Annotated in this window: 57 protein-coding genes, 1 tRNA gene and 2 pseudogenes (2 of these 60 only partly in view); 29 read left to right on the top strand and 31 right to left on the bottom strand. The window is 65.6% G+C overall.

The window, feature by feature from the left end; genetic code table 11:
• The 5 genes and pseudogenes from purH to htpX form a co-directional block, all read right to left on the bottom strand.
• Positions 1–551, bottom strand: the 5' end (the start) of a protein-coding gene (gene purH / locus H3Z74_RS20970; RefSeq protein ID WP_187761444.1) for a bifunctional phosphoribosylaminoimidazolecarboxamide formyltransferase/IMP cyclohydrolase. It extends 1033 nt beyond the left edge of the window; only the first 551 of its 1584 coding nucleotides appear in the window; it begins with the start codon at positions 549–551; the stop codon falls past the left edge of the window.
• Between the two features lie 13 nt (positions 552–564).
• Positions 565–2288: pseudogene (locus H3Z74_RS20965) on the bottom strand (heparinase II/III family protein).
• Positions 2289–2948 carry a ribulose-phosphate 3-epimerase gene (rpe, locus tag H3Z74_RS20960; RefSeq protein WP_187761443.1) on the bottom strand — a complete coding sequence of 220 codons (660 nt, stop codon included), beginning with the start codon at positions 2946–2948 and terminating at the stop codon, positions 2289–2291.
• Positions 2949–2992: 44 nt separating this feature from the next.
• Positions 2993–4276, bottom strand: coding sequence for an RsmB/NOP family class I SAM-dependent RNA methyltransferase (locus H3Z74_RS20955; protein WP_229726716.1), 1284 nt, complete (start codon positions 4274–4276; stop codon positions 2993–2995).
• Positions 4277–4278: 2 nt separating this feature from the next.
• The gene (htpX, locus tag H3Z74_RS20950; protein ID WP_187761442.1) at positions 4279–5217 is read right to left on the bottom strand and encodes a zinc metalloprotease HtpX; all 939 of its coding nucleotides are present in this window, start codon (positions 5215–5217) and stop codon (positions 4279–4281) included.
• A gap of 77 nt (positions 5218–5294) precedes the next feature.
• Between htpX and H3Z74_RS20945 the strand changes: the two genes are divergently transcribed.
• Together H3Z74_RS20945 and H3Z74_RS20940 are read left to right on the top strand one after the other, a co-directional pair.
• Entirely contained in the window at positions 5295–5477 is a 183-nt protein-coding gene (locus H3Z74_RS20945) for a DUF1674 domain-containing protein (RefSeq protein ID WP_187761441.1), read from the top strand.
• A gap of 41 nt (positions 5478–5518) precedes the next feature.
• Positions 5519–7387: an AsmA family protein gene (locus H3Z74_RS20940; RefSeq protein ID WP_229726715.1), complete on the top strand. Its 1869-nt coding sequence runs from the start codon at positions 5519–5521 to the stop codon at positions 7385–7387.
• Between the two features lie 299 nt (positions 7388–7686).
• Here H3Z74_RS20940 and H3Z74_RS20935 read toward each other — a convergent pair whose 3' ends face one another.
• Genes H3Z74_RS20935 through tsaD form a run of 3 tightly spaced genes read right to left on the bottom strand, consistent with a single transcriptional unit; the run spans position 7687 to position 10228 of the window.
• Positions 7687–8223 carry a DUF1697 domain-containing protein gene (locus tag H3Z74_RS20935; protein ID WP_187761440.1) on the bottom strand — a complete coding sequence of 179 codons (537 nt, stop codon included), beginning with the start codon at positions 8221–8223 and terminating at the stop codon, positions 7687–7689.
• The gene (locus tag H3Z74_RS20930; RefSeq protein WP_187761439.1) at positions 8223–9197 is read right to left on the bottom strand and encodes an NAD(P)H-dependent glycerol-3-phosphate dehydrogenase; all 975 of its coding nucleotides are present in this window, start codon (positions 9195–9197) and stop codon (positions 8223–8225) included. Before H3Z74_RS20930 ends, H3Z74_RS20935 begins: the two co-directional genes overlap by 1 nt.
• Positions 9194–10228, bottom strand: coding sequence for a tRNA (adenosine(37)-N6)-threonylcarbamoyltransferase complex transferase subunit TsaD (gene tsaD / locus H3Z74_RS20925; protein ID WP_187761438.1), 1035 nt, complete (start codon positions 10226–10228; stop codon positions 9194–9196). The genes H3Z74_RS20930 and tsaD overlap by 4 nt, the downstream gene beginning before the upstream one ends.
• A gap of 38 nt (positions 10229–10266) precedes the next feature.
• Between tsaD and hemC the strand changes: the two genes are divergently transcribed.
• The 5 genes from hemC (at position 10267) to H3Z74_RS20900 (ending at position 14253) form a co-directional block, all read left to right on the top strand.
• A complete protein-coding gene (hemC, locus tag H3Z74_RS20920; protein WP_187761437.1) occupies positions 10267–11199 on the top strand; it encodes a hydroxymethylbilane synthase in 933 nt (310 codons plus the stop codon).
• Positions 11196–11858, top strand: coding sequence for a uroporphyrinogen-III synthase (locus H3Z74_RS20915; RefSeq protein ID WP_187761436.1), 663 nt, complete (start codon positions 11196–11198; stop codon positions 11856–11858). The genes hemC and H3Z74_RS20915 overlap by 4 nt, the downstream gene beginning before the upstream one ends.
• 31 nt (positions 11859–11889) lie before the next feature.
• On the top strand, positions 11890–12792 hold the full coding sequence (locus H3Z74_RS20910; protein ID WP_187761435.1) for an MICOS complex subunit MIC60: 903 nt from the start codon (positions 11890–11892) through the stop codon (positions 12790–12792).
• A 208-nt stretch (positions 12793–13000) separates the two neighbouring features.
• Positions 13001–13651 carry a DUF4893 domain-containing protein gene (locus H3Z74_RS20905; protein WP_187761434.1) on the top strand — a complete coding sequence of 217 codons (651 nt, stop codon included), beginning with the start codon at positions 13001–13003 and terminating at the stop codon, positions 13649–13651.
• A 50-nt stretch (positions 13652–13701) separates the two neighbouring features.
• The gene (locus H3Z74_RS20900; RefSeq protein ID WP_187761433.1) at positions 13702–14253 is read left to right on the top strand and encodes a hypothetical protein; all 552 of its coding nucleotides are present in this window, start codon (positions 13702–13704) and stop codon (positions 14251–14253) included.
• Between the two features lie 21 nt (positions 14254–14274).
• On the opposite strand, the gene H3Z74_RS20895 is transcribed toward H3Z74_RS20900, so the two are convergent.
• On the bottom strand, positions 14275–15075 hold the full coding sequence (locus tag H3Z74_RS20895; RefSeq protein WP_187761432.1) for a DUF72 domain-containing protein: 801 nt from the start codon (positions 15073–15075) through the stop codon (positions 14275–14277).
• Positions 15076–15196: 121 nt separating this feature from the next.
• Between H3Z74_RS20895 and H3Z74_RS20890 the strand changes: the two genes are divergently transcribed.
• From H3Z74_RS20890 to H3Z74_RS20850, 9 genes are all read left to right on the top strand, one after another.
• On the top strand, positions 15197–15946 hold the full coding sequence (locus H3Z74_RS20890; protein ID WP_187761431.1) for an SDR family oxidoreductase: 750 nt from the start codon (positions 15197–15199) through the stop codon (positions 15944–15946).
• A 96-nt stretch (positions 15947–16042) separates the two neighbouring features.
• Entirely contained in the window at positions 16043–16621 is a 579-nt protein-coding gene (locus tag H3Z74_RS20885) for a DUF4337 domain-containing protein (RefSeq protein ID WP_187761430.1), read from the top strand.
• 159 nt (positions 16622–16780) lie between these two features.
• Positions 16781–18073 (top strand): glycosyltransferase family 4 protein, encoded by a 1293-nt coding sequence (locus tag H3Z74_RS20880; RefSeq protein ID WP_187761429.1) that lies wholly within the window; start codon positions 16781–16783, stop codon positions 18071–18073.
• A gap of 191 nt (positions 18074–18264) precedes the next feature.
• Positions 18265–19794 carry a sensor histidine kinase gene (locus tag H3Z74_RS20875; RefSeq protein WP_187761428.1) on the top strand — a complete coding sequence of 510 codons (1530 nt, stop codon included), beginning with the start codon at positions 18265–18267 and terminating at the stop codon, positions 19792–19794.
• Positions 19791–20471: a response regulator gene (locus H3Z74_RS20870; protein ID WP_187761427.1), complete on the top strand. Its 681-nt coding sequence runs from the start codon at positions 19791–19793 to the stop codon at positions 20469–20471. The genes H3Z74_RS20875 and H3Z74_RS20870 overlap by 4 nt, the downstream gene beginning before the upstream one ends.
• A gap of 19 nt (positions 20472–20490) precedes the next feature.
• Complete coding sequence (locus tag H3Z74_RS20865; RefSeq protein WP_187761426.1) at positions 20491–21195, top strand: pirin family protein; 705 nt, start codon at positions 20491–20493, stop codon at positions 21193–21195.
• Positions 21192–21602 (top strand): hypothetical protein, encoded by a 411-nt coding sequence (locus H3Z74_RS20860; protein ID WP_187761425.1) that lies wholly within the window; start codon positions 21192–21194, stop codon positions 21600–21602. The genes H3Z74_RS20865 and H3Z74_RS20860 overlap by 4 nt, the downstream gene beginning before the upstream one ends.
• A gap of 180 nt (positions 21603–21782) precedes the next feature.
• The gene (locus tag H3Z74_RS20855; protein ID WP_187761424.1) at positions 21783–22064 is read left to right on the top strand and encodes a GNAT family N-acetyltransferase; all 282 of its coding nucleotides are present in this window, start codon (positions 21783–21785) and stop codon (positions 22062–22064) included.
• The gene (locus tag H3Z74_RS20850) at positions 22061–23473 is read left to right on the top strand and encodes an MFS transporter (RefSeq protein WP_187761423.1); all 1413 of its coding nucleotides are present in this window, start codon (positions 22061–22063) and stop codon (positions 23471–23473) included. The genes H3Z74_RS20855 and H3Z74_RS20850 overlap by 4 nt, the downstream gene beginning before the upstream one ends.
• Positions 23474–23501: 28 nt before the next feature.
• On the opposite strand, the gene H3Z74_RS20845 is transcribed toward H3Z74_RS20850, so the two are convergent.
• From H3Z74_RS20845 to H3Z74_RS20820, 6 genes are all read right to left on the bottom strand, one after another.
• The gene (locus H3Z74_RS20845) at positions 23502–24647 is read right to left on the bottom strand and encodes a GDSL-type esterase/lipase family protein (protein ID WP_229726714.1); all 1146 of its coding nucleotides are present in this window, start codon (positions 24645–24647) and stop codon (positions 23502–23504) included.
• The gene (locus H3Z74_RS20840; protein WP_187761422.1) at positions 24644–25219 is read right to left on the bottom strand and encodes a TetR/AcrR family transcriptional regulator; all 576 of its coding nucleotides are present in this window, start codon (positions 25217–25219) and stop codon (positions 24644–24646) included. The genes H3Z74_RS20845 and H3Z74_RS20840 overlap by 4 nt, the downstream gene beginning before the upstream one ends.
• A gap of 63 nt (positions 25220–25282) precedes the next feature.
• Positions 25283–26536, bottom strand: a complete 1254-nt coding sequence (locus H3Z74_RS20835; RefSeq protein ID WP_187761421.1) for an adenosylmethionine--8-amino-7-oxononanoate transaminase — start codon at positions 26534–26536, stop codon at positions 25283–25285.
• Entirely contained in the window at positions 26533–27174 is a 642-nt protein-coding gene (bioD, locus tag H3Z74_RS20830; RefSeq protein WP_229726713.1) for a dethiobiotin synthase, read from the bottom strand. Before bioD ends, H3Z74_RS20835 begins: the two co-directional genes overlap by 4 nt.
• Positions 27171–28295 (bottom strand): 8-amino-7-oxononanoate synthase, encoded by a 1125-nt coding sequence (locus H3Z74_RS20825; RefSeq protein ID WP_187761420.1) that lies wholly within the window; start codon positions 28293–28295, stop codon positions 27171–27173. Before H3Z74_RS20825 ends, bioD begins: the two co-directional genes overlap by 4 nt.
• Before the next feature lie 117 nt (positions 28296–28412).
• Positions 28413–28487 (bottom strand) — tRNA-Gly (locus tag H3Z74_RS20820).
• A 193-nt stretch (positions 28488–28680) separates the two neighbouring features.
• On the opposite strand from H3Z74_RS20820, the gene H3Z74_RS20815 reads away from it, so the two are divergent.
• Positions 28681–29577, top strand: a complete 897-nt coding sequence (locus tag H3Z74_RS20815) for a tetratricopeptide repeat protein (RefSeq protein ID WP_187761419.1) — start codon at positions 28681–28683, stop codon at positions 29575–29577.
• Positions 29574–30224, top strand: a complete 651-nt coding sequence (locus tag H3Z74_RS20810) for an LON peptidase substrate-binding domain-containing protein (protein WP_187761418.1) — start codon at positions 29574–29576, stop codon at positions 30222–30224. The genes H3Z74_RS20815 and H3Z74_RS20810 overlap by 4 nt, the downstream gene beginning before the upstream one ends.
• A gap of 41 nt (positions 30225–30265) precedes the next feature.
• Here H3Z74_RS20810 and H3Z74_RS20805 read toward each other — a convergent pair whose 3' ends face one another.
• A complete protein-coding gene (locus tag H3Z74_RS20805) occupies positions 30266–30784 on the bottom strand; it encodes a hypothetical protein (protein WP_187761417.1) in 519 nt (172 codons plus the stop codon).
• Positions 30784–32001 (bottom strand): UbiH/UbiF/VisC/COQ6 family ubiquinone biosynthesis hydroxylase, encoded by a 1218-nt coding sequence (locus tag H3Z74_RS20800; protein WP_187764451.1) that lies wholly within the window; start codon positions 31999–32001, stop codon positions 30784–30786. The genes H3Z74_RS20805 and H3Z74_RS20800 overlap by 1 nt, the downstream gene beginning before the upstream one ends.
• 160 nt (positions 32002–32161) lie before the next feature.
• On the opposite strand from H3Z74_RS20800, the gene H3Z74_RS20795 reads away from it, so the two are divergent.
• The 4 genes from H3Z74_RS20795 to ribA all read left to right on the top strand — a co-directional run bounded on the left by H3Z74_RS20795 (position 32162) and on the right by ribA (position 37271).
• Positions 32162–34462 (top strand): FtsK/SpoIIIE family DNA translocase, encoded by a 2301-nt coding sequence (locus tag H3Z74_RS20795; RefSeq protein WP_187761416.1) that lies wholly within the window; start codon positions 32162–32164, stop codon positions 34460–34462.
• Positions 34463–34529: 67 nt separating this feature from the next.
• Positions 34530–35156, top strand: a complete 627-nt coding sequence (locus H3Z74_RS20790) for a LolA family protein (protein ID WP_229726712.1) — start codon at positions 34530–34532, stop codon at positions 35154–35156.
• A gap of 250 nt (positions 35157–35406) precedes the next feature.
• A complete protein-coding gene (locus tag H3Z74_RS20785; RefSeq protein ID WP_187761414.1) occupies positions 35407–36201 on the top strand; it encodes an exodeoxyribonuclease III in 795 nt (264 codons plus the stop codon).
• A gap of 8 nt (positions 36202–36209) precedes the next feature.
• Positions 36210–37271 carry a GTP cyclohydrolase II gene (ribA, locus tag H3Z74_RS20780; protein ID WP_187761413.1) on the top strand — a complete coding sequence of 354 codons (1062 nt, stop codon included), beginning with the start codon at positions 36210–36212 and terminating at the stop codon, positions 37269–37271.
• On the opposite strand, the gene H3Z74_RS20775 is transcribed toward ribA, so the two are convergent.
• Together H3Z74_RS20775 and H3Z74_RS20770 are read right to left on the bottom strand one after the other, a co-directional pair.
• Positions 37268–37930 (bottom strand): HAD family hydrolase, encoded by a 663-nt coding sequence (locus H3Z74_RS20775; protein WP_187761412.1) that lies wholly within the window; start codon positions 37928–37930, stop codon positions 37268–37270. The two genes, ribA and H3Z74_RS20775, sit on opposite strands and share 4 nt — an antisense overlap.
• Positions 37927–38625, bottom strand: coding sequence for a YggS family pyridoxal phosphate-dependent enzyme (locus H3Z74_RS20770; RefSeq protein ID WP_187761411.1), 699 nt, complete (start codon positions 38623–38625; stop codon positions 37927–37929). The genes H3Z74_RS20775 and H3Z74_RS20770 overlap by 4 nt, the downstream gene beginning before the upstream one ends.
• 73 nt (positions 38626–38698) lie before the next feature.
• Here H3Z74_RS20770 and H3Z74_RS20765 point away from each other — a divergent pair, with 73 nt between their 5' ends.
• Positions 38699–39226, top strand: a complete 528-nt coding sequence (locus H3Z74_RS20765; protein WP_187761410.1) for a thiamine phosphate synthase — start codon at positions 38699–38701, stop codon at positions 39224–39226.
• Here the strand turns inward: H3Z74_RS20765 and H3Z74_RS20760 are convergent.
• Positions 39199–39915, bottom strand: a complete 717-nt coding sequence (locus tag H3Z74_RS20760) for a hypothetical protein (protein WP_229726711.1) — start codon at positions 39913–39915, stop codon at positions 39199–39201. The genes H3Z74_RS20765 and H3Z74_RS20760 overlap by 28 nt on opposite strands.
• 220 nt (positions 39916–40135) lie before the next feature.
• Here H3Z74_RS20760 and H3Z74_RS20755 point away from each other — a divergent pair, with 220 nt between their 5' ends.
• The 4 genes and pseudogenes from H3Z74_RS20755 to holA all read left to right on the top strand — a co-directional run bounded on the left by H3Z74_RS20755 (position 40136) and on the right by holA (position 44702).
• Positions 40136–40582 (top strand): DUF3576 domain-containing protein, encoded by a 447-nt coding sequence (locus H3Z74_RS20755; RefSeq protein WP_187761409.1) that lies wholly within the window; start codon positions 40136–40138, stop codon positions 40580–40582.
• A gap of 12 nt (positions 40583–40594) precedes the next feature.
• Positions 40595–43154 (top strand): annotated as a pseudogene (gene leuS / locus H3Z74_RS20750) (leucine--tRNA ligase).
• Positions 43151–43666 (top strand): LPS assembly lipoprotein LptE, encoded by a 516-nt coding sequence (lptE, locus tag H3Z74_RS20745; protein ID WP_187761408.1) that lies wholly within the window; start codon positions 43151–43153, stop codon positions 43664–43666. The pseudogene leuS and the gene lptE overlap by 4 nt, the downstream one beginning before the upstream one ends.
• 22 nt (positions 43667–43688) lie before the next feature.
• The gene (gene holA / locus H3Z74_RS20740) at positions 43689–44702 is read left to right on the top strand and encodes a DNA polymerase III subunit delta (protein WP_187761407.1); all 1014 of its coding nucleotides are present in this window, start codon (positions 43689–43691) and stop codon (positions 44700–44702) included.
• A gap of 373 nt (positions 44703–45075) precedes the next feature.
• On the opposite strand, the gene H3Z74_RS20735 is transcribed toward holA, so the two are convergent.
• From H3Z74_RS20735 to H3Z74_RS20710, 6 genes are all read right to left on the bottom strand, one after another.
• Positions 45076–45981 (bottom strand): ParB/RepB/Spo0J family partition protein, encoded by a 906-nt coding sequence (locus tag H3Z74_RS20735; RefSeq protein WP_187761406.1) that lies wholly within the window; start codon positions 45979–45981, stop codon positions 45076–45078.
• A complete protein-coding gene (locus H3Z74_RS20730; RefSeq protein WP_187761405.1) occupies positions 45978–46778 on the bottom strand; it encodes a ParA family protein in 801 nt (266 codons plus the stop codon). The genes H3Z74_RS20735 and H3Z74_RS20730 overlap by 4 nt, the downstream gene beginning before the upstream one ends.
• Positions 46775–47389, bottom strand: coding sequence for a 16S rRNA (guanine(527)-N(7))-methyltransferase RsmG (locus H3Z74_RS20725; protein WP_187761404.1), 615 nt, complete (start codon positions 47387–47389; stop codon positions 46775–46777). The genes H3Z74_RS20730 and H3Z74_RS20725 overlap by 4 nt, the downstream gene beginning before the upstream one ends.
• Positions 47386–49227, bottom strand: a complete 1842-nt coding sequence (gene mnmG, locus H3Z74_RS20720; protein ID WP_187761403.1) for a tRNA uridine-5-carboxymethylaminomethyl(34) synthesis enzyme MnmG — start codon at positions 49225–49227, stop codon at positions 47386–47388. Before mnmG ends, H3Z74_RS20725 begins: the two co-directional genes overlap by 4 nt.
• 77 nt (positions 49228–49304) lie before the next feature.
• Entirely contained in the window at positions 49305–50585 is a 1281-nt protein-coding gene (gene mnmE, locus H3Z74_RS20715; protein WP_187761402.1) for a tRNA uridine-5-carboxymethylaminomethyl(34) synthesis GTPase MnmE, read from the bottom strand.
• A 4-nt stretch (positions 50586–50589) separates the two neighbouring features.
• The gene (locus H3Z74_RS20710) at positions 50590–50823 is read right to left on the bottom strand and encodes a DUF6489 family protein (RefSeq protein WP_187761401.1); all 234 of its coding nucleotides are present in this window, start codon (positions 50821–50823) and stop codon (positions 50590–50592) included.
• Positions 50824–50873: 50 nt separating this feature from the next.
• Here H3Z74_RS20710 and H3Z74_RS20705 point away from each other — a divergent pair, with 50 nt between their 5' ends.
• Entirely contained in the window at positions 50874–51356 is a 483-nt protein-coding gene (locus H3Z74_RS20705) for a methylated-DNA--[protein]-cysteine S-methyltransferase (protein ID WP_187764449.1), read from the top strand.
• Complete coding sequence (locus H3Z74_RS20700; RefSeq protein ID WP_187761400.1) at positions 51353–52051, top strand: dienelactone hydrolase family protein; 699 nt, start codon at positions 51353–51355, stop codon at positions 52049–52051. The genes H3Z74_RS20705 and H3Z74_RS20700 overlap by 4 nt, the downstream gene beginning before the upstream one ends.
• Positions 52052–52095: 44 nt before the next feature.
• On the opposite strand, the gene H3Z74_RS20695 is transcribed toward H3Z74_RS20700, so the two are convergent.
• The 5 genes from H3Z74_RS20695 to hemE form a co-directional block, all read right to left on the bottom strand.
• Positions 52096–52782 (bottom strand): YjbE family putative metal transport protein, encoded by a 687-nt coding sequence (locus tag H3Z74_RS20695; protein ID WP_187764448.1) that lies wholly within the window; start codon positions 52780–52782, stop codon positions 52096–52098.
• Positions 52783–52826: 44 nt separating this feature from the next.
• Complete coding sequence (locus H3Z74_RS20690) at positions 52827–53165, bottom strand: antibiotic biosynthesis monooxygenase family protein (protein WP_187761399.1); 339 nt, start codon at positions 53163–53165, stop codon at positions 52827–52829.
• Position 53166: 1 nt separating this feature from the next.
• The gene (gene rho / locus H3Z74_RS20685; protein ID WP_034157723.1) at positions 53167–54423 is read right to left on the bottom strand and encodes a transcription termination factor Rho; all 1257 of its coding nucleotides are present in this window, start codon (positions 54421–54423) and stop codon (positions 53167–53169) included.
• A gap of 143 nt (positions 54424–54566) precedes the next feature.
• The gene (locus H3Z74_RS20680; protein WP_187761398.1) at positions 54567–55034 is read right to left on the bottom strand and encodes a CopD family protein; all 468 of its coding nucleotides are present in this window, start codon (positions 55032–55034) and stop codon (positions 54567–54569) included.
• Positions 55034–55601 carry the 3' portion of a uroporphyrinogen decarboxylase gene (gene hemE, locus H3Z74_RS20675; RefSeq protein ID WP_229727105.1) on the bottom strand. The gene runs 389 nt beyond the window's last position, so 568 of the gene's 957 nt are visible here — the last part of the coding sequence; its start codon lies beyond the right edge, outside the window; it ends in the stop codon at positions 55034–55036. The genes H3Z74_RS20680 and hemE overlap by 1 nt, the downstream gene beginning before the upstream one ends.

Below are 55601 nucleotides of genomic sequence, written 5' to 3'. Positions count from 1 at the left end.
GCGGTCGCGGCAAAGGCGCGCGCGGCAAGGCGCTTGCGCAGGTCGAGCGTGGTCGCACCGTTCGCGGCGTCCATCTCCGCGATCAGCGCGGGATAGTCAGCCGGATCGGTGACGATCGCGACAAAGGCGTGGTTCTTGGCCGCCGAGCGCACCATCGACGGGCCGCCGATATCGATATTCTCGATCACTTCGGGCCGGTCGGCGCCCTTCGCGACAGTCTGTTCGAAGGGGTAGAGATTGACGATGACGAGATCGATCGCGCCGATGTCATGCTCTGCCATCGACGCGACATGCGCCGGATCATCGCGCACCGCGAGCAGCCCGCCATGGACCTTGGGGTGGAGCGTCTTGACCCGTCCGTCCATCATTTCGGGAAAGCCGGTCAGGTCGCTGATGTCGCGCACATCGAGCCCTGCATCGCGCAGCGCCTTGGCGGTGCCGCCGGTCGAGACCAGTTCGACGCCGTGCCGGATCAGCGCATGGCCCAGATCGATGATGCCGGTCTTGTCCGATACCGACAGAAGGGCACGGCGGATGGGAATGCTGGTCATGAAAACTCCGGTATCAGTTGGCGCGCTTCAGGGCCCAGCTCACGCTGCACCCGCCCGCCGGGGATTCGCCCGTAATGACGAGCTGGTAGGTCGATTGCGGACGGCCCTCGGCATCGATCCACAGACTGTCTTCGATCGCCAGCGCGCCCCGCGGCAGCGGAACTGCCATAGCGCACCACCGGGCAGGCGCAGCAGGGCAGCCATGCCGTCGGCCGTCGGCGACACCTGCACACCCTGGCCGAGATGGAAGCGGATGGCGAAAGCAGTGGTGGCGATCTTGCGGCGCCGGCCGACCGGCAGCAGCATATCCTCGCCCCGCAGATCGCGGCCGTCGCTGCCCAATACCAGCTGACGGCGATGGACGAAGCCGAAGCGCCGCGCATAGCCGTCATGGCTCGCCTCGATCCGGCTGCCCGCATCGCTTTCCTGCCGCGCCAGCTCGACCTCGGCGACGCCGCGCCCAAGCGTGCCGTCGGGATGGATCGCGGTCGAATTGCTGTCGCCGACGATCAGGGTCGAATGCGCCGCCGTCGTTCTCAGCCCATCGGCCAGGGCTGCGGGAAGCTGCACGACCGCGGTGCGCGCGCCGCCGCAATTGACCACCAGCCGGTGCGGGCCGTCGGAGAATTCGAACGCGAGGGTCGAGGCGCATCCACCCTCGACCAGCCGTGCGACCGGCGGTGGTGCTGCATCCATGATCAGCACGGCGGGCCCGGCAGCAAGGCGCTGATAGCCCCAGTCGCGCGCCTGGCGCAGCGGCCGTGCGCGTACTCCGGTCGCCTCGAGTATCTGGCCGAGCGCTTCACCCGTTACCGGCCCGCCGCCCTGCCAGCTCGATAGTCCCTTGTCGCCATGACACACGCCGAGCAGTGCCGGCACCATGCGGTTAAGCACTTCGAACAGCGCGGCGGGCGGTTCGAGCCGGCGCGAGTCATAGGTCTCACGCAGCATGGTCAGCAGCATGATGATGTCGAGCTGCGCCAGCGGCGAGCGCGCGACGCTGCCGCCATCGTCGAACACCGATGCCGACAATGCCTTGATCAGTGCGGCTTCGGTCGAGCCGCGCCGTGCGTCGCCACCGGCGATGAGCAGGCCAGCCGCGACCACGCCGCACAAAGCCGCGACACGCGGCGCGCCCGGCGCCATCTTCTCCGCACCGCGATCGATATGCCGGGCGCCCCGCGCCAGCGTGTTGAGCATGCGGCTGCGATAGACGAGGTCGGTCGAGGACAGGATCAGTGGCGCATGCGCAGTCCAGAACAGGATGCGCCGGCCCCACAAATCGGCGCGCCACGCCGGCTCGCTGACCTTGTCGGCATGCGCATCGAGCCAGCGCCGCATCAGATCCTCAGCGATCGGTGTCGCCTGAATGCGCGTCGCGACGGACGACAGATCGCGCAGCCAGGCGAAGCTGTGCAGATAGTCGCCGAACGCTTGGGAATAGTCCGGCTTGGCCAGGTTGATCTCGGCGATCGCCCGCGTCTCGCCGCGAAAGCTGAGATTGCCCTGAAGCAACGCATGCCCGCGCTTGACGTCGCCGAGAAACGGATCGTCGGGTACCGCGGTCAGCTTCAGCGGATGCCGCCCCTTGAGCTTCAACCCATGGATCGGCGTTCGCCAGGTCAGGCGGTGAAGTCGTTCGGAAATGCGTTCGGACAGAGAAAGACCCTTGTCGCCGCCCAGCCGGATCAGCCGCTTGCCTTCATCGATGCTGTCGGGCTCGGTCGGTTCGCTCACTCAACCCCTCAATGCAGCGATGTTATCAGCATAGGCCGACGGGCCGCCGCGGAACGTGGCGGTACCGGCGACCAGCACATCGGCCCCAGCCGCGATCGCGCGCGGCGCGGTACTGCGGTCGATGCCGCCATCGACCTCAAGATCGACCGAAAGGCCGGCCTTGTCGATCATCTTGCGGATCGCCTCGATCTTCCTGAGCTGGCTCTCGATAAAGCTTTGCCCGCCAAACCCCGGATTGACGCTCATCACCAGCACCAGGTCGACCTCTTCGAGCAGATAGTCGAGCGCCTTGGCCGGCGTCTGCGGCGTCAGCACCACGCCGGCGCGCTTGCCGAGGCCCTTGATGCGCTGGATCGTGCGGTGCGTGTGCGCCCCCGCCTCGACATGGACGCTGATCGTGTCGGCGCCGGCTTCGGCGAAATCCTCGAGAAAGGCATCGACCGGCGCAATCATCAGATGCACGTCGAGCGGCTTGGCGGTATGCGGGCGCAACGCCTTCACCACCGCCGGGCCAATCGTGATGTTGGGCACGAAATGGCCGTCCATGACGTCGACATGAATCCAGTCGGCGCCGGCGGCGTCGATCGCGCGCACTTCCTCACCAAGCCGGGCGAAATCGGCGGACAGGATCGAAGGGGCGATACGGACTGGATGTTGCATGAGGCGACCCTCTAGCATGGACGCTCCACCCCGCAAGGGATGGATCAGACAGCGCGCCTCAACCGCGCCATGAAAAACCCGTCACAGCCGCCCTGATCGGCCAGCGTGCCGGGCAGGGTACGCAGATAGCCCCCGGCATGCGCGGCCAGGCCATCGGGCAGTTCTTCCTGGCGGATCGGGTCGATTGCATAGTCGCTGCGCGTGCCGAGGAAGCGTTTGAGCTGCTGCTCGCCCTCGGCCGGCTCAAGCGAGCAGGTCGCATAAACCAGCACTCCGCCGGGGCGCACCCAGTCGGCAGTGCGCGCCAGCATCTTTTCCTGCAGCGCGGCCATTTCCGAGATTTGCGAGGGGCGGACGCGGTGCAGCACATCGGGATGGCGGCGAAAAATGCCGGTCGCGCTGCACGGCGCATCGAGCAGCACCGCATCGGCGGGCGCGGCCGGGGCCCATTTCAGCACATCGGCCGTCACCACATCGGCCGACAGCTTCGTCCGCGCGAGATTGTCGTGAAGTCGCGCCAGACGACTTTGCGCACTGTCGACCGAAGTGACCTGCCAGCCGGCACTGGCCAGTTGCATCGTCTTGCCGCCAGGCGCGGCACACAGGTCGAGCGCGACCCCGGCACCACGACCGATCAGCCGCGCAGGGAGCGATGCGGCAATGTCCTGCACCCACCAGGCGCCCTCCTCGAAGCCGGGCAGCTCCGGGACATGGCCGCCGGGCAGGCGCACATGGCCCGGCATCAGCGACACGCCGCCAAGTTCCTCGACCCAGCGATCGGTCGTGGCGGGATCGGCAATGACCAGGTCGAGCGGCGGCGGTGCGGCGATGGCATGCTCCGCGCCTTCGATCGCATCGTCGCCCCAGGCCGCATGCCAGCGGATCGCGACGGGATCGGGCAAGGTCGGAATCTCGGGCAAGGAAGCGTTCTGACGCGACAGCGTGCCGAACACGCCATGCACCAGCTTGCGCGGGCCGCCATCGACCAGCGGCAGCACCGTGCTGATTGCGGCATGCGCCGGCGTGCCGAGCGCAAGCGTCTGGACCAGAGCGATGCGCAGCGCGGCGCGCGCCTTGGCGTCATCGGGCAGGGGTCGCGCAGTCGCCGAATCGATCAGTGCGTCGAGATCGGGCAAGCGGCGCAGCGTCTCGGCGGCAATGGCATGGGCCAGCGCGCGGTCATCAGCGCGGTCGATGCCCGACGTCGCGCGATCGAGCGCCGCTTCGAGCGGCAGGCCCTGGCGCAGGACCGCATCGAGCAGGCGCAACGCGGCGCGGCGAGCCGGAACGCCGGCGGGCTCGGGCTGGGCGGTGTTGGAATAGGCCAAGATCAGCGACGATCGAGCGGACGGAGCGCGCTGGCACGGCGTCGCGTGCTGGGCACGCTGCCGGAAACGGCGCGCCGCGTCTCGGCCGGCGGCATCATGGCCATGGGCGCGCCCATCTCGATTGCGATCTCCTCCAGCGCGGCAATGCGGTTGCCGGTATCGGGATGAGTCGAGAACATATTGTCGCCGCCGGCAAGCCCCGGAACGATATAGAGCTGCGCCGCCGCCGGAATACGCTGGGCGACGTCGCTCGGTACCGCTGCCGCGCCGCGCGCGAGCTTGGCCAATGCCGAGGCAAGTGCACGCGGATTGCCGGAAATCTCCGCCCCCGCGCGATCGGCGCCATATTCACGCGTGCGGCTGATCGCCATCTGCACGATCATTGCCGCGAACGGCGCGACGAACACCGCGAGCAGGCCGGCGATCCCGGCGCTGCGGCCATCCCCCGAACGGAAGAACAAGCCGAAATTGGCCAGCATCGAGATCGCACCGGCAATCGTCGCGACCATCGTCATGATCAGCGTGTCGCGGTTGCGCACATGGCCAAGCTCATGCGCCATCACGCCGGCGATCTCGTCGCGCGACAGGATGTCGAGCAGGCCGGTGGTCGCGGCGACCGCGGCATGGCTCGGGTCGCGCCCGGTGGCGAATGCGTTGGGATGGGGTGAGTCGATGATATAGACTTTCGGGTTGGGCAGGCCGGCGCGCGCCGCAAGCTGATGCACCAGCCCGACGAAATCGGGCGCGCTCGCCAGATCGACTTCGCGCGCATCATGCATCGCCAGCACGATCCTGTCGGCATTCCAGAACGTGATCAGGTTCATCCCCGCCGCCAGAATCAGCGCGATCACGGCTCCGCCGCTGCCGCCGAGCGTATAGCCCAGCGCCATGAACAGAGCGGTCAGCGCCGCCAGCAACATCATCGTCTTCAGCTGATTCACTTGAACCAACTCCTTTCAGGCCCGATGTGGCGTCGGGAGGGGCACGGTTCAATCGCCCGTATGCAAGGGAGCAGCCCATGGCCCAACGGCCGCCACATGTGAAGCCACCCGCCTATCTGTCGAAGAATCCGCCAGTACCGGCACCCGATCCGAAGGAAAATGCGCAAAGCCGCGCGGATGATCCGCCGGCCGATCCTCTGGGCCTCAACCCGGTGCGCTATGGCGACTGGGAGTTGAAGGGCGTTGCGGTCGATTTCTGACCATAACGGAACGAAACGGCGCCTTTGCGCGTCACAAATAGGTGACTTTCAGGACATTGATCGCCGATCGCCGGCTTCACTGGACCGTCGCCGGCATCGTCGGGCTGATCCTGCTCGCAATGATCGGGCTTGCGGCCTTTCCCTGGGGCAGCCTGAAATCGACCGTCGAGAGCCGGATGACCAGGAGCTTTGGCCGGCCGGTGACGATCGGGCGGATCGACCGGCTCGACGGCTTCTCCCTCGCCCCGACGGTCGCGATCCGCGATGTGCGCATCCCGCAGGCCGACTGGGCCGGGTCCGGCGATCTGGCGACGATCAAGACCGCGACAGTGCGCTTTCCGGTCTTCCCGCTCCTTTTCGGCAAGTTCCGGCCCGAGACAATCGATGTGTCCGGCCTACGCCTCAATCTCGTGCGGGCGAAGGATGGGCGCGAGAATTGGCGCCAGCCGGGATCCGATGACACGGGCTTGCGCCTGACCGGGCTGCGCGTCGCCGACAGCATGGTCCGCTACCGCGACGCCAAGGTCGGGCGCAGCTTCACGATCAAGGTCACGGCGGACAGCACGAAGGGCATCGCGCTGTCCGGCAAAGGCGAAATTCTCGGCGCGCCGGTCACGCTCAGCGCCAAAGGGGCCGCGATCGAAAATGCGGGCGGGAACGCCGCCAGCCGGCCTTGGCCATTCGAAGCGACGATCGACGGGCCCCGGCTGGGCATGACGATCATCGGCAGAATGGATTCGCCGCTTGACGTCACTGCCATGACGATCGACCTGACCGCGCGCGCCGACGATCTGAAGATGATCGATGCGGTGATCGAGGCCGGACTGTTCGGCACGCAGGACGTACGATTGAAGGCGCATGCCCGGCATGACGGTCCGGACTGGACGATCACCAAACTGAGCGGCACGATCGGCCAGTCCGATATTGCCGGCGGCGTGACGGTGCGCAAGCGCGGCGGGCGCACATTGCTCGACGGTGACGTCAGTTCGAACCGATTCGACTTCGACGATTTCGCATCGGATGCCGGACTGGCCAAGGCTGCGGCGCTTGAGCGGGAGATCGGCCCGAGGCTGGTGCCCAATACGAGGATCAATATCGTCAAGATCGACGATACCGACGGCAGCATCCGTTTCAATGTACGGCAAGTGTTCGGTGGGAAACGGCCGTCGTCCGTGACGTCGCTGCGCGGCACGCTGAAGCTCGACCATCAACTGCTCGACATCGCGCCGCTGAGCATCGGCCTGAAACAGGGCGCGATCACCGGGTCGATGCGCGTCGACCAGCGCGGTGGCGTCAAGGTGCCACTGGTGACGATCGACCTGAAACTGACCGGCAGCAATGTCGATGCGCTGGCCGGCGGAGCCGGTGCGGTCGACGGGCGAGTCGATGCGCGCGCAAAGCTCTCCGGTCTTGGCAGCACGATCCGCGAGGCGGTCGGCAACGCCAATGGCAGTATCGGCCTGGTCGCGCGCGATGGCGGCCTGCCCGCCAGGGTCGCGGCGATGATCGGCTTCGACGCGTCGCGCGCGTTGACCACCGACAAGGACACGCGCGCCGGCTTGCGCTGCATCGTCCTGCGCCTCGCCATGCTGCGCGGTGCCGGGCGGGTCGATCCGCTCGTGCTCGACACCACGCTCAGCCAGTCGAACGGCCAGGGCAGCGTTACCTTCCCCACCGAAGCGCTGGCGATCACCCTGACGGGCGCACCCAAACAGAAAAGCGTGCTGCGCCTGCCCGGATCGGTGATCATCGCCGGCACGATCCGCGAGCCTGACGTCACGATCCCGCCCAAGGTGAAGTCGGTCGGCAATGTGCTGAAGGCGATCGGGCGCTCGATTGCCGGCACCCAGGGACCCAAGGCGACCGACGCCGATTGCGGTGCCTTGTCGGCGCGTGCGCTGGGCGGTTGAAGGGCCTCACCGCTGTTATCGGCGAAATAAAAAAAGCCACCCCTGTTAAGTTGGATTTTTCAACCGAAATATCCACCACTTTTCAGTGGCTTGCGTGGCCTTACCGCTGTTATCGGGAACAGCGGTGGAACTGCGGAATAACAGGGGTCGATTTTACCGGAACAGGGGTGAGAATTGCCCCGATACCGCGCGACCATGAGAAAGAGCGGGGAGAAAGAGCCGGGAGCAACAACCAGAAACTGACGTCACATCCGACCCTCACCCTGCCCGATCCGCCGGCAGCAGTGAATCGGCGTCTGCTATGGCTCAAGCAGCGTGGCGAACTTGGTCACCGTGTTCCAGTTACGCGCGGTCGCGACCTTGGGGAATTTCGCCTTGCTCATGCCCTGGAGCAGTTTCGAGTCGCGCATCTGCTGCTTGCCGAGAAAGTCGGTATAGAGTTCGCGCCCAACCGCATGGAGCCGTTCGGGGCCGTCATGGACCTCGGCAAGCCGGGCGATCCGGTCGGACGGAAAGGGATCGCGATGAAAGGTGACCAGCACATGGCTGGGATGGTCGAGCGCGGCGTCCGCAAAGGGATTGGCGGCAATGACCGCGCGAATCTCGGCCAGGTCGCGCACCATGACGTCAGTTTTCAGGCCATGCCGCTCCAGCGCCGCCTCAAGCAGCGCCTCGATCTCGGGCCCGGACTGCTTCGCGTCGAAGATGACATTGCCCGAGGCGAGCAGCGTCTCGACCCGTACAAAGCCCAGTCCCTCCGCGATCGCCTTGAGATCGGTCATCAGCAGCGTGCGGCCGCCGAGATTGACCCCGCGCAGCAACGCCGCCCGGCGCATCAGGCTTCGCGCGTCAATGGCCGGGCGAGCAGCGCCCCGACCACCTCGCGGACATCGGCGCCCGCAAGCAAGGCACAGACCGCATCGACCACCGGCATCGCCACGCCGACTGCGCTGGCCGCCTGACACAGCACCGGTGCGGTGAACGCGCCCTCCGCCACGGTACGGCGATCGGCGAGCATCTCGCTCGCGCTGCGCCCCTGCCCCAGCCCGACGCCAAGCGAGAAATTGCGCGAGCTGGTCGAGGAGCAGGTCAGCACCAGGTCGCCGAGCCCGGACAGGCCGGCCAAGGTCTCGGCGCGCGCACCGCGCGCCAGACCGAAGCGGGTCATTTCGGCAAAACCGCGCGCGATCAGTGCGGCACGGGCATTCTGACCGAGCCCCGCGCCCTCGACCACGCCGCAGGCGATGGCGAGGACATTCTTGACCGCGCCGCCAATCTCCGCGCCGATGACGTCATTCGAGGCGTAAGTGCGGAACGCCGGCCCGGCGAGCCGTTCGGCCAGCGCCGTACCCAGCGCATCGTCCTCGCAGGCGAGCGTCACCGCAGTCGGCTGGCCGGCGGCGACCTCATGCGCGAAGGTCGGCCCGGACAGCACCGCGATCGGCGCCTGGGGATGGACCTGACCGGCGACCTGCCCGACCAGCAATTGCGTGCCGGCCTCGATCCCCTTGGCGCACAGCACCAGCGGCGTCGCCCCGCTGTCGATCTCGCCCAGCACAGAGCGGACATGCTGCGCCGGCGCGACCACCAGCAGCGCGTCGCAGCCCGAGAGGTCGCCAAGCACCCCGGTCGCGCGGATCGTGTCCGGCAGGGTCACGCCGGACAGGAACACCGAATTCTCGCGTCGCGTGTTGATCGACGTCACGACGTCAGCCTCGCGCGCCCAGAGCAGGACAGGCTCACCACCGCGCGCGGCAACCTGCGCCAGCGCAGTGCCCCAGGCGCCGCCGCCGATCACGCCAATCTTCATGCCTTCACCCCCGCGCCACGCACTGCCTCCGCATCCGGGTCGAGCGGCCAGCGTGGCCGTGCGGCGATATCGAGCGGATCGGTGAACCCGGCGGCAAAACGTTCCGCACCGGCCCAGGCGATCATCGCGGCATTATCGGTGCACAACCAAAGCGGCGGCGCCACGAAGCGCAGACCGTTGGCGGTCGCCAAGCCCTCAAGCGCCAAGCGCACCGCCTGATTGGCCGCGACGCCACCCGCGACGACCAGCGCCGTGGCACCCTGCGCCCGGTCGAGCGCCCGAATGGTGCGATCGAGCAGGCAATCGACCACTGCGGCCTGGAACGAGGCGGCGATATCCTCCGCGCGCCAGGTTCCGGCATCGCGCGCGCGCGACACTGCGCTCTTCAGCCCGGCAAAGGAGAAATGCGGCTCGGCCGAGCCCTTTAGCGGTCGCGGCAGCGGTACGGCGTTGGGGTTGCCCGCCAACGCCGCGCGCTCGACCGCCGGGCCGCCGGGAAAGCCGAGGCCAAGCAGTTTGGCGGTCTTGTCGAACGCCTCGCCCGCCGCATCGTCGATCGTGGTGGCAAGCCGGCGATAGGCGCCGACACCCTCGACCAGCAGCAGCTGGCAATGCCCGCCCGAGACGAGCAGCAGCAAATAGGGAAAATCGAGGTCGGGATCGGTCAGCCGCGGGCTGAGCGCATGCCCCTCGAGATGATTGACCGCGACCAGCGGCTTGCCGGCGGCATGGGCCAGCGCCTTGCCGGTCACCAGGCCAACCATGACGCCACCGATCAGCCCCGGCCCGGCGGTCGCGGCAATGGCATCGACCTCGGCCAGGGAGACGCCGGCATCGCCGAGCGCGCCCTCGATCAGCGGCATCAGCGCCTCGACATGCGCGCGCGCAGCGATTTCCGGCACGACGCCGCCATAGGGACGATGCGCCGCTTCCTGCCCGGCGAGGCGATGCGCGAGAATGCGCCGATCGCTCGTCACGAGCGCGGCGGCGGTTTCGTCACAACTGGATTCAAGGCCGAGGATCAGCGCCACGGCTTTCCTCTAACCCCATCGGTCGCTAGCACAACCCCATGCCCTCTCCTTCCCGCACTCCGTTATTCCGTCTCGGCACCCGTGGGTCGCCGCTTGCTTTGACCCAGGCGCGCATGGTGCGCGATGCGCTGTGCGCCGCGCATGGCTGGCAGGCCGATGATGTCGAGATCGTCACCGTGATCACCACCGGCGACCGGGTGCAGGACCGCGCACTGGCCGAGATCGGCGGCAAGGCGCTGTGGACCAAGGAGCTCGACCGCGCGCTGCTCGCCGGTGAAATCGACGGAGCGGTCCATTCGATGAAGGATGTCGAGACGATTCGCCCCGATACGCTGGCGATCGTCGCGATGCTGCCGCGCGCCGATGTGCGCGACCGGCTCATCGGTGCGGCAAGCCTTGCCGATATCCCGCATGGCGGCACCATCGGCACCAGTTCGCCGCGGCGCAGCGCGCAGATCCTGCGTGTGCGCCCGGATGTGAAGACCGTGCTGTTCCGCGGCAATGTCGATACGCGCCTGGCCAAGCTGGCGGCGGGCGATGTCGATGCGACTTTGCTCGCCGCCGCCGGGCTCGACCGGCTGGGGCGCGACGATATCGGCTCTGCGATCCCGACTGACGTCATGTTGCCAGCCCCGGCGCAGGGCGCGGTCGGGATCGAGACCCGCGCCGGCGACACCCGCGCGATCGAGCGGATCGGCGCGATCGACCATGAGGAGACGCATTGCTGCGTGCTGGTCGAACGCGCACTGCTCGCCGCACTGCATGCCGATTGCCATTCGCCGGTCGCGGCGCTCGCGCAGATCGCGGGCGACCAGGTGACATTGCGCGCCGAGCTCCTGTCCGAAGACGGCAGCGAGCATGTGACGGGCGAAGCGAGCGGGCCGGTCGCCGATACCGCGCTGGCCGAGCGGCTCGCGCGCGACCTGCTCGACCGGGCGCCGGCGGCGGTACGGGCGCTGTTCGCGGCATGACCCGCCCGGTGGCGGTGCTGCGGCCCGAACCGGGCAATGCGGCCACCGCCGCGCGCGCCGAGGCGCTGGGACTGCGGGTCCTTCGTTTGCCGCTGTTCGTGGTGACGCCAGTCGCCTGGGCAGTGCCCGATGCGTCGGCTTATGACGCCCTGATCCTGACCAGCGCCAATGCATTGCGGCATGGAGGGGCGGGACTGGCCGCCCTGCGCGCGCTTCCGGTGTTCGCGGTGGGCGAACGCACGGCCGAGTCGGCGCGGGACGCCGGGTTTGACGTCATGACGACCGGGACCGCCGATCTGGCGGCGCTGCTGACCCTGGCCGAGGCGCAAGGCGTCGCAAACGCGCTGCACCTGGGCGGCCGGGACCGTGTCGCAGTGCAGAGCCCGGCGATCCGCAGCACGATCGCCATCTATGCAAGCGATGCCGTGGCGATCGCGCCCGACACTTTGAGGCTGATCGACGGATCGGTCGCGCTGCTCCATTCCGCGCGCGCCGCCCGCCGGCTGGCGGCATTGGCCGGCAACCGGATGAGCATCCGCATCGCAGCGCTGAGCGAGGCCGTCAACGAGGCTGCGGGCCCGGGCTGGGCCGGACACGCCGTCGCCGCCAGGCCCGATGACGACGCTTTGCTCGCCACCGCCCGGATGCTCGCCGATTGACCGGGAGAGCCCGCGCAGGGATAAGGCGGACATGACCGACATGCCGATCAATCCCATTGCCCCGGCACCCGTGACGGCCGCCGCCGGGTTCTCGCCCCGATCCTCACGGCGCAGTCTTGCGATCATCGCCGTGCTGGCGTTCCTCGGCGGGCTGACCGTGACGGCCGCGGTGCTGCATTATCAAAGCCGCTGGTTTCCCGCGCAGAACGTCGCTGCGGTACCCAAGGGGCAATTGCCCGTGGTCGTGGTCCCGGCGGCCGGCGCACCGATCGCGACCGCGCCGGTGATCGACCTTAACGCGCTGTCGTCGCGCGAAACCGACCTTGCCGCCCGGCTCACCGATCTGGAGGCGCGGACGGCACGGGTCAGCAGCGACGCGCAGGCGGCATCGGGCTATGCGACCCGCGCGGAAGGCATGATGATCGCCTTCGCCGCGCGCCGCGCGCTCGATCGCGGCCTGTCGCTCGGCTATGTCGAACAACATCTGCGCGCGCGTTTCGGTACCACCCAGCCGCGCGCGGTGGCGGCGATCCTGCAGGCCGCGCGCGAGCCGGTGACGATCGCCGAACTGCGCGCCGGGCTCGACGGCATCACGCCCGAACTGGTGACCGGCGCGCGAAGCACCGGATGGTGGACCAGTTTCCGCCGCGAACTCGGCAATCTGGTGGTGTTGCACCGCGCGACCACGCCTTCGCCGCTGCCGGTCGACCGGCTCGCCCGCGCCAAGCAGATGCTTGAACAGAATAAGGTCGAGGCGGCGCTGGCCGAAGTGGCGCGGATGCCGGGCGCGGCCCAGGCGACGCGCTGGACCGCCGCCGCGCGGCGCTATATCGGCGCGCGCCGCGCGCTCGACACGATCGAGGCTGCCGCGATCCTCGGCCAGTCGGGCGCCGCCGACCTGCCGGACAATGATCCGGCCGCCCCGGCAGGCTGACGCCACCGCCCCCATTTCGGGCCGACCGGCTCATTACCCGATCCACATCCTTCGGCTCGTCGCTCGGCGAGCCGTTTTCGCATCGGCTGGTCGCGCGCGACTAACATCGTTTACCTTTTGTTAACCATCTCGGCATACCGGTTGTTAACCCGCTGGCACCCCTTCGCTGTGGCGGAGTTTGTACTTTACCGCTGAAGGACCAGCCGACATGAATCGTGCTCTGTTGACGCTTGCCCTTTTCGGATCGCTGACCGCCGGTTGCGCGACGACGCGGGGGCATACGAGCGTCGTCGTCGATGCATCGGCCCAGACTTCAGGTTGGGAATCGGTCGCCACCGCGGCGGATCTGGAGCGGATCAACGCGCTGCCGGAACGTTGGGCCAAGGCCCGCGCCGCCGTGCCGAAACGTCTGGCCGGCAAGCTGGCGGCCGAGGGGCCGCTGGTTCAGCCCGACGCGGCGCTCGACCTGCCCGCGCTGCCACCGGGGCCGTATCGCTGCCGCCTGATCCGGTTCGGCGGACGCGCCGCCTTCACAAGCTTCGCCCCCGATATCTGCTATGTGGAGGGGGACACCAAGAGCCTGTCCTTCACCAAGCAGACGGGCACCATCCTGCCCGGCGGCTGGCTCTATGCCGACACCAGCAAGCGCCAGGTCTTTCTCGGCACGTTCCGCAACGGCAGCGAAAAGATCGCCCCGTCCTATGGCCATGATCCGGCGCGCGACGTCGCCGGCGTGATCGAAAGGGTTGCGCCGTTCCGCTGGCGGCTGGCTCTGACTCAGGCCGGCAAGGGCGCATTGCTCGACGTCTATGAACTCGTGCCGGTGCCGCCGACCGTACCGGGCAGCTCGGCGCGGTAATCCCTGCCCGGACTTTGCGAAGGGGCGCCCGGCCCGTTAGGCTGGTGTGAATGTGCCACTATGTCACCCTGGTTGTCCCCACACAGGATCGCGATGCAGTCGATGCCGTGATGCGCAATCATAACCGCGTCGCGACGCCGATCGACAATCCATCGATCGCCAGACTGCTGGAGGAGGGCGAGTATCAGTTCCTGACCGCGAACGGCACGTGCGATTGCGGCACGGTACTCGCGCGGGTGCCCAGGACGGCGGAAGAGCGGGAAGCGGCACTGCGGAGAGAAGCGGCACTGCGGAGAGAAGCGGCACGGCTGCGGCGCAAGAAATGGTCGGAAACCAAGATCGCGCGAGTGATCGAGGAGCGCCGCAAGGCAACCGAACGGCCGGCGAAACGCGGTCCGGACAGCCTCGATCAATGGGCGGCGATCGTCACCGATCTGAAGGCGCAGCTCGCGCTCCGGCATGTCGGCCTGTTCGTGCGGAGCTATTCGGAGAGACTGGAAAGCGAACGGTTCGTCGCGACCCGGCGCGACGTGCACGGCACTGCACCGATGGTCGAGAAGCTGGCCTCGATCCGACCCGACGAAGTGACGATCTTCGAATAGGGTTGTGCCGGCGGCCGGCCGCTACTCCCTGATCCGATCGATCAGCGCCATCGCGCCGGCCGGGGCGCGGACCTTGGCGCCGTTGATGAAGAAGATGAAGCTGTCGCGCGGCATCGCTTTTGGCGGTGCCGATCCGGTATAGGGCAGGCCATCGGGTTGGCCGCCCGCCGCCCAGGTCCGCGCGGCATCGGCCCAGCGGTCGAGCTCCGCATCGGTATAGCCGGTCGCGACCTCTTCCTGCGCATTTTCGAGCCGGGCATAGACGAAATCCCCGCTGACATCGGCGATCGCCGGATAGTCGGCGGAATCGGCATAGACGATCGCCACCCCGGCGGCGCGGCACAGCTCGATGAATTCGGGCACCGCGAAGCTTTCGTGCCGCACCTGCACCGCATGGCGCAGCGTCACCCCATCCTGGCTGGCCGGCAGCAATTTCAGGAACGCGCCGAAATCGTCGGCGTCGAATTTCTTGGTCGCCATGAACTGCCACAGGATCGGGCCGAGCTTGTCGCCAAGCTCGACAATGCCCTGGCCGGTGAAGCGCGCGATCGACTCGCCCGCCTCGGCCAGGATCTTGCGGTTGGTGCAGAAACGCGACGCCTTCAGCGTGAAGACGAAACCGTCGGGCGCGGCCTTGGCCCAGCCCTCGAACGTCGCCGGCTTGAACCCGCTATAATAAGTGCCGTTGACCTCGATCGCGGTCATCTTGCTCGCGGCATATTCCAGCTCGCGCTTCTGCGGCCACTTGTCGGGAAAGAATGTGCCGCGCCATGGCTCATAGGTCCAGCCGCCGATGCCGGCGCGAATAGATGCTTTGGTCATGGTCCCAGATTAGCGCGAAACCCCGCCGGGTAAACGCCCGACTTGGGCCGTTTACAGGCTCGATCGATTTGGACATCGTCGGCCGGGTTCCCTAGCCGTCATGCCCAGGAAGATCCGAACCATGCGTTATCGAACCGCGATCGTCACCGGTGCAGCTCATGGCATCGGGCTCGGGGTCGCACGACGCCTGAGCGCGGACGGATATGCGGTCGGGCTGATCGACATCGATCCAGAAGGATGCCGGGCAGCGGCGGCGGGGCTGGGCCCGGACGCCAGGGCAGCTGCCGTCGCCGCGGATGTCGCGAATCCCGATGCCGTGGCGGATGCCGTCACTCGCATCACGTCGGAGCTGGGTGCGCCGACCATACTGGTCAACAATGCGGGGTTCGCACGCGACGTGCCGTTCGCCGATATGTCGATCGACGATTGGGACGCCATGCAGAACGTCCATTTGCGCGGCTCCTTCCTGATGACCAAAGCGATGCTGCCGCACATGATCGCTGCCGGATGGGGCCGGGTGGTCAACATCTCGAGCATTTCCGCGCAGGGCCATGCGGGTCGCGCCAATTATTGCGCGGCCAAGGCGGGCACGCACGGCTTCATCAAATCGCTCGCGGTCGAACTGGGGCCATTCGGCATCACCGCCAACGTCGTCGCACCGGGGCTGATCGTGACGGCAATGACCGACGCCACCGCCGCGCGGCGCGGCCTGACGCTGGAGGATCACCTGACCGACGCGGTCTCACGGATCCCGGTGCGCCGGGCCGGAAGCCCCGCCGATATCGCGCATGCCGTATCCTATTTCGTCAGCGAGGCGGCCGGGTTCGTGTCCGGCCAGGTGCTGACCGTGTCGGGCGGCGTCACCGTTTGATGCGGGATGGATGTCGCCGCACGCTTTCATGACGAAAAATTCATTGGCGAATGGCGCTCAGCGGACCGACATCCGGCGCGAGGATGGAGAAATCCCATGGAAGTCGAAGTCACCGCCGAAGCCAAGGACAAGCGCCTGAACCGCTGGGTCGCGATCACCGTCGTGATCCTGTCGGTGTTCATGGGACTGGGCAACATCAAGGATGGCAACATCGTGCAGGCGATGCAGCAGGCCAAGGCGGATTCGGTCGATCGCTGGGGCGAATATCAGGCGACCAAGACCAAGACGCATATCGCCGAGACCGCGCGCAGCGAGATCGCGATCCTGGCCGCCACATTTTCGCCCGCTCTTCCCTCGGCGAAAGTTGCGGCCGCCACGCTTGCCGAGACCGATGCGAAGATCGCCAAATATCACGCCGAGGCGCCGAAGCTCGCGCGGGAGGCACAGGGGTTCGCCGATCAATATGACGCGCTCAACGTCCATGACGATCAATTCGACGCGAGCGAAGCGCTGATCTCGACCGCGATCTCGCTCGCCGCGGTCGCCGCGCTGACCGAGAGTTTCGGCCTGGTCGCCGCGTCATGGGCGTTCGGCGCGTTCGGCATCTTCATGGGCGTGTGCGGTTTTGCCGGATGGGCGTTCCATCCCGACATATTGAGCAATTTCCTCGGCTGATCCGCGTCGGCAGCGGCATAAAAATTCCATAATAACGCCGCGTCCACGCCCGGGTTTAGGTCCACTCGCCAGTTTCAAGGCGAGTAAAGCGTATGATCGACCCTGTTGGACGCCACCGGCGCAACCTGTCCGCAATGTTCCCGGCAAAGAGAGGCTGACATGCGAGCCTCCGCAACCGCCAGGGGTGGAATCGACCTCAGCGCCTATGCCAGGCACCGGCCGGCCAGTTCGAAACTGTTCGATCACGGCGCGGCCTTACCGCGCGGCGCGGAGATCGCCGGGCCAGGTCCCGGCGTGCGCGCGGATGGCTTGCGCGTCGCCTTGTTCTCCGGAAACTATAACTGCGTCCGCGACGGCGCCAACAAGGCGCTCAACCGACTCGTGGCGCACCTGCTCGACCGCGGCGCGGCTGTCCGAATCTATTCGCCGGCGGCGCCGGTACCGGCATTCGCCCCGGCCGGCGACCTTGTCCCGGTCCCGTCGATCGCGATCCCGGGGCGTCCCGAGTATCGGCTGGCGACGGGCCTGCCGGCACGCATCCGCGACGATATCCGGCGCTTCGCCCCCAATATCGTGCATCTCTCGGCGCCGGACCTGCTCAACATGAAGGCGCGCCGATTCGCCCGGTCGATGGGCGTTCCGGTGGTGGCGAGCCTGCATACCCGCTTCGACACCTATTTCGCCTATTATGGCCTGGGGCTGCTGCGCCGCCCGGCGACGGCGTTGCTGTCGCATTTCTATCGCGGCTGCGACATGGTGCTGGCTCCGAACCGGTTCGAAGCCGCCGGCCTTGAAGAGATGGGGGTCGAGCCCGGCGCGATCCGGCTATGGGGGCGCGGCGTCGACACCGAGACATTCACGCCCGCCCTGCGCGATCCGGCTTGGCGCCGGGCGCAGGGTTTCGCCGACGAGGATATGGTCCTGCTCTTCTTCGGCCGGCTGGTCCTGGAAAAGGGTCTGGACGTCTTCGCCGATACGGTCGGCGAGCTGCGCCGGCGCGGACACCGGGCACGCGCGCTGGTGGTCGGGATGGGCCCGGCGGAGCAGCATTTCCGCGACCGGCTCGGCGATGCCGTCTTTGCCGGCCACCTCGAGGGACAGCAGCTCGGCCGCGCGGTCGCCAGTGCCGATATCCTGATCAACCCCAGCGTCACCGAGGCGTTCGGCAACGTCAATCTCGAGGCGATGGCCGCGGGCCTCGCCATTGTCAGCGCCAATGTCGGCAGTGCGCGCGCGCTGATCGACGACCGCATGACCGGCCGGCTCGTCGCCCCGAATCCAGCCGACCTGGCCGATGCGGCGATGGAGCTGATGCTCCGCCGCGGCGAGCGCGCCGCGCTGGGTCGGGCGGCACACCGCGCTGCCTGCGGCTATCGCTGGTCCGACATATTGGACGGCGCGATCGCCTCCTATCATGTCGCCAGCCTGCCGGCCGGTCCGGCGCCAGGGTAGGTCGCGAACCAGACGGTGCGTTACTATAATATTTTTATGCATGGACCCCGCCGCCCGGCGACGACAATCATCACCACGGCCCATCGGGCCGGCCGGGCGCCCCCTCAGGCTCGGGCCGGTTCCGATGGCACCTCACCACGGCGGTGGGTCTATACAGCCCCGACCCGCCGCCGTGGACCAGAGAGTGAATGATGAGAACCGCGACCCCTGCGCGACGCGCGCCCTATCCCAATCTGATCGGCACGATCTCCGCGCTGCCCGATCGCCGCGAATTTCTCTCGACCGTGGCAATCATCGCGGTCACCGCCGCGGGCGCTGCGCTGGTCGGCCATTATTATGGCGAGGTCGCCGCCGCGCTGATCTTCGTGCTCGGCATCACCATTGCCGGGGCCTTTGGCGGCCTGATCTGCGCGCTCGCCGCCGCGGTCGTCGCCTTCCTGACCTATAATTTCTACCTGACCGAACCCGAACTGACCTTTCGTCTCGCCACCGGCCGCGACGTCGCCCCGCTGGTGATCTTCAACCTGTGCGCCGTGGTCACCGGCATCCTGGCGGGGCGGCTGCGCGACCATGCCGAGGCGGCACGCGACAGCAATGAGCGGTTGCGCAGCCTGCTCGACCTGAGCCGCAGCCTGCAGTCCGCACTGCGCCAGCAGGACATCGCCGCGACCCTGTCCGGCTTCGCCGCCCGGACGATGGGCGGCAATGCCGTGCTGCTGCGCCGCGACCAGGGCCAGCTGGCGCCAGTCGGCAGCGACGGCCTGGCCGCCGCGACGCTCGTTACCGCTGAAGCAGCGATCGCCGATGGGGAAACCGTTGAAACGGAAAACGGTCTGATCCATCCGCTGCGGAACGGGGACGACATATTCGGCGCGATCGTGCTGGAACAGGCCCCGGCGCAAAAGGCGCGCCGCAAGGTCGATGACGCGCTGCTCGACGCCAGCGGCAATATCGTCGCGCTCGCCGCCGAGCGCGCCCTGCTGTCCGAACAGATGACCGAACGCCATGCAGCACTGCGCGCAGAGGAACTGAAATCCGCCCTGCTGTCGTCCGTCAGCCATGATTTTCGCACCCCGCTGACCGCGATCAGCGCGTCCGCCTCGAGCCTGATCGAGTATCGCGACAAGCTTGATGCCGAAACGTCGAAGCGGCTGCTCGCCGGCATCGTCGAGGATTGCGAACGGCTCAACCGCTACACTGCGAACCTGCTCGAGATGAGCCGGCTCGAAGCGGGCGGTGTCGCCGCCACATTGCAAGTGCTGAGCGTGGCGGAGATGATCGGCGCGGCGCTGCAGCGCGTCCGCGCGCGCACGCCGGGGCGGCTGATCCTGCGCACCGACTGTTCCGAAGACCTGCTCGTCGCGGCCAATCCCGCCTTGTTCGAACTGGTGCTGATCAACGTCATCGACAATGCCATCCTGTACAGCCCGACCGAGGGGCGGATCGCGATCCGGACCGAGAAGGTCGGTGGCCGCTGCCGTGTCGAGATCGCCGATGAGGGCGAGGGCATTCCGACGACTGAGCTGGAGCGCGTGTTCGAGCGGTTCTACCGCGTCCCGCGTTCGGAAGTGGCGCCGCGCGGCAGCGGCCTTGGCCTCGCCATCGCGCGCGGCTTCGTCGAAGCGCTTGACGGCACGATCGAAGCACTGCGGCCCGGCATCGGCGACAAGGGCAGCTGCATCGTCATCCAGCTACCGCTGTGCAAGGCGACCGGGCCATGAGCCATATCCTGCTGATCGACGATGAACCCTCGCTGGTCGCGGTGCTCCGGCCCGTGCTGGGCGCGGCCGGCTATACCGTCACCATCGCGATGGATGCGCGGTCGGGCATTGCCGCCATGGCCGCGCAGCAGCCCGATATCGTCATCCTCGATCTCGGTCTTCCCGACATGGACGGCCAGCAGGTCATCACCACCATGCGCGCGACCAGCGATGTGCCGATCATCGTCATTTCCGCGCGGCACCAGGAGGGCGAGAAGATCGCAGCACTGGATGGCGGTGCCGACGATTATGTGAACAAGCCGTTCGAGATTGGCGAGCTGATGGCCCGCATCCGTGCCGCACTGCGGCGGCATGGTGCAGGCGGCGAAGCACGCAGCGCCTATCGCCATGGCGAGCTCACGGTCGATCTCGCCACCCGCCATGTCGCGCTGGCCGGCGATCCGGTGCGATTGTCGCCCAAGGAATTCGCGCTGCTCGAGACATTGGTCGGCAGCGCCGGCCAGGTCGTCACCCACAAAAGGCTGCTGATCGCCGGCTGGGGATCGGAGGCGGCGGACAGCCAGTATCTGCGCGTCTATGTCGGCCTGCTGCGTCAGAAGATCGAGGAGGATCCCGGCGCGCCGCGCCTGATCCTGACCGAACCCGGTGTCGGGTACCGGCTGGTCGCGCCGCAATGACGGACCCGAGCCACCGATCATGATTGAACTGCGCCCGCTCGACTCACATGGCCGCACCCGCAACGAGCGGATCGATGCGGTGCATCATCTCGCCTTCAGCGCTTTCCAGGATCTGCGCCGGATCGACTGGGGCGACCTGGTGACGCTCAATCACAATCTGCTGCCGCCGCGCGGCGAGATCCGCGCTCAGCCGATCGACGGGGTCGACAGTCTTGCCATCGTGCGCAACGGGGTGATCGCGCATAGTGGCATTTTCGGACCGAAATGCCGTGCGGTGACCGGCGAGGTGATGCTCGTTTCGCCGGGGCGCGGCATGGAACATGGCTATTTCAATCCCGGAATCCGGGCGGCCGATTATTTCGAACTGCGCATTCGCGCCGATGCGCTGCCGGACCGACCGATGCATCGGACTGCCCTGTTCCCGACACGGTCGCAGGTCGACGAGGCGGTGGTCATCGCCAGCCCCTGGCCGGAAGACCGCGGCGCGCTGCGACTCCACGGCTCCACCCGCGTCCATGCGGCGCGGATCCGGCGACGGTCGGAGGTGTCGTTCCGGTTCGACCCGGGCGCGATGGCCTATGCCGTGGTGCTCGCCGGCCGGTTGCGCGTCGGCGACCTCACGCTTGGGCCCGGCGATGGCTGCGCCATGCGCCATGAGCGGGCGCTGACTCTGCGCGCGCTCGATGCGGCGCATATCCTGGTGGTCGAGACGGTATCGCTATGAAAATCGATTGCTGCGCCGCCACGCTGCTTCTCATGCTGACCGCCGCGTGCGACCGCGCCCCTCAATCCGCCGATCAAGCCGAGGAAGCGCGTCACAAGCTTGGACTCGAGCGAATCGATCGCGCAGCGCATTGCGCGGCCGTGACAAAAGCCGTTTCCAGCCTGGGCACGCCCACACTGCGACGTCAGGCGGAAGCACTCGGCCTGGATGACGTCACCGCTCAATTCGCCACCCGCTGGAAAACGGTGCTGAAGCAGCAGGCCCGGTTTGCCCGGGCCGATGCCGATGAGATCTCGGCGGCGATCGATCGTAATCAGGTGGTCATTCGCACCGCGGCCGATTTGAAGGCAGTCGCCGACGATGCCTTTACCTGTGCCGGCGAAATCGAGCGATCCGGCAACGATTGACCGGGCGCTGACTCCCGGCATCGATTCAGAACCACGCCCGATCCGGGCAATAAGGCGCGATGCGGGGCCAGCGATGGTTTCGCGGCGCTCTTTCTCATGATGAAGACTGGACGACCTCCCTGTTCGGGCGGGAACAGGAAGCGATATTGCCCCGGCGGCGGAAAGCGGCGACAAACCGGCATGGCCGAGATCGTCAACAACACCGCCAAGCAGCGCTACGAACTCCACCAGGATGATGCGCTGGCGATCGCCGCCTATGAACGGCGCGGCGATGTGGTGGTCTTCACCCATACCGTGGTGCCGGGCGCGCTGCAGGGCAAAGGTATCGCCAGCCGGTTGATCAAGCACGCGCTGGACGATGTTCGCGCGCAGGGGCTGAAGATCGATCCACGGTGCGAGTTCGTTACGGCCTATCTCGAGCGGCATCCCGAAGAACGCGACCTGCTCGCGGACGCCGGGTGAGCACATCGCTGCCCGCACCGTGCGACCAGGCCGAAACTGGCCCGGGCGGTACGACCGGGCATCCCAACTGGACGCTTGCCGCGACGATCCTGGCGTCGAGCCTCGCCTTTATCGACGGCTCGGTGGTCAATGTCGCGCTGCCGGCGATCGGGCAGAGCTACGGCGGCGGCGCGGCCGATTTGCAATGGACGGTCAACGCCTATCTGCTGCCCTTGTCGGCGCTGCTGCTGCTCGGCGGCGCGGCCGGCGATCATTTCGGCCGGCGGCGGATGCTGATCGCGGGCACTGCCTTGTTCGCCGCCGCCTCGATCGCCTGCGCGGTGGCGCCGTCGCTTGCGATATTGCTCGCGGCGCGCGCGGTGCAGGGAATCGGCGCGGCGATGCTGATGCCGAACAGCCTGGCGATCCTCGGCAACGCCTTTTCCGGCGAAGCGCGCGGGCGGGCAATCGGCACCTGGGCGGCGGCGGGTGCAATCGCCAGTGCGGCCGGACCACCGCTCGGCGGCTGGCTGGTCGATGGGTTGGGCTGGCGCTTCATCTTCCTGCTCAACCTGCCGGTCGCGGCGGGCGCGATGCTGATCGCGTGGCGCTATATCGGCGAGAGCGCGGAGGGTGAACAACCGCTCGACTGGCCCGGCGCGCTGCTTGCCACCGCCGCACTCGGCACACTGACCTGGGCGCTGACCCTGTGGTCGAGCCATCACGAAGCGAGCGCGATGGTATGGATCGGCACCGGCGCCGGCATCGTACTGCTCGGCCTGTTCCTGCTCACCGAGCACCGCCGCGGCGACCGCGCGATGATGCCGCTATCGCTGTTCGGCTCGCGCGCCTTTGTCGGCCTGACTGCGCTGACCTTCCTGCTGTATGGCGCGCTCGGCGGGCTGCTCGTGCTGTTGCCTTATCTGCTGATCGTCGGCGGCGGCTACACCCCGTTTCAGGCCGGCATGGCATTGCTGCCCTTTTCGATCGTGATCGGCGGCGCGTCACGGCTGATGGGCCGGACCACCGAGCGGATCGGCCCGCGCTGGCCGTTGACCATCGGCCCGGTCGTTACCGGCATCGGCTTCGCCTTGATGGTGCGGGTCGATCCGCAGGCAAGCTACTGGACCAGCGTGCTGCCCGGCATGGTGGTGATCGCGCTTGGCATGGCGGGCGCTGTCGCCCCGCTGACTACCGCAGTCCTCTCCTCGGTCGATGAGCGGCATACTGGCACCGCTTCCGGCTTCAACAGCGCAATCGCCCGCACCGGCGGGCTGATCGCCACGGCATTGACCGGCGCCGTGATCGCGCAGGTCGGCGCGGCGCTGACCTCCGCGTTCCAGGCGGCGGCGTTGATCTGCGCAGTGCTCGCGGTGGCGTCGGGCGGCATTGCCTTCCTGACCCTGGACGGCGCGAGGCGGCAAGACTGACGTCAGGCCGGAGTTGCGCGGCGCAACTTCACCGGTTGATCAGCCCCAGTCCCAACTTCGCAAAGCGCTCACCGATCAGGCGGTGAGTCGCGGCATCGGGATGAAGCCGATCGGGCAAGGGCAATGCCGCCTGGTCGGCAACGCCATACAGGTCGCGCCCATCGAGATAGTGAATGTTGCGATCACTTGCCGCGCGCTGTTCCACGATCTGCGCCAATGCGTCGCGGATGACGGCGAGCGTCAGCTTGCCGCTTGCCACATCCGCCGGATCGCCCGTCGCGCGAAAGCGAAGCTGCCCTTCGGCAAAATCGGGTGCGACTGGCCCGGGGGTGTCTTCGTGAATCGGACAGAGGATCGGTGACACCACCAGCAAAGGCGTCACCGGATGCCCATCGCGGATCCTATCCAGAAAGCCATGAACCGCAGGGCCAAAGGCGCGCAGCCGCATCAGATCGGCATTCACCAGGTTGATGCCGATCTTCACGCTGATCAGGTCCGCCGGCGTGTCGCGCATGACGCGCGCGACGAAGGGATCAAGCAAGGCGCCCCCGCCAAAGCCCAGATTGACCAGCTCGACGCCGGCAAGCGTCGCGGCGATGACCGGCCAGATGCCGGTCGGGCTGGCGGCGTCGGAACCATGGCTGATCGAACTGCCATGATGCAGCCACAGCGGCGCGCGGCGCGCGGCACTGGCCTCAACCGGGGCATTGGTGCGCAGTGCGATGAGTTCACTGACTTCGTTATGCGGCAGCCAGAGCTCGATCTGCTTCATGCCCGCGGGAAGGTCCGCGAAGCGCAACGTTCCGGCAGGCCCGGTTTCGATCGAGGTGGCGCCGGTCGCCATATCGATATGCAGGATGTTGCCGCCATCCAGGCTGGTCTGCGCCGCCAGCCGGCCATCGATGCACAGGTCATAGATGCCGGGCGGTCGCGGCGGCACGCCCGCATAGACGCGGCGGGTGGCAAGCGCGTCGAGTTCGATCATCGTCGCACCGGTACGGAAGACGAGCCGAACCCCCGAAGGCTGGACTTCGACCATCGCCAGTTGCGGGTCGGCGCACTGCGCCCGCGCCCAGGCCGGCAGGCGGTGCGGCAGCACGCCATGGCCGGTATGCTCCAGCTCGATCGCGCCGCGCACCATGTCCGGTGTGATCGGTGTGGCGATCCAGCTCACCCTGACACCTGTGGCCAATGCCGCAGAACAGCGTCCAGCGCGTCCAGCGTCCGCCCCCAGGACTCCTGTGGTTCCGGCGCGCTGTGGCTGAAGCTTCCGCCAAGCTCCAGCGTTACAAAGCCGAGGAATACGCTGCCCAGCAACCGGACGGCGTGAGTCTGTTCCGGCTCGGCCAGGTCATAGCCGCGCAGAACGGCACGGATCATCTGCGCAAGCCGGACGCCACCGCTGGCCGCGGCAGTTTCGCTGTCGAGCGGAAACCGGGTTGCGGCGAAGAGACCGGGATGGTCGCGGGCGAAGTCGCGATGGACATTGGCCAGCGCGACCAGCGCGCCCTTGCCGGACCGGCCGGCCACCGCATCCGCAGCAAGGCCAGCGAGTTCGTCGAGCGCCAGCAGCGCGACGCGCCTCTTCAGGTCGTGCGCACCGGCCACATGCGAGTAGAGGCTGGCGACCTTGACGTCGAACCGCTTCGCCAGCGTCGATGGCGTCACGGCGTCAAACCCCGCTTCGTCGGCCAATGCCGCGCCGGCGAGAACCAGCCGCTCCGTTGTCAGTCCCGCACGTACCATGAAATATCTTACTCCTAAAGCTATTAGCCAATATGGCTAATAGCTTTAGGTTGGTCAACAATCTCAGGAACTGAACGCCTCGACCGCCTGTGCGATGGCGGCATGGATCGCGCCGAGATCGGCATCGTCGATGCAATAGGGCGGCATGACATAGACGGTGTTGCCGAGTGGCCGGAGCAGCAAGTCGCGTTCACGGAAGAAGCCAAGCAAGCGCGGGCCGAGATCGGAGAGATAGCCGTCCTCGCCCTCGATCTCGATTGCCGCGATCGTCCCGAGCACGCGCGCACCGCGAACGCCGCGTTGCCCGGCAAGGCTGTCGATCCAGCCCTGCTGGCGGCGAGCGAGATCGGCGATACGCTCGCGCACCGGCTCGTCGCGCCAGATGGCAAGATTGGCATTGGCGGCAGCGCAGGCGATCGGATTGGCGGTGTAGCTTGATGAGTGGAAGAACATTCGCGCGCGGTCGGTGGCATAATGCGCCTGGAATATCGGTTCGCTCGCCATGGTCACGGCAAGCGGCAGCGCGCCGCCGGTCAACCCCTTCGACAGGCACACTATATCGGGCACCACATCCGCCTGCTCGCACGCCAGCAAGGTACCGGTGCGGCCCCAGCCGGTCATCACCTCATCGGCGATGAACAGCACATTATGGTGCGCGCAGATGCGCCGCATCTCGGCCAGCACGGTCGAGGAATAGAAAAGCATGCCGCCAGCGCCGAGCACCAGCGGCTCGACGATGAACGCCGCCGGCCCGGTCCGGCAGACCACCTCCAGCGCATCAAGCGTGCGCTGTTCCGCCCCGGCGACGGGAAAGGGGATCGTCGCGACATCGAACAGCAATGGCTCATAGGCCTGGTTGAACACACCGCGCGCGCCGACCGACATCGCGCCGATCGTGTCGCCATGATAGCTGTGCTGCATCACCACGATGCGGTCGCGCCGTTCACCCCGGCTGAGCCAATAGCCAAGCGCCATTTTCAGCGCGACCTCGACGCTGGTCGATCCCGAATCGGAGAAGAAGACGCGGGTGAGCGCCGCCGGCATGACCTCGCACAGCCCGCGCGCGAGCGATTCGGCCGGCTCATGCGTCCAGCCGGCGAAGATGATCTGGTCGAGCTTTCCCGCTTGCTCGGCGATCGCCGCCATGATGCGCGGATGGCGGTGACCATGCGTGGTGACCCACCAGGACGAAATCGCGTCGATGATCCGCCGGCCATCGGCGGTGTACAGCGCAGCACCTTCGCCATGCGTAACCAGCGGTATCGGCTCGCCCAGTCCGTGCTGAGTGAAGGGATGCCAGACGGGCGAATCGCTCACTGGAAGTCCTTGAGAGTGAAATGGGCCTGGAATGCCGCCACCAGGGTCGTGACGTCGAGCTGGGGCAGATGCGGCAGGCGTCCGAGGCGGCGCACCCCGCCGAGGCGGGCAATGGTCGCTTCGCTGTCCTCGACCGGATCGCCGATAAAGGCAATGCCGAGGATCGGCACGTCGCGCCGCCGCAGCGCTTCGATCGACAACAGGCTATGGTTGATCGTGCCGAGCCCGGTGCGCGCGACCAGCACCACCGGATGCTGCCAGCGCGCGAACAGGTCGGCGAACAACAGGTCCGGCGTCACCGGCACGAGCACACCGCCCGCCCCCTCGATGATCAGCGGCCCTTCGACCGCCGGAACCCTCAACCTCCCGGTATCGATCGCGACGCCGTCGATCTGCGCGGCACGATGCGGCGAGCAGGGCGTGGTCAGGCGATATGCTTCGGGCAGAATGCGCTCGGGTGGAAGACCACCGAGCCGCGCAACGGTCGAGGTATCGCCGCCTTCCTCCAGCCCGGCCTGGACCGGCTTCCAGTAGGATGCGCCAAGCGCGGCGGTCAGCGCCGCCGCGAACACCGTCTTGCCGACATCGGTATCGGTCCCGGTGACGATGATCGTCCGATGGACCACTGTCCTGTTCATTGCAGTGCGTCCCGAAGCGCGTCGGCCAGCGCATCGATCTGCGCCGGCGTCACATTGAGCGTCAGCGAGATACGCAGCCGCGCAGTGTTTGCCGGGACAGTCGGCGGGCGGATGCCGCGGACGTCGAATCCGGCGGCCTGCACCGCACCGGCCACGCGCATCGTCGTCGCATCGTCGCCCAGCACCAGCGGCAGGATCTGCGACCCGGTAGGCGCGACACCGACCGGCGCGAGCCCTCGTTCCGCATAGTCAATCAGCGAGCGGAGCCGGTCCCGGCGCTCGGGCTCATCGGCTAGGATATCCAGACTCGCGCGCACCGCCCGCGCCATCAGCGGCGATGGCGCAGTGGAGAAGATGAAGCCGCGCCCGCGATTGACCAGAAAGTCGCGCAGCACGGCGGGTCCGCACAGCAAGGCCCCCTCGCAACCCAGCGCCTTGCCGCAGGTGCGCAGAGTCAGGACATTTTCGCGTCCCTCAAACGCCTCCGCCAGGCCGCGCCCCATCGTGCCGAACACGCCGGTCGCATGCGCCTCATCGATCAGCAGGAACGCATCATGCCGGTCCGCCAGGTCGGCCAACGCCGCGAGCGGCGCGCGGTCGCCGTCCATGCTGTACAGGCTCTCGACCGCGATCCATGCCCGGCCGGCTCCACCGGCATGCCGCCAGCGCGAGATCGCGTCCTCGAAGGCATCGACATCGTTGTGAGGAACGGAGACATGCTCGGCGCGGCTGAGCCGCATGCCTTCGTGCGCACTGGCATGGACGAGCGCGTCATGCACGACAAGGTCGCCGCGTTGCGGCAGCGTCGCGAATAGCGCGGCGTTGGCGACATAGCCGCTGGAAAAGAATAGCGCCGTCTCCGCGCCGAAGAAACGCGCGGCCTCCTGCTCAAGCGCTTCATGCTCCGGGTCGTTACCACGCAACAGCCGCGATCCACCCGATCCGATCGACACGCCTTCGCTCAGCGCCTTGGCAACGGCATCGCGAAGTCGCGACGACGACGCGAGCGCAAGATAGTCGTTGGAGGCGAAATCGACGCCATGGCGCGGGACGAGCGACCGCAACCGGCCCTGCGCCGCAAGCTGGGCGAGATTTTCCTGATGAACCGACAGCATCGACATCGCCGCTCGGTAGCGGCGCGATTCGCCGCTGGCGAGCCCCGGCGTGGATCGGCATCATGGTGATTCCGGACGGTATCGTCGCGATTGCGACGAACGGCAGTTTTCGATCCTGAAAACTGGAGCGGGCGAAGGGATTCGAACCCTCGACCCCAACCTTGGCAAGGTTGTGCTCTACCCCTGAGCTACGCCCGCTCTGGCGCCTGACCGGTCACGGACCGGGCGGGTAAGGCGGTGGCCTCTAGCAGCGGCTTTCCGGTCCGGCAAGCCCCAACTCGGCCGTATCCGCATTCCCCATGAAAAGGGTTGGCTTGAGCGCCCAAGCGCCCACATAAGGCCCCATACCCCGACAGCTGCGATATTGGAGTGTGACTTGGCTACCCTTGGAATGAGCGCCACCGACCGCGAAGCCGTTGAGGCTTTCCGCCGCGACGTGGTCGAGCCGTCGATGACGAGCCTCGTGATTATCGATTTCTGGGCCGAATGGTGCGGGCCATGCAAGGCGCTGACCCCGATCCTGGAAAAGGTCGCCGACGCCTATGCCGACAAGGGCGTGGTGCTGGCCAAGGTCGATACCGACAAGAATCAGTTCATCTCGGCCCAGTTCCAGATCAAGTCGATCCCGACCGTCTATGCGATGTTCCAGGGGCAGCTGGTCGCCGACCTGACCCCGGCGCGAACCGAATCGCAGCTGCGCGTGATGCTCGACCAGATCCTCAAGCAATTGCCGATCCAGAGCGAGGCCGCGAGCCTTGAGGCCGAGCTCGAGCCGCTGATTGCGATGGGCGAGCAAGTACTGGCCGAGGGTGATGCCGAACGTGCGCTGTCGGTGTTCGACCAGCTGGCCGAGATGGCGCCCGATCACCCGGCGGTGCTGTCCGGCCGGTTACGCGCGCTGGTCGCGGCGAATCGGGTCGATGAAGCGGATGCCGCGATCGCCGCGCTGCCCGAAGAGATGGCCAAGCTGCCCGAAATCGAGCGTGCCAAATCGGCGCTGGCGCTGGCGCGCGACGCCAAGCCGGTCGACGATCTGGCCGGGCTGGCGGCGGAGGTCGCGGCCAATCCCGACGATCATGCCAAGCGTTTCGAGCTGGCGGGCGGGCAGATGGCGGCGGGCGATCGCGATGCGGCGGCCGAGTCGCTGCTCGCGATCATCGCGGCCGATCGCGACTGGAACGAAGGCGCAGCACGCACGCAATTGCTCAAATTGTTCGACGTGGTCGGGCTCGAAGATCCCTGGGTGTCGGCGCAGCGCCGCCGTTTGTCCGCGGTCCTGTTCGGATGAACGACGCGCCCCGAAACACGCGCCTGTCCGTCTTTCCGCTGGCGGGCGCGCTGCTGTTTCCGGGGATGCATTTGCCGCTGCACATCTTCGAACCGCGCTACCGCGCGATGATCTCCGATTCGATGGCGCGTGACCGGCGCATCGGCATGATCCAGCCTCGCCCGAATATCGGCCCCCATATGGGCGCACGCGGCGAGCCGCCCGCGCTGTTCGATATCGGCTGTGTCGGCAAGATCGGCGAGTTCGAGGCGATCGAGGACGGGCGCTACAACCTTGTGCTCGAAGGCCTGTCACTGTTCCGGATCGTCCGCGAACTCGACGTCACGACGGCCTTTCGCCAGGTCGAGGCTGAGTTGCTGCCAGCTTCGGCAGAAGTCGAGATATTGTCGCTTTCGCGCCGCTCCTCGCTGGAAATGGAATCGCGCCGTTTCGCCGATTCGCAGGGCTATGCGGTCGATTGGGAAGCGGTCACACGGCTCGACGACGAGGCGCTGGTCAACGGCATCGCCCAGATCGCGCCGTTCGACGTCGCGGCAAAACAGGCCCTGCTCGAAGCCCAGGACATCGAGGACCGCGCTGAGCTGATCATCCAGCTGATGCAATTCTTCGGCCGACATGACGGCGAGGATTCGGTGACGCTGCAGTGAGCGATTAGCGTATCAACTTGATATGTCGGCTTAAACGGAATTCAGGGCGCAACCTTGTAGCCATCGGTCGGCGCCACCCAGATGAGTTTCTGATCCATCGCTGGAGAAGCGACCCCATCAATCGTGACTTTCGCCGTGAGCATCGCCCCATCGGTGACATAAGTCGTGCAGATTGGGTGATCGATCAGCCCGGACATGGCGATTGCGATTTTTGCCCGGATCGGCGCGACCTGATCTTCACCCAGCCTGTTACCCCCGACTGAAATGACAGCGACATCGATGTCCTGCTTCCGGATCGTTCCGCACACCGCACCCGATACGACACGAACCGGTGTAACCGTCTCCATAACGAGAAGGGGCGACGGTGAGAGCATCACGATCGCTGTATTGTCAAAACTCTCATCCGCCCGTTTGCGATAAGCCGCCAATGATCTGCAGGTCCGCCTGACGGTATCGGGCTGATGGCACTGAAGCATGCCTGATGCTGCCGGCTCGAGCGGGTTGCTATTCGGCGCTGGCTGGCCGGACAGGAGAGCGGCGGCCAAGAAGAATATGCTCATCAGACCAGCAGTCCCTGCAGCAGTTTCGGCACTTCGCCACTTTCTCCGCGCGCCTCGGCCATGAAGCGGTCCTTGAGCGGCGGCAGCTTCTGCACCGCCGACAGGCCGAAGCGGCGCGCGGCATTGGCGGTTCTGCCGGGGATGCCGAATAGCCGCGTCAGGCCGTCGGTGGCGATCGACACCATCAGTGTGTCGAGGCTGCGCCAGCGCTGATAGCGTGCAAGCAGCGCCGGGTCGCCGAGATCAAGCCCGATCCGTTTCCCCTCGACCAGCACCTCGACCAGAGTCGCGACGTCGCGAAAGCCGACATTGACGCCCTGACCGGCGATCGGGTGGATGCCGTGCGCCGCGTCGCCGACGAGGGCGAGCCGGTCCGAGACGATCTGCGCGGCATGGTGGAAACCAAGCGGATAGCTTGAGCGCCCGCCCAGCGGCCCGAGCGTGCCGAGAAAGCCGCCCATCTTCTTTTCCGCCTCGGCGAGAAAGCCGCGATCGGACAGCTTCATCATGCCCGGCGCCTCATGCCGCTTGACCGACCAGACGATCGCCGAACGGTGGCCTTGCTGGTCGTCGTTGAGCGGCAGGATCGCGAACGGTCCCTGCGGATAGAAGATCTCGAACGCGACATTCTCGTGGCTGTGCTCATGATGGAGCGAGGTGACGATCGCGGCGTGATCATAGCTCCAGCGCGCAACGCGGATGCCGGCGGCATCGCGGGTCGGCGAATTGCGCCCCTCGGCGGCGATCAGCAGCGGCGCTGAAATGGTTGCGCCCGAATCGAGTGTCGCGGTGACGCCGTGCGGACCGCGATCGACCGCTACCGCACGGGTCTTCATGCGTAGATCGACGCCCGCCGCCGCCTGGGCCGCGGCGTAAAGAGCGCCGCGCAGCAGCCGGTTTTCGAACATATGGCCGAGCGCGCCGTCATCGGCTTCGGGTTCGAAGTCGAGCGCGCCGGGTTCCAGCCCGTCGCTGACGCGGATGCCCTGGATCGGGCAGCCCTGCCCGACGAGCCGGTCGACCACGCCGATCGCGCCGAGCATGCGATAGGGCGCGCTGGCGATCGCCGAAGCGCGACCGTCGAACCCGGCGGCGAGGATCACGTCCGGATCGGCGATATCGACGACGATCGAGGTCAGCCCATGGGTATCGAGCGCCACCGCAAGTGCGCTGCCGACCAGCCCACCGCCCAGGATTATCACATCGGCTTTTTCCATTGCGATGCTGTAACGCCCGGCCGAGCCGCTGCCAATGCGCTCCGGGGTGGTCCGCCCCGACGCTCTCCATCTGACGTCATCCATCTGACGCCACAGCTTGACGGGGGAGTCGACAAGCGCGATCATTGCGGAACAGATAGCGGACAGACGAGGACGATACATGGCGAGCCGGGCGCAGCCACCGCTTTGGCGCGAAACGATGAAGGCAAGCGCGGTGCGCAGCGGTGCGCTGCTCAGCGCCATCACTCTGTTCACACTGACCATTTTGATGATCATTGCGCTCGCCAGCTATCATTCGGGCGATCCTTCGCTCAGCACCGCCTCGGGAACCCCGGCGCAGAACTGGCTCGGCCTGCCCGGCGCCTGGTTCGCCGACCTGGCCTATACGCTGTTCGGCAAACCGGTCCTTCTTCTCCTGCCGGTCGCACCGATCCTCGCCTCGCGCCTGTGGCGCGGCGGCCCGGTCGGACGCTGGCGCTGGATGCTGGCAAGCAGCGTGATCGGCGTCACGCTGATCGGTACGGCGATCTCATTCGTCTGGCCCCAAGCCAAGCTGACACTGCCTGCCGGCAATGGCGGTCTGCTTGGCCTCGTGCTCGCCGACCTGCTCCGCTGGGGCATCGATTTCATCGGTGATCCGGCCGTAATCCTGTGGACCGGGCGCAGCGTCGGCCTGCTGGCCGGGGTTGTCGGCGTGGTGGTCTATGTGCGTGCGCTGCAAATTGGCTTCGCCGAGCGAAACTGGCAGCAACTCTTGCCGTTCAAGGCTGATTTGAGCATTCCCGACCAGCAGGTGCTGGCGCCCGAATCGCCCCGCACGCCATCGCGCAAACCCGAGCCGCGGCCGATCGCCATGCCCGATCCCCGGCCCGGCCCGGTGATCGCCGAACGCTCGCTCGCCCCGTCGGTCGCCAAGCCCAAGACCAAACAGGCGTCGTTCGACCTGGGCGACAATTCGCAATTGCCGCCGCTCGACCTGCTCAAGCCCGCGCCGCCGGCGCCCGGCGGGCCGATCGACAAGGCCGCGCTGGAACGCAATGCCCGGCTGCTCGAATCGGTGCTCGACGATTTCCACGTCAAGGGATCGATCATCAACATCCGCCCCGGCCCGGTGGTGACGATGTATGAGCTGGAACCGGCATCGGGGATCAAGGCGAGCCGGGTGATCCAGCTCGCCGACGATATCGCGCGCAACATGTCGGCGATTTCAGCACGCGTCGCGACGATTCCCGGGCGAACCGTGATCGGCATCGAATTGCCCAATGCGCGGCGTGAAACCGTCGGACTGCACGAGTTGATCGGATCGCAGACCTTCGAGGATCAGTCCGCCTCGCTGCCGCTGGTGCTGGGCAAGAATATCGCCGGCGACCCGGTGATCGCCGATCTCGCGCCGATGCCGCATCTGCTCGTCGCCGGCACTACGGGATCGGGCAAGTCGGTCGGGCTCAACTGCATGATCCTGTCGCTGCTCTACCGGCTGCGGCCCGACCAGTGCCGGATGATCATGATCGATCCGAAGATGCTCGAACTGAGCATGTACGAAGACATCCCGCATCTCCTCGCTCCCGTTGTCACCGATCCCGCCAAGGCGGTACGCGCGCTGAAATGGGCGGTCGAGCAGATGGAGGACCGCTACCGGCAGATGTCGTCGGTCGGCGTGCGCAGTCTCGCCAGCTTCAACGAGAAGGTCCGCGCCGCCCGCGCCAAGGGCCAGCCGCTAGGCCGCCGCGTACAGACCGGTTACGACCCCGACACGCGCCAGCCGGTCTATGAGGAGGAGACACTCGACTTCCAGCCGCTGCCGCAGATCGTCGTCATCGTCGACGAGCTTGCCGATCTGATGATGACCGCGGGCAAGGAAGTCGAATTCCTCATCCAGCGGCTCGCGCAAAAGGCGCGGGCAGCGGGTATCCATCTGATCATGGCGACGCAGCGCCCTTCGGTTGACGTCATCACCGGCGTGATCAAGGCGAACCTGCCGACGCGAATCAGCTTCCATGTCACGTCCAAGATCGATTCCCGCACCATCCTGGGCGAACAGGGCGCCGAACAGCTGCTCGGCAAGGGCGACATGCTCTATATGCCCGGTGGCAAGGGCGTGGTCCGCGTCCACGGCCCGTTCGTGTCCGACGACGAGGTGCGCTCGGTCGCCGACCATTGGCGCGCCCAGGGGCGGCCCGATTATATTCAGTCGGTCACCGAGGAACCTGAAGACGGTTTCGTTCTCGACGGCGCTCCGACAGGCGAGGATTCGGCCGAGGATCAACAATATCGCTCGGCGATCCAGTTGGTGGTCGAAAGCCAGAAGGCATCGACTTCCTGGCTGCAGCGCCAGCTGCGCATCGGGTACAATTCCGCCGCGCGACTGATCGAGCGGATGGAGAAGGACGGTATCGTCTCGCGTCCCGACCATGTCGGCCGTCGCGACGTGCTGCGCGACCGCGACGGGAACCCGCTGTAGCGCGAACGGTTCAGAGCGGGTTCAAGGCCGAGTCTTTAGCGCTTGCGGCCTGTATCGGGAGAATTTCGTGAATTTCCGCCTGTTATCCGCGCTCGCCGCGGTCCCCGCCCTCGTCGCTGCGGCTCCGGCCCCGGCGCCAGCCCGCGCGCCAGGTGACCTTGGTCTGGTCCAGACACATCTGCAATCGGTGCAGAGCATGACCGCGACCTTCACCCAGACCGACCGAGTCGGCAAGGTACTGACCGGCGAGCTGACCCTGAAAAAGCCGGGCAAGATCCGCTTCCAATATGAAAAGGGTGTGCCGATCCTGATCGTGGGCGACGGCAAGGCGCTGACCTTCATCGATTATTCGGTGAAACAGGTGCAGCGCTGGCCGATCGGCAATTCGCCGCTGTCGATCCTGCTCAACCCCGAGCGCGACATGACACGGTTCGCCAAGGTGATTGCGGGCAATGACCCGCGAATCATCTCGGTAGAGGCCAACGACCCCAAGCATCCGGAATATGGCCGCATCACTTTGGTCTTCGTGCGCAACGAGTCGGCGCCGGGCGGATTAATGCTGCAGGGCTGGGTCGCGCTCGACAGCCAGAATAATCGCACCACCATCCGGCTGACGAATCAGCGCTTCAATGCATCAATCAGCGACGGGGCGTTCCGCTGGAACGATCCACGACGTATTTCCGGGCCGCGATAGGTTTTCATTCATATTGGCGACAGGTTTGCTTCACTATTACGACCCTCGCGGATGCGGGGCAGTTCGGGATTTTCCCCCTGTTGCTCGAATAAGGTCCCCATCCTGCCTGCGTGACGAACGCTAGGTCGGCCCTCGCTCCATGCCCCCGGAGCGGGGGCCTTTCCTTGTCTGGGACAATGCTTGTCCAGCACATGTCCCGTTCCGGCGCAGCGCACTGGCGCTATTGTGACGGCATGGCTACATCGCCGGGATGACGGACACGCTCAAAATCGTTTCCTGGAACATCAACTCGGTGCGGTTCCGCATCGAGATCGTCGAACAATTCCTGCGCGAGGTCGCGCCGGATATTTTGTGCCTGCAGGAAACCAAGGTGATCGACGGCGATTTTCCAGCCGCGCCGTTCCGGGCGCTCGGCTATGACCATATCCTGCTCCATGGGCAGAAGATGCATCACGGCGTCGCGATCATCAGCCGCGTGCCACTGGTCGAAGACGACAGGTTCGACTGGCAGGCCAATCGCGAGGCGCGGCATATCGGCGTGCGTCTGCCTAACGGCCTGCGCGTCGAAAATGTCTATGTGCCCGCCGGCGGTGACGTGCCCGACCGCGAGGTGAATCCCAAATTCGGCCAGAAGCTCGATTTCGTCGAACGCATGACGCGCTGGTCGGAGGGGTTGAGCGTACCGACCCTGCTGGTCGGCGATTTCAACATCGCGCCACTCGAATGCGATGTGTGGAGCCACAAGCAACTGCTTGATGTGGTCAGCCATACGCCGATCGAGGTCGCAGCACTCGACGGGTTGAAAGCATCGAACGATTGGGTCGATCTCGGGCGGCATTTCCACCCCGATCCCGCACGGCTGTTCACCTGGTGGAGCTATCGCGCCAAGGACTGGCTGGCGTCGGATCGCGGGCGGCGGCTCGACCATATGTGGGCCACCGCCGATGTCGCGAAGACCGCGATCGGCCACACCGTGTTCGAGGGTTGCCGCAGCTGGCTGAAGCCGTCCGACCATGTCCCGATCATGACCGAATTCGCCCTGTGAATAGTGGGGTGAGCGATGCCGGGGCCGCCGCGCGCGCGATCGATGCGCTGCGCCGTGGCTGGCCGGTCGCCATTGCGGGCAGCGACGGCACGCTTGCGTTGCTGCCGATCGAAACCGGCGATCCGGTACGGCTGGCGGCGTTCGACCCCGATGAGCGCGCCCCGATCCTGCTGTCCGCCGGTCGTGCCGCAACGCTGAAGCTCGCCAATCAGGTCGATGCGGCGGTGCCCGACGCGCCAGTCCTGGTCGAGCGCGCATCCTGGCTCGATTTCGCCACCGCGACCGCGCTGGCCGACCCGCAATTCGATCTGCGGACACCGCTGAAGGGCCCGTTCCACGCCATCCCGCTCGCCGCACATGATGCAGGCGCGGCAGCGCTGCGGCTGGCGCGGATCAGCGGGATGCTGCCCGCATATTTCGTCATTCCCGGCGGCCAGGCCGATCTGGGCATCACCGTCGCCGATATCGATGCACATGAGGACGCCATCAGGCTGACCATTGCGGCGCGGGCGAAGCTGCCGGTATCGGGTGCGGAGAATGCCGAGATCGTCGCATTCCGCACACCCGAGTCGCCGGGCGAGCATATCGCGCTGCTGATCGGCGCTCCCAATGGCCAGCCTCCACTGGTGCGTCTGCACAGCGAATGCCTCACCGGCGATGTGCTCGGCAGCCTCAAATGCGATTGCGGACCACAGCTTGACGCGGCGATTGCCGCGATTGCCGCGAGCGGCTGGGGCATCCTGCTCTATCTGCGCCAGGAAGGGCGCGGGATCGGTCTGATCAACAAATTGCGCGCTTATGCCTTGCAGGATCAGGGATTCGATACGGTCGATGCCAATACCCGGCTGGGCTTCGCGATCGACGCGCGCGATTTCTCGGTCGCGGCACGCATGCTGACGCTGCTCGGGCAGCGGTCGGTGCGCCTGCTGACCAACAATCCACAGAAAGTCGCGCAGCTCGAGGCGGCGGGAATCAATGTGATCGAACGCGTGCCGCACTTCCTGCCGACCAATCCGCATAATGAGCGCTACCTGGCGACCAAGCGCGACCGTACCGGTCATCAGCTTTAGGCGATCAGCGCGGCAACCTCGTCGAAACTACCCGCAATGTCGCGCACGCCGATCGCGCGCAGCCGATCGCCATGGTCGGGCGCACAGTGGCTGCCGCCGACAAAGCCGATGACATGCGCTCCCGACACCACCGCGCCGGTCGCGCCGACGGGCGAATCCTCAATGATCACGCAGCGCGCAATATCGATGCCGAGCGCATGCGCCGCGTAAAGATAAAGATCGGGTTCGGGCTTGCCGCGCGCGACATGCTCGCGGCCGCTGAAAATCATTGGCTCGAACCGGTCGCGCAGGCCGATATGGTCGAGATGACGCCTGATCCAACGGCAGGAACTCGACGAAGCGATGGCGATGGGCAGATCGGCCGGCAAGCCCTGGACGAAGGTGATCGCGCCAGCCACCGCATCGATCCCCTCGGCCATCACGCGCTCATCCTCGGCCTTGCGCGTCGTGTGAAAATCGTCGGGCAGGACTCGACCGATCCAGCGTTCGACCGCCCCGATGAAATCGCCGCCCGCCAGACCCATGAAATTGGCCATCGACTCTTCGGTCGTGGTTGGATGGCCGATTCCGGTCAGGTAACGGGCAATCTGGCGGTTGCCGACCCATTCGCTTTCGATCAGCACGCCATCAAAGTCGAAGATGATGGCATCATACTTCATGTCCGTGCCCCGAACAGCGCAGTTCCGACGCGCACATGCGTCGCGCCGATCGTGACCGCGGTTTCAAAGTCGCCAGACATGCCCATGCTGAGCCCGGCCAGGCCATGGTCGCGTGCGATCTTCGCCAGCAGCGCGAAATAAGGCGCGGCGTCGACTCCGGCCGGGGGAATCGCCATCAGGCCGGCAACCGGAAGGCTGGCCGTACGTGCTTCACTCAGCAACGCGGCGAGATCGCCGATCGCGCACCCACCCTTCTGTTCCTCATCGCCGATATTGACCTGGATGAAGCAGGGCGGCCGGCGACCAACCTTGTCCATCGCCCGGGCGAGCGCCACGATCAGGGACGACCGGTCGACCGAATGGATCGCATCGAACAGGACCACCGCCTCTTCTGCCTTGTTCGATTGGAGCTGACCGATCAGGTGCAGGACGGTATCCGGATAGGCCTCGCGCAAGGCCGGCCATTTGGCCTGCGCTTCCTGTACCCGGTTCTCGCCGAAATCGCGCTGGCCGGCAGCGAGCAACGGGAGAATCGCCGCTGCCTCCTGCGTCTTGGACACGGCGATCAGCGTCACATCGGCAGCCTTGCGCTTCGCCAAGGCGGCAGCGCGAGCGATCGACTCATTGACAGTGGCGAGGCGGTCCGGGGCGAGGCGGTCCGGAGTGGAGCGGGTTGCGGGATCGTGCGGAGACATTGGCGCTGCTATAGGCAGGGCCGTGCCCGCTCGCCACCCCGCCCCGCCGATTCCGTTGCCCGACCGATGGCTGATGTCCGATGAACGCATCGGCGACGATCTGTGGCAATCGCTGGAAGCCCTGCCGCGGGGCGCCGGCGTGGTGTTTCGCCATTTCGATACAGCCCTGCCGGCGCGACGCATGCTGTTTGCACGACTCCTGCGACTCGCCCGACGCAAAGGGCTGATCCTGGTGCGCGCCGGATCCGAGCGGATGGCCGGCGAAATGGGCGTGCACGGGCCCGGCCGGATGCCGGGCGGGGGGATCAGGACCTGGCCGGCGCACTCGCGGCGCGAAGCCATGGCCGGCGTCAGCGCAGGAGCGGATCTGATCTTCGTCTCGCCGATTTTCCCGACGCGGACTCACCCCGGCGCTGTATCATTGGGTCCGGTGCGCGCCGCGCTCATGACAAAAGGACTTGGCCCGCGGCGGATCGCGCTTGGCGGCATGAATGCGTCACGCGGCCGGCGAATGGTGCGACTGGGATTCTATGGCTGGGCGGCGATCGACGCGTGGCAGCCGAACCGCAAGGATCAGAAGCGGAACGCTGTCCCGATATAGACTGCCTGGCTGTCGCGGCGTTCTTCAGCGAGGCGCGGCAGGCGCTCCGCTTCGGACTTGTAGCGCACGCCCGCGGTCACATCGAGATTGCGGGTCAGCGAATAGGAGCCGCCGACGTCCAGTGCATAGGACGGGGCATCCTCGACCAGCTTGGGCGAATTGGCCAGCGGACGATCGGCAATCGCCTTCACCCGGCCACTGAACTTGCGCCCGGTATAGCTGATTCCAAGATCGACACTCTGCCGGCTGCCCGGCAATGCGGCGAGATCGACACGGGCAAGATCGCCCGACAGCGCGAAACGCTTCCAGCCGACGGAGACACCGAGATTATAGGCGATCGGCGCAAGGCTGACCGTTGATGCGACCGGCGCGACGATCGACCGCTCGGCGTCGATTGCGCTGCGCGTCGAGCGGGCGCGAACCGCAACGGTCACCGCGCGATTGAGGTTGCGGCGCGTTTCAGAAGGCGTGAAGCGGAAGCCCGTGGTGTCCAGGCCGCCACGTGCAAACACCGCCGCAAGCCGCGGATCGGCTGATGCTGGCGTAAAGGTGCCGACACTGCGGACCGCGACGGGGCGCTTGTCGATGCGGTTGGAAACCTCCGAAGCGCCGATCGCAGGCGCAACAGCGAGGCCGGCGGCGACCAGCGCCCCCAAAGCAACCCCGACAATCGTGCGACCAACGACCACGTGCAACCCCACTCCCGACGAGAATCCTCACCAGGTTCCATAACGCGCCTATCACGATTCCGACGAGAGTCACTACCGTTCGGAGTCGCTTTATTGGGAAGTGTTGCAAACCGCCCACAGGAAGACGCGAAAGGCGCTGCAGCCCGCCCGCGCTTGCGGCGGGCGCGAGACCATCTATAGATGCACGCTCAGTGTTCAAATTACGCCCAGGAAACCGCCAATGATCCGCCGTCCGGCCCCCGCGCTTCTGGCTTTGCTCGCCCTCGCTCCCGCCCTTGCGCTCGGGGCATGCGGCGGCGGCAAGGATCGCCCCAAGGCCGATCTCGCCGCGTCGAAGATCACCACCATCGGCGTGAACAGCTATTTGTGGCGCGCCAGCCTCGACACGCTGAGCTTCATGCCGCTGCTGCAGACGGATTCGAACGGCGGGGTGATCGTGACCGACTGGTACATCAATCCGTCGGCGCCGACCGAACGGGTCAAGGTGACCGTGACGATCCTTGATCAGGATCTGCGCGCCGATGGCCTGCGCGTCGCGGCCCTGCGCGAAGTCAACCAGAACGGCCAATGGGTCGCCGCGCCGGTCAAGGCGGCCACGGTCCAGAAGCTGGAAGACGCCATTCTGACGCGCGCCCGCGATCTGCGCCGCGCGTCTCTCGCTGGATAAGGTAATTACTTAATGGCCTCGCGCTTCAACGCGCTGAAGGCGGACGCGGCATGGCAGGCGGTGTGGGACGAACGCCGCACCTTCGCCGCGCGCGACGATTCAGCGAAGCCCCGTTCCTATGTGCTCGAAATGTTTCCGTACCCATCGGGGCGGATCCATATGGGCCATGTCCGTAACTATACGATGGGTGATGTGCTCGCGCGCTATCGCCGGATGATCGGACATGAAGTGCTCCACCCGATGGGGTGGGACGCGTTTGGCATGCCGGCCGAAAATGCCGCGATGGAAAAAGGTGTCCATCCGGGCGGCTGGACCCGCGCCAATATCGCGACGATGAAGGCGCAGCTGAAGCGGCTTGGCTTCGCGCTCGACTGGACGCGCGAGCTGGCGACGTGCGAGCCCGATTATTACGGGCACGAACAGGCTTTGTTCCTCGACCTGTTCGCGCACGATCTGGTCTATCGCAAGGAATCGGCGGTCAATTGGGACCCGGTCGACATGACCGTGCTGGCCAATGAACAAGTGATCGACGGGCGCGGCTGGCGTTCCGGCGCGCTGGTCGAACGGCGCAAGCTGAGCCAGTGGTTCCTGAAGATCACCGATTTCGCCGACGAACTGATCGACGGGCTCGGCGCGCTCGAGCATTGGCCCGACAAGGTCAAGCTGATGCAGGAAAACTGGATTGGCCGCAGCCAGGGCCTGACGTTCAACTTCGCACTCGAGGGCGAGCAAGGGGGGCGGACAAAAGGTCGAGGTCTTCACCACCCGGCCGGATACGATCTTCGGCGCAAGCTTCGTCGCGGTCGCGGCGGACCATCCGATCGCGCGAGCGGCGGCTGAGACGAACCCGGAAGCGGCAGAGTTCATCGAGCTGTGCAAGCGCGGCGGGACCACCGCGGCGGAGCTGGAGACACAGGAGAAGCTCGGTTTCGACACCGGGCTTCGGGCAACACATCCCTTTGATTCAGCTTGGCAATTGCCGGTCTATATCGCCAATTTCGTGCTCATGGATTATGGTTCGGGCGCCGTATTCGGCGTGCCGGCGCATGACCAGCGCGATCTGGATTTCGCGCGCAAATACGATCTGCCGGTGCGACGTGTCGTCTCCGATGGCGATGTCGAGGATCCGGTGTTCGCGGGCAACGAAGCCTATACCGGGCCCGGCACGCTGGTGAATTCGCATTTCCTCGACGGCATGGATGTCGAGGATGCCAAGCGCACCGTGATTCGCCGCGCCGAGGATGACGGCTGGGGCAAGGGTTCGACCGTGTTCCGGCTGCGCGACTGGGGCGTATCGCGCCAGCGTTACTGGGGCACACCGATCCCGATCATCCATTGCGATGCCTGCGGCGCAGTGCCGGTGCCGCGTGAGCAATTGCCGGTGGTGCTGCCTGAGGATGTCAGCTTCGACATTCCCGGCAATCCACTCGACCGCCATCCGACCTGGAAACATGTCGATTGCCCGAGCTGTGGGGGTGCCGCACGACGCGAGACCGACACGCTCGACACGTTCGTCGATTCATCCTGGTATTTCATCCGCTTCGCCAGCCAGCCCAAGGACAAGCCGTTCGATCGCGACGTGGCCGAGAAATGGCTGCCGGTCGGGCAGTATATCGGCGGGGTCGAGCATGCGATCCTGCATCTGCTCTATGCGCGTTTCTGGACCCGCGCGCTGAAGCATATCGGGCGGCTCGATGTGGCCGAGCCATTCGCGGGCCTGTTCACGCAAGGCATGGTGACGCACGAAACCTATAGCCGGATCGTGCAGGAGGTCGGCACCGACGGCGTCGATACGATCAGCAAGCCGCTCTGGCTATCGCCCGACGATATCGAGCGGCGCGACAATGGCGTGTTCGAAAAGGCTACCGGCCAAACCGTCACGGTCGGCCGCGTCGAGAAGATGTCCAAGTCGAAGAAGAACACGGTCGATCCCGAACCAATCGTCGATCAATACGGCGCGGACGCGGTGCGCTGGTTCATGCTTTCGGACTCCCCGCCGGAACGCGACCTGCCGTGGAGCGAGGCCGGAATCGAAGGCTCGTGGCGCTTCACGCAGCGGCTGTGGCGGCTATTCGACGGGCTTGAAGCGGCCGAGGGCCGCGATGTGGCGATCGACCGCAAACTGCACCAGACGATCGCCGGGATCGCGATCGATATCGAGGCGCTGGCCTTCAACAAGGCAGTCGCCAAGCTGTACGAACTGGTCAATGCAATCGAACGCGCCGCCCCGTCCGCCTCGCGCACCGACGCGATTCGTACGTTGATGCGGCTTGTCGCGCCGATGGCGCCGCATCTTGCCGAGGAAGCCTGGGCCGTAGCCGGCGGTGAGGGCCTGATCGCCGACGCCGCCTGGCCCCAGGTCGATCCGGCGCTGCTGGTCGAGGATGAAGTGACCATCGCGGTGCAGGTCAATGGCAAGCTGCGCGATACGCTGACCATGCCCAAGGGCAGTCCACGTGAGACGGTGGAGCCAATCGCGCTGGCCAATGCCAATGTTCAGCGCATCCTTGAAGGCGGGACGCCGAAAAAGATCATCTATGTTCCCGATCGTCTGATAAACATCGTCGCATGAAGCGCATCGCCAGCCTCGCCGCCCCGCTCGCCCTCACAGTCCTCGGTCTGTCGGGCTGCGGCCTGAAGCCGCTTTATACCGGTGGCGGCTCGGGCGTAGTGGCAACGACGCTGACCCGGATTCAGGTCGCGCCGATCGAGGGCAAGGCGGGCTGGCTGATGACCAATGCGCTCAACGACCGGCTGGCGGCCGGTGGCGCGACACCGCTGTACCGGCTCGAAGTCCGGCTCGACGACAAGATCACCGGGCTTGGTGTACGGCGTGACGACAGCGTCGCGCGCGAGCAGCGGACGCTGCGCGCGCGCTATCAGCTGATCGACCTCACCAAGGGCACGGTGCTGCTCGATGCAACGGCGGGATCGGACGCCGGCATCGACGTGGTCGGATCCGAATATGCGACCATCGCGGCGGAGAATACCGCGCTCGAGCGGCTGTCGGACATCGTCGCGGACCAGATCGTCTCACGTGTTGCGCTCTACGCCCAGCGGACGCAAACCTCGAAAGCACCATGAAGACCCTGACGGTGATGGGGCGGTGAAGGCAAACGCCAACCAGTTGCGCGGGGCGATCGACGCCGCCAATCCCGATATCCGCCTCTACCTGTTCCATGGCCCCGACGAGGCTGGAGCGCAGGAATGGGCGCTGCGGCTCGCGCGTGCGATGGGTCCGGAGGCTGAACGGGTCGATATCGAGCCCTCGACCCTGAAGTCCAACCCAGGCAGGCTTGCGGACGAGGCTGCATCCATGTCGCTGTTCGGCGGCGCGCGGCATATCCGAATTACTGGTGCGGGCGAGGAATGCCTCGAGGCGGCGACCCTGCTGCTCGACGGCGAGCGGGCGGGAAATCCGGTGGTTGCGATCGCCCCGTCGCTCAAATCCTCCGCAAAGCTGGTCAAACTCGCCCTGGCCTCGCCGCGGGCGATGGCGTTCGCCTGTTACGTGCCCGAAGGCGCCGACGCCGAGAAACTGGCCGTGACGATCGCGCGCGAACAGGGCCTGCGCACCACCGGGGACACGGCGATGCGGCTCGCGACCGCCAGCGGTGGCGATCGATCGGTCATGACGCGCGAGTTGGAGAAGATCGCGCTCTATCTCGACGCAGCGCCCGACCGCCCGCGCGAAATCGACGACGCCGCGCTCGACGCGATCGGCGCCGATCTGGGCGATGCCGAAATGGGTCGTGCGATCGATGCCGCCATCGACGGGCAGCCCGGCACGCTCGGAACCGAATTGGCGCGCCTGGACGAGGCCGGTGTTTCGCCGATCCCGGTACTGCGCCAGCTTGCCCGCCGGCTGATGACGTTGGCCGAGTTGCGCGCGCAGGTCGACGCGGGCGCGGGCGTCGCCCAGGTATCCGAAGGTGTTTTCTTCCGTGAGAAGGCAATCACCGCGCGCGCCTTGCGGCATTGGCGCAGCGACCGGATTGCCGCCGCGATCGATCGTATCCGGCTCGCCGAACGCGGCATGATGGGATCGGCCAGCGCCGGGACCGTGCTGGCGCAATCGGCCATTCTCGCAGTTGCCCGAATGGCGGCGCGCCAGCGATAGAGCCTTTTCGATCTGAGTTGATCGATCAATGCCACAGGCTTTCGCCCCTGTTATCCCCTGTTTTCGACATTGTATTTTCTCGCCCCTGTTATGTTGGATCGGAGCGCCGGATTACGCGTTTGTTTTCAGCAGTATGGCTGGTTCCGCCCCTGTTATGGAAACAGGGGTGGAACAGGGGCAATAACAGGGGCCGGTTCAGTCAAAACAGGGGGGATCGCCCAGCGCTTCGCGGCCATATGAAAGAGCGGGACAAGAAACGCCTGACCGGCTTTCGTCCGACCGTCACCCGATGCGACATCCGACGGCTTTATTGAATCGCCGGTTGTTGCGGTGCGCCTCTTGAGGCGATCCTCAGATCCGTTCCCCGCGCTCTTTAGATCCGCTCCCCGCTCAGGCGCTGGCAGATCATGTCGAGCTGATCCAGCGTAGCGTAGCTGAGCGTCAGGGTGCCGCCCTTGGGGCTGTGCGCAATGCGCACCGACAGGCCAAGCAGATCGCCCAGCTGATGTTCGAGCGCAGCAAGATCGGCGTCACGTCCACCATCGCCGCCGCGCCGCGCACGTTGTGCATCCGGTTTGGCGGCGCGCGCCAAGCGCTCGGTCTCGCGTACTGAAAGACCCTTGGCAACGACTTGATCGGCAAGGCTTTCAACATCTGTGGCACCGATCAGCGCGCGGGCGTGCCCCATGGTCAGTTCGCCGGTGACGACGCGCTCCTGCACGGGTTGCGGCAAGTCGAGCAGCCGCAGCAGGTTGGCGATATGGCTGCGCGATTTATGGACCAGCTTGCCCAGTTCGTCCTGGGTATGTCCGAAATCGTCGATCAGCCGGTGATAGGCCTCCGCCTCTTCGATCGCATTGAGGTCCTGACGCTGGATATTCTCGACCAGCGCAACTTCCAGCGTCTCTGCGTCGCTGAAATCCCTAACGATTACAGGGACTTCGTGCAATCGAGCGCGTTGCGCGGCACGCCAGCGGCGTTCGCCGGCGACGATCTGATAGCCCTTGCCATGGGGCCGCACCACGATGGGCTGGATCAGGCCGCGCGCCGCGATCGAGGTGGCGAGTTCCTCGAGCGCCGTTTCCTCGAAATGCCGCCGCGGCTGACCCGGGTGCGGACTGAGCGACCCGACCGGCAAGGTGCGCACGCCAGTCGACTTCGCGCTGCCTTCTGCGACCGGCTCTTCGCGCGCAACGTCACCGAGCAAGGCGTTGAGGCCACGGCCAAGCCCGGAACGGGGTTTGATGCGGCTAACGCCGCCGGGGTCCTGATCTGTCATGCGGCTCTACTGGCGGTGTCTGATTCGGGGGCTGGTTTGGGCAGTCGAGCGATCAGCTCACGGGCCAGGGCCATATAGGCCTCCGAACCGGAGCAGCGATAATCATAGATCAGCGCCGGAACGCCGTGGCTCGGAGCCTCCGACAATCGCACATTGCGCGGGATGACGGTTTCAAACACGACGCGGCCGAGCACGGCGCGGACATCGGCGGAAACCTGGTCGGTCAGCCGGTTACGACGATCATACATGGTCAGCGCGACGCCAAGAATGGTCAGGCCAGGATTGAAGCGCTCGCGAATCCGCTCGACCGTGCCGAGCAACTGGCTGAGGCCCTCCAGTGCGAAGAACTCGCATTGGAGCGGCACCAGCAGCGAGTTGGCGGCAACCATCGCGTTGAGCGTCAAGAGCCCGAGCGATGGCGGGCAATCGATCAGCACGACATCCCAGCGGGATTCGCAACGCCCAAGCGCCCGGCTCAACCGATGCGTGCGCTCTTCATAGTCGACCAGCTCGATCTCAGCCCCCGAAAGATCAGCCGTGGCGGCAACAATGTCGAGCTTCGGCACGCAAGTCGGCATCGCCGCCTCGGTAATGGGCATTTCGCCGAGCAGGATATCATAGGTCGATTTATCGCGATCGGCACGATTGATACCGAGTCCGGTCGAGGCGTTCCCTTGCGGATCCAGATCAATGATCAGCACTCGCATCCCGGTCGCAGCCAGCGCGGTGCCGAGGTTGATCGCAGTGGTCGTCTTGCCGACCCCGCCCTTTTGATTGGCAACAGCAATGACATTCATCGACGAGACACCTTGCTGGCGATTACGATGAGCGAATTCGGATCGGTGACGCTGTGTTCCACGTGAAACATACCATGCCATGTCTCCCGCGCCTGCGCCACCTCTTCGCGCGCCCGAAGCCCCTTTGGCAATAGCCAGCGGGTTTCCGGTGTCGCTACATGGGCTGCCGAGGTCAACAAAGCCTCTACAGGGGCCACCGCCCGCGCCGAAATAGTCTTGGCTGTAACTTTCGCCGTCTCGACCCTGGACGCGATGACGGTAACGATCCTGGACAGACCGAGCGCTCCGGCTGCGACGGTCAGGAAATCTGCACGACGGCGACGCGGCTCGACCAAGATCATCGGATGATTACGCAGTGCTGCCACCACCAAGCCAGGAAAGCCTGCGCCGGTACCGATATCAAGCCACGGCCCCTCCTCATCCTCAGCAAAGCGAATCAGCTGAGCCGAGTCGACGACGTGGCGAGCCCAAAGCGAATCGAGCGTGGAGGCAGAAACGAGATTCTGATTTGCCGCTTCCGCGCGCACCAGCGCCACCAGATGGGCCAGTCGCGAATGTCCCTCTTCTCCGAATCGATCCCGAACCCATTGCTGCGCTTCGTCTTCAGTCATGCCGCACGCCGACGGACATGGAGCAGGATGGCCGTCAGAGCGGCAGGCGTAATGCCTCTGATCCGACCCGCCGCCCCCAGGGAATTGGGTGCTGCTGCGACCAGGCGTTCGACCATCTCGTGCGACAGGCCAGGGATGGCGGCAAAGTCCAGGTCGATGGGAAGGGCTACCGCGTCATTTCCGCGCAAGCGGGCTACGTCATTTTCCTGACGAGCAATATAAGGGGCATAGCGTGCGTCCTCGACGGCTTCCGCGATCAAGGCATGATCGTACCGGTCGATCAGATCCGGAGCGATATGGGCAAGATCGATGCCCGCAAGCCTTAGCCAATCGGCCCCGGAGCGCGACGGGCCTTCGATATCCACACCACCGCGCTGCACGATATCCGCTGCCGAAACGCGTTGATCGAGCACCGCGACAATTCCAGCCAGAGCTTCACGACGTAAGGTCAACCGGCTGCGTCGCTCATTTCCAAGCGCTCCGGCAGCCTCGGCCGCTTCTCCGAGCCGGGTTTCCGCATTGTCAGCCCGTAAACGAAGGCGATACTCCGCCCGCGCCGTCAGCATGCGATAGGGCTCGGTAATGCCCTGCAACACGAGATCGTCGATCATGACGCCGAGATAGCTGCTTGCCCGATCGAGCACGACCGGGGCGGTTCCGAGCGCGAGCGCCGCAGCGTTCAGGCCGGCAATCAGCCCCTGCCCCGCCGCCTCTTCATAACCGGTCGTGCCGTTGATCTGGCCCGCACAGAACAGCCCCGGAATGGCACGAACCTCAAGCGTCGGTGCGAGTGCGCGCGGATCAATATGATCATATTCGACCGCATAGCCCGGTACCATGATCTCGGCTTTCTCCAGCCCGGGAATCGAGGCGATCATCGCGGCCTGAACATCGGTCGGCAGCGACGTGGAAATGCCGTTGGGATAGATCGCCGAATCGTCGAGCCCTTCCGGCTCGAGAAAGATCTGATGCCCGTCCCGATCGCCGAAGCGATGGATCTTGTCTTCGATCGACGGGCAATAGCGCGGCCCCGTCCCGGCAATCGCTCCGCCAAACAAGGGAGAGCGATCAAGCGAGGCTCGGATGATATCGTGCGTGCGCTCGGTCGTCCGGGTGATCGCGCAGAAGAGCTGCGGCAAGCGACGGCCCTGTGACACCGGCGACATGGTCCATAATTCAGCGTCGCTGGGTTGCTCGACAAGCATCGACCAGTCGATTGTACGGCCGTCGAGGCGCGGGGGTGTGCCGGTCTTCAATCGCGCCATGGGCAGTTTCGCGTCGCGCAACTGCACCGCGAGACGAGTCGCCGCAGCTTCCCCTACTCGGCCGCCAGCCAGGCGCTCCTCACCCCGAAACATTCGTCCGCCCAGGAAAGTGCCCGTTGCCAGAATCACCGAACGCGCCGGCACGGTGCGGCCATCGGCCAACGCTATGCCGCCCACAGCACCTGAAGGATCGAACGACAGCGCCGCCGCCTCGCCTTCGATAATGGTGAGATCGTCCTGCTCCCGAAGCATTCGCTGAATCGCCGCAGCATAAAGGCGCCGGTCTGCCTGGACGCGTGGTCCCTGTACCGCACTCCCCTTGCTACGATTGAGCATGCGATAATGGATGCCGGCAGCATCGGTCGCACGCGCGATCAAGCCATCGAACGCGTCGACCTCGCGCACGAGATGGCCCTTTCCAAGGCCCCCGATCGCCGGATTGCAGGACATGGCGCCGATCTTTTTCGCATCGAAGCTGATCAGCGCGGTGCGGGCGCCACAACGCGCGGCCGCCGCAGCAGCCTCTGTGCCGGCATGTCCTCCACCAATGACGATGACATCGAACGCGATCATGGCTGTGCGCTAGGTCGCCACAGGCGCGCTGTCAAAATTGTTCGCCATATCGGCTGCAAGCTGTTCCACGTGGAACATCATTTGCCGATACAGAATTGCCCGAACAGGGTGTCGAGCATGGCTTCGGTGTCACTGTGCCCGGTGATCCGGTCGAGCGCCGCCAGCCCCAATCGAAACTGTTCGGCAACGATCAACATATCCGACGCATGCGACGCCTCGGTGAGCAATGTCCCGCACTCCGCAGCAAGCAATCGTTGCCGTCGATTGAGGACGACATCATCGAGGCGCGGCAGCAAGGTGGCGGTCCGGGCGTCGATGAGCTGCCACAGCTCGACGATCCCCATACCGTTCGCCGCCGACACGGCAAGCACTCGGCCCTCCGGCAGCATTTCCCGACCCAGGCGATCCGCCCGGGCATGGATCCACAGGCTGTTCGTTACAGTCGGCACTTCCTCCCCCAGCCACAGAATAATATCGGCAGCGGCCATGGCTGCTTCCGCGCGCTCGATACCGATCGCCTCGATCGGATCCGATGTGCTCCCGGCCAATCCTGCGGTATCGGTCAGCACATAGGCGACTCCTCCATGACTGACCGGCACTTCGATCCGATCCCGCGTCGTGCCGGCAATTGGCGAGACGATCGCCACGTCGCGATCGGCCAGCGCGTTGATCAGCGTCGACTTGCCGCTATTGGGCGGACCCGCCAGCACCACGCGAACGCCATCGCGCAGCCGCTCGATCGGTGGCGCAGCAACAATGGCGGCAATATCGTCGGCCAGCGCGCGCGCGGCGGCCGTGATATCCCCCGCCTCTTCCGGCGCGACATCATCCTCATCGGCAAAATCGAGCTGTGCTTCGGCTCGCGCCGCCAGGCCGAGCAACCGCGCCGACCATGTTTCCACCCGGCGACGCACGCCGCCTTGTGCCGCCGTCATTGCCGCACGACGCTGGGTTTCCGTCTCCGCGCTGAGAAGATCGCCCAACCCTTCCGCCTCGGTCAGGTCGATTCTGCCCGCCATCAGCGCTCGGCGAGTGAACTCGCCCGGTTCGGCCCGACGCAGTCCCGCCATATTTTCGAGCGCGTGTTCGACCGCCGCGACAACCGCGCGTCCGCCATGAAGATGAAGCTCCGCCAGATCTTCTCCCGTCGCGCTTGCAGGACCTGGAAAGATCAGCAGCAATGCATGATCGAGAATATCGCCATCCGCCGTGCGCAGTTTGCGGAGCGTGGCGATACGCGCCGGCGGCAAGGCTCCGGCGAGCGCCGCTGTCGCAGTAAAAGCCTCTGGTCCGCTGACCCGCAGCACCGCGATCGCCGCGGGCGGCGCGCCGCTCGATACCGCGAAGATCGTCTCCATTCGGTCAGTCGCCGGACTTGGTCGGGGACTCAAACATCTTGCGCCAGAAGCTCATGCCGGCATCACCCATCGGCGCCCAGCTCTTCATCACATTTTCAAGCATGTCGGGGGCGACCACACCGTCCATCGAATCCTTGAGCATCGCGATGTATTTTTCATGGACCGGGGTGAAATCAGGCAACCCCATCACGCGGCGCGCCTCTTCAGGGGTGCAGTCCACCTCGACATTGATCTTCATCGCGTCATCTCCGCTTGAGCGATTATCGAGCGCTCGGCATAATCCTGCCCATGTATGCGCGCGACTTTGCCCTGATCGCAACGCCCATCGGCATGGTGCGCGTTTCAGGCACGGTTTCGAGCGTCGAGTCGATTGCGATCGAGCCGGGCGACCGCGATTCCGTCGCCGGAAAAGCAACCGCGGTGATCGCTGCGGCCGCCCAGCTCGGTGAGTGGTTCGCCGGCACGCGCAACAGTTTCGACCTTCCCCTCTCGCCGGCGGCGACGCCACGCGGCAATATGCTGCGCCAGGCGATGATCGGCATCCCGTTCGGCGAAACGATGAGCTATGGTGATCTGTCGCGGTCGATCGGCTCGAGCGCGCGCGCGATCGGCCAAGTCTGCGCGCGTAATCCGTTTCCGATTATCGTACCCTGCCACCGCGTGCTCAATGCCGATGGTGGACTCGGGGCCTATTCAGCAGGCGACGGGCCTGCCACCAAATCATGGTTGCTCGATCATGAGCGCCGCTACGCTGGAAAGACGCTGTTATGACCAAGACGATCAGCATCGACACACTCGACCATGACGGCAACTTCAGCGCCTATGTCGCCGAGCCGGCGGAAACGCCGCGGGCCGCGATCGTCGTCATCCAGGAAATTTTCGGCGTGAATGCCGGTATTCGCCGTAAATGCGACCGCCTGGCCGAAGATGGCTATCTTGCCATCGCGCCGGACCTGTTCTGGAGAATCGCGCCGGGCATTGAGCTGGATCCCGACATCAAGCCGGAATTCGAACGTGGATTGGGGTTGTTCGGTGAATTCGATCAGCAACTCGGCGTCACCGATATCGAAGCGACGATCCGTGCGGCGCGCGCTTTGGTCGATGGCGGAAAGGTCGGCGCGGTCGGCTATTGCCTGGGCGGCCGCCTCGCCTTCATGACCGCCACGCGCACCGATGTAGATGCCAGCATCGGCTATTATGGCGTCGGCATCGACGGCCTGCTCGGTGAGAAGCATGCGATCGCGCATCCGGTGCTGCTGCACATTCCGCAGGAGGATCATTTCGTCGACAAGGCTGCCCAGGCCCGGATGCACGAGGGACTGGACGATCATCCCAAGGTCACGCTGCACGATTATCCCGGCGAGGATCATGGCTTTGCGACCGAAATCGGTGAGCGTCGTTCAGCGGACGCTGCCAATCTCGCGGATCGCCGCAGTGCAGCATTTTTCGCCGAGCATCTCGGTTAGGGAAAAACGGACCAATCGTGATATTATCGCGATTGGTCCGTATGTTAGCCAGTGACGCTACTGATAAAGGGCTGCATGTCGTGCCAGCCCTCGAAGATCATCTTGCCCGCAACATACAGGATGATGACCAGGCCGACCCAGGCGATCCAGCGATAGCGTTCGATATATTTGGCGATCACATTGGCCGCGATGCCCATCAGCGCGACCGAAAGAATCAGGCCGATCACCATGATACCGGGATGCGCGCGTGCCGCACCGGCCACGGCGAGCACATTGTCGAGGCTCATCGACACATCGGCGACCGCGACCGCCCAGGCAGCGGAAATGAAGCTCTTGGCCGGTCTGATCCCGCTATGCTCGTCGCCATCCACCTCGGCAGACCCGCCGGGGGCACCGCGCGGGCGCAGTTCGCGGTACATTTTCCATGCGACCCAGAGCAGCAACAGGCCGCCGCCAAGCACCAGGCCATAATGTTTGAAGCTTTCCAGGCCGTAGAGCACGGCCACGGCAAACACGATGCGCAACAGCAAGGCGGCGAGAATGCCGATCGCGATCACCTTCTTGCGCTGATCGGCCGGCAATCCCGCGGCCAGTGCGCCGACGATGATCGCATTATCCCCGGCCAGCGCGACATCGAGCAGCACGACGGTCGCGAACGCCGTCATCGCCGAGGCCGTGCCGATATTGGCGAAATCGCTGACGATATGATCCCATAGCCAGCTCAGCGACATGGGTTCGACCGTATGGGCAGCGGCGGACAATAAGGCGATGACGCTCAAAGGATCGACTCCGCTAATGGATCTTGGGCTAATGGATCTTGGGCAAACAGATTTTGATCGAAATAAGCGATGACCGGCATCGGCTTATAGAAGCCATGCAGCAGCGCGCGCCACTGCGCATATCGATCCGAGGTACGGAATCCGTCGCGGTGCGCAGCGATATCGGTCCAGCCAACGATCAGCAGGTATAAATCTGCCTGTTCGGACGCGCGGCGGACCTCGATCGAGATGAATCCGGGCGACGCCGCGATCAACGGGCGCGCCGCCAGGATCGCTTCCTCGAACGCCGCGCCCTGCCCCGGTCTGACCTGCAGCAGCGCGTGTTCGAGGATCATCCTACTGATTCATCGAATCGAAGAAATCTTCATTGGTCTTCGAATTCTTCATCTTGTCGAGCAGGAACTCCATCGCGTCGATCGTGCCCATCTGCATGAGGATACGGCGCAGCACCCACATCTTCGACAGCTTGCCCTGGTCGACCAGCAACTCTTCCTTGCGGGTGCCGGACTTGCCGACGTCGAGCGCCGGGAAGATGCGCTTGTCGGCGACCTTGCGGTCGAGCACGATTTCCGAGTTACCCGTGCCCTTGAACTCTTCGAAGATGACTTCATCCATGCGGCTGCCGGTATCGATCAGCGCAGTGGCGATGATCGAGAGCGAGCCGCCCTCCTCGATATTACGCGCAGCGCCGAAGAAGCGCTTCGGGCGCTGCAGAGCGTTTGCATCGACACCGCCGGTCAGCACCTTGCCGGATGACGGCACGACGGTGTTGTAGGCGCGGCCGAGACGCGTGATCGAATCGAGCAGGATCACGACATCCTTTTTATGCTCGACCAGGCGCTTAGCCTTTTCGATCACCATTTCAGCGACCTGGACGTGGCGCTGTGCGGGTTCGTCGAAGGTCGAGGAAATGACTTCGCCCTTCACCGAGCGCTGCATGTCGGTCACTTCCTCAGGCCGCTCGTCGATCAGCAGGACGATCAGAAACACCTCGGGGTGATTGTCGGTGATCGCCTTGGCCATGTTCTGCAGCAAGACGGTCTTCCCGACGCGCGGCGGTGCGACGATCAGCGCGCGCTGACCCTTGCCCTGCGGCGATACGATGTCGATGACCCGCGCCGACTTGTCCTTGATCGTCGGATCCTGCGGATCGAGCGTCAGCTTCTCGTCGGGGTAGAGCGGGGTGAGATTGTCGAAATTGACGCGGTGACGGACCGCATCGGGATCGTCGAAATTGACCGCGGTGAGCTTGACCAGAGCGAAATAGCGTTCGCCGTCCTTGGGTCCGCGAATTTCGCCCTCGACCGTATCGCCGGTACGCAGGCCGAACTTACGGACCTGGTTGGGCGAGATATAGATATCGTCGGGACCGGCGAGATAATTCGCTTCCGGGGAGCGCAGGAAACCGAAACCGTCGGGTAGCACCTCGATCGTGCCGAGACCCATAATCTGTTCGCCGTTCTCGGCCTGGACCTTGAGGATCGCGAACATCAGATCCTGCTTGCGCAGCGTCGATGCCCCCTCGATGCCAAGCTCCTCGGCCATTTCGACCAGTTCGGCGGGTTTTTTGTTTTTCAGGTCTTTGAGATGCATTTGGGGCGTCCGGCGTCACGGGGCTGGTCGGGGAGCGTCAGTCTGCAAAGAATATGCGACGATGCTGGAGGAAGGACCAGCACGGCAGGAGCGCGTACTGGCTATCTGCGAACTAGGTGCGCACCCCGCCCAAGTCAAGCCGTTCAGAACGGGCGAACGATCACCAGCACGACGATCAGCGTCACGAGAATCGCCGGCAGCTCATTGAGCATCCGCAATTGCCTGCCGGCGAGGGTCGGCTTTCCGGCAGCAAGCTTCTTCGCATAGCCTATTGCCCAGCCATGATAGCCGCTGAGCACGATCACCAGAAACAGCTTGGCGTGGAGCCAGCCGAGCCCCGGCGTACCCGAAAAAAGCCCGAGATTGGCGGCGAGGGTCAGACCAAGCAGCCAGACGAGGATCATCGACGGCGTCAGGATCATCTTGCGCAGCTTGTTCTCGCGCTCGACCCACAGTTGCGCCTCAGCCGATCCGGCGCCCGTCTTTTCCAGGGCTTCCTGATGATAAACGAGATAACGCGGCAACATGAACATGCCCGCCATCCAGAAGATCACGAAGATGATGTGCGCTGCCTTGATCCAGGGATAGGCACTGCCGAGCATAGCGATCATCACGACCTCCGAACAAAGGCGAGCAGCCGCTCGACATGGGCAATCGGCGTATCCTGCAGGATGCCGTGGCCGAGATTGAAGATATGCGGCCGATCGGCAAACGCTTCAAGAATGCGCGAGGCTGCTGCATCCTGAGCGGGCCCACCGGCGATCAGCACCAGTGGATCAAGATTGCCCTGCACAGGCAGGTCACGCGGCAACGACGCTGCCGCCCAAAGCGGGTCGACCGTCTCGTCGAGCCCGAGCGCATCGACGCCGGTCTCCCGCGCATAAGCCGGCAGTTTCCCGCCCGCGCCCTTGGGAAAGCCGATCACCGGCGTGCCGGGATGACGATCATGCAGCGCCGCGACAATCCGTGCGGTCGGCGCGATAACCCAGCGTTCGAATTGCGCCGGCGACAGGCTGCCGGACCAACTGTCGAACAGCTGCACGGCATCGACTCCTGCCATGATCTGGCGCGAGAGATACTCGACCGTCATATCGGCGATCGCATCGATGATCGTGCCGAATGCGGCTTCATCGCCGTAGGCGAAGCGGCGCGTCTCGCCTTGATCGCGGCTGCCATGA

Origin of the sequence: Sphingomonas alpina (genome assembly GCF_014490665.1) — a bacterium.
In the GTDB taxonomy this organism is placed as follows: domain Bacteria; phylum Pseudomonadota; class Alphaproteobacteria; order Sphingomonadales; family Sphingomonadaceae; genus Sphingomonas; species Sphingomonas alpina.
This window is presented reverse-complemented; position numbering and strand designations above follow the sequence as displayed.

What these genes read in the sequence shown, in the direction of transcription:
- rpe (WP_187761443.1), bottom strand. Translation starts at nt 2,948, where the DNA reads ATGCAACATCCAGTCCGTATCGCCCCTTCGATCCTGTCCGCCGATTTC.
- H3Z74_RS20945 (WP_187761441.1), top strand. Translation starts at nt 5,295, where the DNA reads ATGGCCCAACGGCCGCCACATGTGAAGCCACCCGCCTATCTGTCGAAG.
- H3Z74_RS20935 (WP_187761440.1), bottom strand. Translation starts at nt 8,223, where the DNA reads ATGCGCCGGGCGGCGTTGCTGCGCGGGGTCAATCTCGGCGGCCGCACG.
- H3Z74_RS20930 (WP_187761439.1), bottom strand. Translation starts at nt 9,197, where the DNA reads ATGAAGATTGGCGTGATCGGCGGCGGCGCCTGGGGCACTGCGCTGGCG.
- hemC (WP_187761437.1), top strand. Translation starts at nt 10,267, where the DNA reads ATGCCCTCTCCTTCCCGCACTCCGTTATTCCGTCTCGGCACCCGTGGG.
- H3Z74_RS20915 (WP_187761436.1), top strand. Translation starts at nt 11,196, where the DNA reads ATGACCCGCCCGGTGGCGGTGCTGCGGCCCGAACCGGGCAATGCGGCC.
- H3Z74_RS20910 (WP_187761435.1), top strand. Translation starts at nt 11,890, where the DNA reads ATGACCGACATGCCGATCAATCCCATTGCCCCGGCACCCGTGACGGCC.
- H3Z74_RS20905 (WP_187761434.1), top strand. Translation starts at nt 13,001, where the DNA reads ATGAATCGTGCTCTGTTGACGCTTGCCCTTTTCGGATCGCTGACCGCC.
- H3Z74_RS20900 (WP_187761433.1), top strand. Translation starts at nt 13,702, where the DNA reads ATGTGCCACTATGTCACCCTGGTTGTCCCCACACAGGATCGCGATGCA.
- H3Z74_RS20895 (WP_187761432.1), bottom strand. Translation starts at nt 15,075, where the DNA reads ATGACCAAAGCATCTATTCGCGCCGGCATCGGCGGCTGGACCTATGAG.
- H3Z74_RS20890 (WP_187761431.1), top strand. Translation starts at nt 15,197, where the DNA reads ATGCGTTATCGAACCGCGATCGTCACCGGTGCAGCTCATGGCATCGGG.
- H3Z74_RS20885 (WP_187761430.1), top strand. Translation starts at nt 16,043, where the DNA reads ATGGAAGTCGAAGTCACCGCCGAAGCCAAGGACAAGCGCCTGAACCGC.
- H3Z74_RS20880 (WP_187761429.1), top strand. Translation starts at nt 16,781, where the DNA reads ATGCGAGCCTCCGCAACCGCCAGGGGTGGAATCGACCTCAGCGCCTAT.
- H3Z74_RS20875 (WP_187761428.1), top strand. Translation starts at nt 18,265, where the DNA reads ATGAGAACCGCGACCCCTGCGCGACGCGCGCCCTATCCCAATCTGATC.
- H3Z74_RS20870 (WP_187761427.1), top strand. Translation starts at nt 19,791, where the DNA reads ATGAGCCATATCCTGCTGATCGACGATGAACCCTCGCTGGTCGCGGTG.
- H3Z74_RS20865 (WP_187761426.1), top strand. Translation starts at nt 20,491, where the DNA reads ATGATTGAACTGCGCCCGCTCGACTCACATGGCCGCACCCGCAACGAG.
- H3Z74_RS20860 (WP_187761425.1), top strand. Translation starts at nt 21,192, where the DNA reads ATGAAAATCGATTGCTGCGCCGCCACGCTGCTTCTCATGCTGACCGCC.
- H3Z74_RS20855 (WP_187761424.1), top strand. Translation starts at nt 21,783, where the DNA reads ATGGCCGAGATCGTCAACAACACCGCCAAGCAGCGCTACGAACTCCAC.
- H3Z74_RS20840 (WP_187761422.1), bottom strand. Translation starts at nt 25,219, where the DNA reads ATGGTACGTGCGGGACTGACAACGGAGCGGCTGGTTCTCGCCGGCGCG.
- bioD (WP_229726713.1), bottom strand. Translation starts at nt 27,174, where the DNA reads ATGAACAGGACAGTGGTCCATCGGACGATCATCGTCACCGGGACCGAT.
- H3Z74_RS20825 (WP_187761420.1), bottom strand. Translation starts at nt 28,295, where the DNA reads ATGTCGATGCTGTCGGTTCATCAGGAAAATCTCGCCCAGCTTGCGGCG.
- H3Z74_RS20815 (WP_187761419.1), top strand. Translation starts at nt 28,681, where the DNA reads ATGAGCGCCACCGACCGCGAAGCCGTTGAGGCTTTCCGCCGCGACGTG.
- H3Z74_RS20810 (WP_187761418.1), top strand. Translation starts at nt 29,574, where the DNA reads ATGAACGACGCGCCCCGAAACACGCGCCTGTCCGTCTTTCCGCTGGCG.
- H3Z74_RS20805 (WP_187761417.1), bottom strand. Translation starts at nt 30,784, where the DNA reads ATGAGCATATTCTTCTTGGCCGCCGCTCTCCTGTCCGGCCAGCCAGCG.
- H3Z74_RS20800 (WP_187764451.1), bottom strand. Translation starts at nt 32,001, where the DNA reads ATGGAAAAAGCCGATGTGATAATCCTGGGCGGTGGGCTGGTCGGCAGC.
- H3Z74_RS20795 (WP_187761416.1), top strand. Translation starts at nt 32,162, where the DNA reads ATGGCGAGCCGGGCGCAGCCACCGCTTTGGCGCGAAACGATGAAGGCA.
- H3Z74_RS20785 (WP_187761414.1), top strand. Translation starts at nt 35,407, where the DNA reads ATGACGGACACGCTCAAAATCGTTTCCTGGAACATCAACTCGGTGCGG.
- H3Z74_RS20775 (WP_187761412.1), bottom strand. Translation starts at nt 37,930, where the DNA reads ATGAAGTATGATGCCATCATCTTCGACTTTGATGGCGTGCTGATCGAA.
- H3Z74_RS20770 (WP_187761411.1), bottom strand. Translation starts at nt 38,625, where the DNA reads ATGTCTCCGCACGATCCCGCAACCCGCTCCACTCCGGACCGCCTCGCC.
- H3Z74_RS20765 (WP_187761410.1), top strand. Translation starts at nt 38,699, where the DNA reads ATGTCCGATGAACGCATCGGCGACGATCTGTGGCAATCGCTGGAAGCC.
- H3Z74_RS20755 (WP_187761409.1), top strand. Translation starts at nt 40,136, where the DNA reads ATGATCCGCCGTCCGGCCCCCGCGCTTCTGGCTTTGCTCGCCCTCGCT.
- lptE (WP_187761408.1), top strand. Translation starts at nt 43,151, where the DNA reads ATGAAGCGCATCGCCAGCCTCGCCGCCCCGCTCGCCCTCACAGTCCTC.
- H3Z74_RS20735 (WP_187761406.1), bottom strand. Translation starts at nt 45,981, where the DNA reads ATGACAGATCAGGACCCCGGCGGCGTTAGCCGCATCAAACCCCGTTCC.
- H3Z74_RS20730 (WP_187761405.1), bottom strand. Translation starts at nt 46,778, where the DNA reads ATGAATGTCATTGCTGTTGCCAATCAAAAGGGCGGGGTCGGCAAGACG.
- H3Z74_RS20725 (WP_187761404.1), bottom strand. Translation starts at nt 47,389, where the DNA reads ATGACTGAAGACGAAGCGCAGCAATGGGTTCGGGATCGATTCGGAGAA.
- mnmG (WP_187761403.1), bottom strand. Translation starts at nt 49,227, where the DNA reads ATGATCGCGTTCGATGTCATCGTCATTGGTGGAGGACATGCCGGCACA.
- mnmE (WP_187761402.1), bottom strand. Translation starts at nt 50,585, where the DNA reads ATGGAGACGATCTTCGCGGTATCGAGCGGCGCGCCGCCCGCGGCGATC.
- H3Z74_RS20710 (WP_187761401.1), bottom strand. Translation starts at nt 50,823, where the DNA reads ATGAAGATCAATGTCGAGGTGGACTGCACCCCTGAAGAGGCGCGCCGC.
- H3Z74_RS20705 (WP_187764449.1), top strand. Translation starts at nt 50,874, where the DNA reads ATGTATGCGCGCGACTTTGCCCTGATCGCAACGCCCATCGGCATGGTG.
- H3Z74_RS20700 (WP_187761400.1), top strand. Translation starts at nt 51,353, where the DNA reads ATGACCAAGACGATCAGCATCGACACACTCGACCATGACGGCAACTTC.
- H3Z74_RS20695 (WP_187764448.1), bottom strand. Translation starts at nt 52,782, where the DNA reads ATGTCGCTGAGCTGGCTATGGGATCATATCGTCAGCGATTTCGCCAAT.
- H3Z74_RS20690 (WP_187761399.1), bottom strand. Translation starts at nt 53,165, where the DNA reads ATGATCCTCGAACACGCGCTGCTGCAGGTCAGACCGGGGCAGGGCGCG.
- rho (WP_034157723.1), bottom strand. Translation starts at nt 54,423, where the DNA reads ATGCATCTCAAAGACCTGAAAAACAAAAAACCCGCCGAACTGGTCGAA.
- H3Z74_RS20680 (WP_187761398.1), bottom strand. Translation starts at nt 55,034, where the DNA reads ATGATCGCTATGCTCGGCAGTGCCTATCCCTGGATCAAGGCAGCGCAC.